Source organism: Reichenbachiella sp. MALMAid0571 (genome assembly GCF_040151475.1).
Classification (GTDB): Bacteria; Bacteroidota; Bacteroidia; order Cytophagales; family Cyclobacteriaceae; genus CAXBNB01.
In genome coordinates, this window is the sequence record NZ_JBDKWG010000151.1 from 173,015 (window position 1) to 230,685 (window position 57,671).

Genomic DNA, 57,671 nt, shown 5'->3' on the forward strand with positions numbered 1-57,671 from the left:
CATACCTTATTCACAATTGTTTGCCTTTCCTGATACTATATTTTCTTCTGTAAAAGTTACATTGTCCAGTTTTGAAAACAATATACAACCGGTAGAATACAACTACATTATAAGAGATGAATTGGCAGGTCAGGAAATATTCCGTGAAAACAGTACAATCAATCCACTTTCTGCTTTTGGCAGGGCTGAAGTAGAAACAGAGGTGATTGATCATTCTATCTTTAATGAAAATACAGATTCGTTGTATATATCTACAGAATTTGAATTTATAAGCGGTGATAATTATTTCATCAAATCAATCAATAATGGAGGAGCCGATACTACTTTTCTTGTAGATGAAGAATACAACTTCAGGCTAAATGACAATGTAAAAAAAGTATTTAAGATCCATGATGTATTGTCGTATGACGATGGATCTGCAGAATTTGCCGCAGGAATAAATCAAAGTAATGGACAAATAGCCATTGAATTTGTACTGGCAGAGCAAGATACCATAACCGATATTGACATCTATTTTCCATTGATCAAACCAGTAATATCCTCTGGAGAACAAATGAATCTTTCAGTTTTCAGGAATCTTTCAGGGGAAACAGGTTCAATTTCAGCTAAACAAAATTTCGTTATAGAACCCAGTGATTCAATCAATCAGTTCACTCGTTATACTTTCGAGTTTCCTGTAGTAGTTTCAGGCACTTTCTACATCGGGTTTCAACAATTCAAAGATGACTTTATTGGCATAGGCTTAGATAAGACCAACAATCAGGGAAGTAAAATATACGTAAACACTGAAGGAGATTGGAATTCGAATGTAGTAGTAGAAGGAAGTCTGATGATCCGGCCTATCTTTGGAAAAACCAACTACGACCCCAATGCGGTAGTAGGAATTGAAAAAGATAAAGCAGAAAAATTTCTTCAATTCTATCCAAACCCCGCTCAAAATACCATCAACATAAAGGGGACATTTGATCAAATAGAAATGTTCTCTATTTCGGGAAGATCAGTAAATTTATCAATTTCAGAAAATAAAATTGATGTATCAGGATTGACCAACGGAATTTACATCCTTAAAGGAAATAAAAACGGCAATTCTCAAATTGAAAAGGTAATCATAAGGCACTAAATCCTTTCAAGAAAGCCTATCTTTATAATCATTGTAGCCAAACGTTCTAACCAGCTCAAGCTCACCTGTCCTTCTGATGATTCCAATGGAAGGATGCTTTACTCCGTTAAAGGTAGTGGTCTTAACCATAGTGTAGTGAATCATATCCTCAAAAATTAATTGATCACCAACATGAAGCTCATTGTCAAAAGAATAGGTATCCAGATAATCTCCTGCAAGACAACTTACACCACCGATTTTATATTTGTATGATCCAATGTCCCTATCGGTATGCCCTTGCTTGACTTTGGGTCTGTAAGGCATTTCCAAACAATCCGGCATATGACAAGTAAATGAACCATCAATTATGGCAGTCTTAACACCTCCATTTTCAACTATATCTAACACAGTAGTCTGCAACTCTCCAGTCTGCCAGGCCACAGCACTACCTGGCTCTAAAACCACATCCACCTTATACTTCTCTTTAAATTTCCTAAGCAAGTCGATCAAGTGATCAACATCATATCCGGCTCTTGTAATGGCATGCCCCCCACCCATGTTTACCCATTTCACTTTTTTCAGTTCATTACCAAACCTTGCTTCCAAAGCTTCCAGCACACCTTTTAAGGCATACGAATCTGACTCACACAATACATGAAAATGAAGTCCATCAATTCCCTCTGGAAGACCATTGGCAAAATGTTCCTTCGTCATTCCTAATCTCGAATCCGGAGCAGACGGATTATACAAATCAGTACTTACATCAGAAAACTCAGGATTGACTCTGATACCACAGGAAACACCCCACTTTTTAGCTTTCTCTCTATACCTTTCAAATTGGTTAAGAGAATTAAAAGTAATATGACTACTTGATTGCAATATCTGATCAATTTCATCTTCGGTATAAGCTACCGAGTAAGTGTGGGCTTTGCATTTCATTTCCTCAACACAAAGCTTTACTTCATTAAGAGAGCTTGCTGTAGCCCCTTTAAGGTATTTTCTAACCAATGGAAAGGCACTCCACATGGCGAATCCCTTAAAAGCCAGAATAATATCTACGCCTGTTTCACTTTGTACCCGCTTTAACAACTGTAGATTCTTTTCTAACCGAACTTCATCCAATACAAAACATGGCGAGGGAAATTTTTCTTCCATAATACTGGAAATCTAAACTTCTAAATCTATCTCATGCATTTCGTTCCAGGGTAATCCGTACTTTGGAAGTTCTGCCATGAAAGGATCAGGATTCATCTCTTCTACATTGAAAACACCTGCTCCGGACCACTCGCCTGTTAGCACCATCAATGCACCAATCATTGCCGGCACACCGGTAGTAAAAGATACTCCTTGTGCTCTGGTATCGTCAAAAGCATCCTGATGTTTACAATTGTTATAAATATAATAAGTTCTGATATCTCCATCTTTCACTCCTTTAATCCGACATCCTATAGACGTCTGCCCATTGTAATTTTCAGCAAGGCTTCCCGGATCCGGCAACACAGCTTTCAGAAATTGCAATGGCACAATCTCTTTACCTTCGTACATTACAGGCTCAATAGAGGCCATACCTATGTTTTGAATTACCCTTAGGTGAGTAAGGTATTCATCTCCAAAAGTCATCCAAAAACGTGCTCTTTTTAATGATGGAAAGTTTTTAACCAACGATTCCAGTTCTTCATGATAAATCACATAGGAATTTCGGGCTCCTATCTCAGGATAATTAATTGATTTTTTAATTTCATGGGGTTCTGTTTCTACCCACTTACCATTTTCATAATATTTGCCTTTTTGAGTTACTTCCCGAATATTTATTTCAGGGTTGAAATTAGTAGCAAAAGCCTTCCCATGATCTCCTGCATTGCAATCAACAATATCCAGGTAATGAATTTCATCAAAATGATGCTTTGCAGCATAAGCGGTAAATATACTTGTAACACCAGGATCAAATCCACAACCCAGAATGGCTGTCAGGCCAGCTTCCTTAAATCTGTCTTGATAGTCCCATTGCCATTTATATTCGAATTTAGCCTCGTCTTTTGGCTCATAATTGGCTGTATCCAAATAGTGCACGCCTGTTTCCAGGCATGCATCCATTATCGTTAAATCCTGATATGGCAATGCGACATTAATTACTATTTTGGGTTGCACTTCATTGATCAAACTGACCAACTCAGGTACATTGTCTGCATCAACCTGAGCAGTCTTTACTTCTACCCCCAAATCAGTCAAAATATCTTTTGCTATAACATCACATTTAGACTGTGTCCTACTTGCTAAAGTGATATTTTTAAACAGATCAGCAACTTGTGCACACTTGTAGGAAACCACTCTTCCAACACCTCCGGCACCTATAATCAATACATTTGACATTTACAATATTCTTAATAAAATGATAGGAAAATTTAAAATTTAGTCGTAACTATTACGCTTTATAAAAAAATAAATATAAAAAAACTCAAACATTTACCAAATAAAATATTTTTAGCTATCTTATAGACTCCAATAATAATATAGAATACAATGACTCGCTAGAATTATTAAAAAACTAACAAAAACATGATAACTAAATACCGAATAAATCCTATCGCTAAATTAATTGTTTTAACATTAATTATTACAAGTTGTGTTTCTCACAGGGACTACATCATTGATTCCGATTACAGTTATGATGGAAATTTCAAAAGGTATAAAACTTTTGATTTCATTAAAAATGCCAATGAAGATACCCTACACAACAGGGAACTTATCAAAACTACCATGATGAACCGTCTCGGTGCGCAAGGATATAAAATAAGTGAGACAAAACCTGACCTTCTCATCATGTATAAAATATTTTATGATGATTTTTATCTTAGGGGCTATAACCAACCAAAGTTTGAAACCTGGGTTGGTACGAATTCATTCTTAAATACCAAACAAACACAAAGCACAAGACCATCAGTTGCAAATCTCGACCAATATGAAGACGATGATGAAGCACGTACAGGGGAATATATGGAGCAAAGGTATTGCATGCATGAAGGAACCCTTCTTGTGGTATTTTATGATAGAAAAAGAAAGAAAACCGTTTGGCAGGGATATGCTTCCGGAGTGTTCTCACGTGCTGACTCCAAATCTGACAGGCACATAAAAGCTGCCACTTCTAAAATATTTAATGAGTTCAGGCTACTTGCTGATGGATTTTTACTCAAGGGATAAGAAAAATAAAAAAATAATTTTAAAGCCATTTCAATTTGAAGTGGCTTTTTTTATGCGCTATTTTGAGTCCTGAAATGACGATCAACCGTGAATAAGATATGCGGTTCAAAGTTGTTAGTATAGGTAATTATTAAATAAACAAAAAAATTCCATTATGAAAAAAATGTATTCCGTTTATGTGAGTTTCACTAAACCCTTGCTTTTCTTATCGTTTTTGCTGGTCATGAGTTGTTCTGGCGACAAAAAGGCCTCTACCACCGAAACTCCCAGCCAACAGGAAGAACCCAAAGAAGCCCCAAAACAAGAAACCACAGACCCTGATCCCCTGAAAAACAAAGGGATAGGTCCTGTAAAGGAAGTAAGCCTTGGAGAGATCGATGATGCCATTGCCACAGAAGGTAAAGCATTGTTCGAGCAACTCTGTACCGCATGCCACAAACCTACAGAAAAGTTGTTGGGACCTGCTCCAAAAGGAATCTTAGAAAGACGTTCACCGGAGTGGGTAATGAATATGATTATAAATCCTGATGTAATGATACAAAAAGATCCAATCGCCAAACAACTTCTGGTAGAAGCCAACGGAATACCTATGGCCAATCAAAACGTATCGCAGGAAGATGCTCGGAAAATTTTAGAATACTTTAGAACACTTTAAATCAAAGGCTCTTTTACCACATGTTGAAATATGATCAAAAAGTGGCTTATACTTATGTAAACAAGCATTTGCAGTAAATTAAGTTTTGGTCTGAAAATTGAAATGATTAATTTTATAAAAAAGATAACTGTAATTACAAATATCTCGTACTAAAGGACTAGTTTAAAAATTAAATAAATATTAAGACATGAAAAAAACAAATTTATTATTAGCTATCGTAGCGATGGTTGCTATTTCATTCAGTGCTTTTGCCGGAAATGAATACAAAATAAATACTAAATCGAGCAAACTAGAATGGCTTGCAAAAAAAGTAACTGGACAACACAATGGTGACATCAGTATAAAAAGTGGAAAGTTGATCTTTGATGGCAGCAAGTTGTCAGGTGGAGAATTTGTGATTGATATGACAACTATAGGAGTACTGGATTTGGAAGAGGGATCTAAAATGCATGGAAAACTTGTCGGTCACCTAAACTCAGCTGACTTTTTTGATACTTCTAATTTTAAAGAAGCAAGTTTCAAAATCACTTCAGCAAAAAAAGCGAAAAGTGATGCTGGAAATTATGAAATCACAGGAGACTTGACCATCAAAGGAAAAACAAACTCTATAACTTTTCCTGCCAATGTTGATAAGAAATCTGCAACAGCCAAAATAGTTTTTGACAGGTCAAAATTCGATATTCGATATGGTTCTAACAGCTTTTTCGATAACCTTGGAGACAAAGCCATTTATGATGATGTGGAAATGACAGTGAGCTTAGTAACAGAATAAACTCAGTTCCATAAGATATTATTAAAGTCCCTTACAGGGACTTTTTTTATGCATTAAAACAAAGAATAATTACCTCCCTTTCGAAATTTTGAGGTATCTAAAGGTGACATTGTTCTATCCTTCATATACTTCTTTACAGATATGTGAAATAAATTCTCAATTGATTCAGACATTACACCATCACCTCTCATCCTCCTACCCCATTGGCTATCATTTACATTTCCACCATGCAGGCTTTCAATTTGATTCCAAACTTTTTCAGCTCGCAATGGAAAGCTTTTGCTCAGCCAATCTTTGAAAACCAAACCAATTTGACCATTTAGCCTCACAGTAGTATAACCAGCTCTTATAGCTCCGGCTTCTGCTGATTTTTGAATTATTTTAGGAATTTCATGGTCATTCAGGCCGGGAACTATTGGTGCAACCATCACCATAACCGGAATACCTGCATCAGCGAGAATTTTAATCGTAGAGAACCTGTTTAAGGAAGAAGAAGTTCTGGGTTCCATCTTTCTCCTTAATTCTTCATTTACAGAAGTTATAGATACAGCAACGCATACAAGGTTGTTCTTTGCCAGTTCTGAAAGGATATCCAAATCTCTTTTAATCAGGCTATTTTTGGTAATTATGCCAACCGGATTCTGATATTTCAAAAACATCTCTAAGAGTTTCCTGGTAATACCAAACCTCTTTTCCAATGGTTGATAGCAATCCGTGTTTCCCGAAAGCATGACAGTAGCAGGCTTCCATGTCTTTTTCAAAAACTCTTTTTCCAATAATTCTGCTGCATTCTTTTTAACTACAATCTTAGATTCAAAATCCATTCCCGCATTAAACCCCCAGTACTCATGTGAATTTCTGGCATAGCAATAGACACATCCATGTTCACACCCTTGATAGGGATTAATCGAATAACGCCATGAAAGGTCAGGGCTATCATTTCTGCTGACAATACCCTTTGGTGATTCGAAAAATATATTTGTTTTAGGAATAGCTGTTTCATAGTCATCTATCCCGTCTGTATTTTCTGCATCAACAAATGTTTTCTCAAATCTGTTACCCGGTTTTATCTGTGCTCCTCTTCCTTTAAATATGTTTTCATTTTTCGGTAATTCCATAAATCTATCTGCTTTATAATTTGAATGTAAAATACTAATAATATTAGTATTTTACATTGTTTATTTTATGAATTAAATTTGCTTCTGATTCCAGAAAATAGATTTTTATAAAATAAAAAGAACAGTATGAGAGCAGAAATCCACACCGCAAAAGGTGTAATGAAGATTGATTTTTATGAAAAAGATGCACCTAATACGGTAAAAAACTTTGTTGAATTGGCTAATCATAACTTCTATGACGGGTTAACTTTTCACAGGGTATTGCCTGATTTTGTAATTCAGGGTGGATGCCCTAATGGTACAGGTGCAGGTGGGCCGGGATATCACATCAATTGTGAACTTGATGGTGAAAACCAATACCATGACAGAGGAGTGCTTTCAATGGCACATGCAGGAAGAAATACAGGAGGCTCTCAGTTTTTCATCTGCCATTCAAGAAATAACACTGCCCATTTGGATCGAAACCACACCTGCTTTGGAAAGGTAGTCGAAGGCCTGGAAGTAATTGATATGATCAAAGAGGGAGATGTAATGGATAAGGTAGTAATTATTGAAGATTGATCAACTTTTGGTTATTAAAAAATGGCTGTTTCATTCAAATTTGAAGCAGCCATTTTTTTATATGCCTTGTTCTATCATTTTTTTCAACTCTTCCCCATTCCATGGTTTACTCATACAACCATCGAAATTAAAAGCTTTCATGGCATCCCTTATCACCTTATCATTGATGTACTCAGAAATGATAATTTTTTTAGTATTAACGTATAACTCACCCACTTTGACAAGTAATTCAATGCCTGTTAGTTCAGGCATACGATGATCTGCAATCACTACATCGATTTGATTTGCACTTAGAATATCCAGAGCCTCTTCACCACTCTCTGCCACAAAAACAGTGTAATATCTCTTAAATGCTATCCTAAATACATTCAAATTTTCCTTTTGATCATCAACATACAAAACATTCATCCCCTGCTATTTTAAATTACATTGTCCTTATCACGAAAGGACTATCAAACGATTCAATAAAATGATTTTGGGGAATTTAAAATGCTTCCCTTACAGAAAGGTAAAATGCTGATTGCCCATTGTCAGTAAAACCAATGTCCAAACGAATGTTCATTTTTTCATCTTTCAATGCCTGAAACCTTCCTCCTAAACCATAAATGAACCTATTGTTATTCCAACTAAAATCTCCTAAGCCAGAAGCTACATCTCCCATACCGGCAAATACCACTCCCCCAAACCTCCAAAACAATTCTTGTCGTACTTCAGCTTGCAAAAAATATGACTGCCTATCGATATATAGATTTTTATGACTTAATCCCCTCAGCCTGTCATCTCCTCCCAGCTTTGGCAGTTTGTAGAATGGCATGTTGGTACCAGAAGTAAAATTTGCTCTAAACTGTAATGCCAGGATATTTTTTTTACTTAAAAGCTTCATGTACTTTCTGTAGTCCAACAGATAAGATGCGTAATTGTATTGACCTGCAAACCCTTCGTTAAAAAGTGTAATTCCGGCATTTAAAAAAGTGCCATCCGTAGGATAAAGTGTACTATTCCGGGAATCATACAGAAGCCCGGGACCTATACCCATATTGCGTCCTCCATCAATTCCGATAGCATTTGAATTTTCCAAATCCCCACCCACAATCACTTTACGAATATCATTGTACTGCAAGTCATAGAGTAAACCGACAAACAGATTTTGATTTACAGGTTTCATTACCCGCCCTGAAACACGGTAAAAACGGTCAGTATAAAGTTCTCTATGATCAGGATCAGTTTGATTGCCTATACCGTAGAAAAAATCGGGAAAATTAAAATACCTGATAATGGTATTGATGTTCAAACCATTTTTAAGATATACATCAATGTCCAGAGCAGAAAGCACCTGCTTCTTTTGAGTGTATAAAAAATATGGTGAAATCGAAGTAGGACGGTAAAACTCATTGGCCTCACCGTCCTTATCTTTCAATACCATAAAGGCAATAATACCATACATAAATCCGGTCTCAGGAGATGACCCTAAAGCAGGATATACTGCAAAACTCGTCTTTTTGGTTTTGGTAGTATCAGCCTGACTAAAAGCTGAGAAAATAGATACCAACATCAACAGAATCAATAACAGTATAGGTTTCAGTCGGTATTTATTCATTTTTAAATATTAAAATTTGATTTTTATAAAGGATCATTTATCCAACTTAATACCTAATTCTTTTAGCTGATCTGGTGAAACCATCGATGGTGAATCAATCATCACATCTCTGGCTGAAGTATTTTTAGGAAAGGCAATATAATCCCGAATAGATTGTGATCCGCCAAACAAGGCACAAAGTCTGTCAAAACCAAATGCAATGCCACCGTGAGGTGGAGCTCCATATTCAAAAGCATCCATCAAGAAACCAAACTGAGCTTTAGCTTCTTCCGGGGTAAATCCCAGATGATCAAACATCAATGCCTGAGTCTCTCTGTCATGAATTCTGATTGATCCACCTCCTATTTCCACTCCATTGATTACTAAATCATAGGCATTGGCTTTAACCGCTCCCGGATCGATATCCAACAATTTCAAATCCTCTTTGTTAGGAGAGGTAAACGGATGGTGCATGGCGTGATACCGTTGAGTTTCTTCATCCCACTCCAATAACGGGAAATCAATTATCCAAAGTGGTTTGAAAACAGAATCGTCTCTCAACCCCAATTGGTTACCCATTTCGAGACGCAATTCATTCATTGCTTTACGGGTATGGTCTGTATCTCCGGATAACACCAACAATAAATCTCCCGCTTCTGCACCTGCCGCTTCTGCCCACTGCTTCAAATCTTCTTGCGAGTAAAATTTATCTACAGACGACTTGAAAGTACCGTCTTGGTTACATTTTAAATAAACCAGCCCTTTCGCTCCTATCTGAGGTTTTCTTACAAAGTCAGTTAGGGCATCCAATTGTTTTCTGGTGTATTCTGCACATCCCTTTGCACAAATAGCAACCACCAGTTCCGATTGATCAAATATGCCAAATCCTTTTCCTTTTGCCACACTATTGATCTCTACAAACGGCATTTCAAAGCGTACGTCCGGCTTATCAGAACCGTACAATCTCATAGCATCGTCGTATTGCATGTGTACAAACTCGCCTACTTCGATACCTTTCACTTCTTTGAATAGAAATCTAACCAACCCCTCAAAAGTATTTAAGATATCTTCTCTGGTAACAAATGACATTTCACAGTCAATTTGAGTAAATTCAGGCTGGCGATCTGCTCTTAAGTCTTCGTCCCGAAAGCATTTTACTATTTGGAAATACTTGTCAAAACCTGACACCATTAGCAACTGCTTGAAAGTCTGGGGAGATTGCGGCAGGGCGTAAAATTCTCCCTGATTCACACGAGATGGTACAACAAAATCTCTTGCGCCTTCCGGGGTTGATTTTATCAATACAGGTGTTTCTACTTCCATAAAATCCTGATTGGACAAATAAGATCTTGTAGCCTGGAGCATCTTGTGTCTCAACTTCAACTTACTACTCACAGGATTTCTTCTCAAATCCAGATAGCGATACTTCATCCTTAATTCCTCTCCACCATCCGTATCGTCTTCTATCAAAAAGGGAGGCACCTTAGATTTGTTTAACACCTCCATTTTCTCCACTTTTATCTCAATATCTCCGGTAGGAATCTTGTCATTCTTCGAATATCTCTCTGTAACAACCCCGGTGGCACTGATCACAAATTCTCTACCAACGGATGTAGCCAAATTTATTAATTCAGTAGAAGCCTGACCTTCTTCAAATATTAGCTGTGTCACCCCATAACGATCACGTAAATCTATCCAAACTACTCCTCCTTTGTCTCTCAATGTCTGTACCCAACCGCATAAAGTTACTGTTTTACCTACTTCACTGATCCTTAATTCACCACAAGTATTTGTCCTAAGCATTCTTTCTATCTTGTTTATTCGTTGAAATTTTGAGAACCGCAAATTTAATAATTGTGGTCGTTTGGGCGTTATCTACTTCTACTTTAATTTTGATTTTTCACATTGTATAAATACTCCCATGATTTTGAACATTCTCCTTTCGTTTTTACTTCTTTTTTCTTCTTATCAATCTGACAAGCTGGTTAAAATAAAGGTGAATGAATCTATCTCTATGTCTATTCCTGAAAACTTCAGGCCAATGACCGACGATGAAATTGCTGACAGGTACTTTACTATCAAACGGCCTCTGGCTTTGTTTACCGATCCGGGTATGACTATAGATCTTGGAGTAAATAAGTCCATCACACAATGGAATGAAAAGGATTTGGAGATTATGAAGAGCTTTCAAAAATCCAACATCTATAGTTTGTACGACAATATAGAAATGTTGAGTGAAGGCATTAAAGAAGTAAATGGCAGAAAATATGCCTATTTCGAGTTTGTATCTACAGTGAAAGAGGAAGAAGATGTTTTTGTAAAAAAAGGATCAATCAACAAATATACTTACATACAATATACCCTGATCAACGGAAATTCACTGGTATTTAATTTTTCATGTCCCTCCAATATCAAAGCAACCTGGCAAAACGTAGCAAATGAAATCATGCAAAGTATGGAAGTAAAAAAGAACCTTCAATGATTCCGGGGTTACACAGCGACGAAGCTTTTATGAAGCAGGCTCTGACTCAGGCTAAATATGCTCTGGAGGAAGGAGAAGTGCCGATTGGAGCAGTTGTGGTTTGCGACAATAAAATTATAGCCAGGGCGTACAATCAGGTAGAAAAACTAAATGATGTAACTGCTCATGCTGAAATTCTTGCGATTACGGCTGCAGAAAACTTCCTGGGCACCAAGTATCTCACACAATGTCGTTTGTTCGTAACATTGGAGCCATGTACCATGTGCGCAGGGGCATCCTATTGGTCGCAACTCGAAGGAGTAGTCTATGGTGCCAGTGATGAAAAAAGAGGATATTCTGCTCTTGCTCCCAAGGCATTTCATCCCAAGACCAATGTACAACATGGTGTACTGGCAGAAGAGTGTGGCGAATTGGTAAAAGATTTTTTTACGAGGTTGAGGGAGTAAAACAGTTATCAGACAAATAGGCCACTAACCAAACAGCCCTGATAAATTTCTTCAATACATGCATAGATTTGATTCATGAAAATCATTGGTCACCACGTCAAAAAAGGCTAGTTTTACAGTAAATTTTTAATACATATAAATAATACAATTATGGCATTCGAATTACCTTCATTACCCTATGCTCATGACGCTCTTGAGCCGCATATCGATACTAAAACTATGGAAATCCATCACGGGAAACACCATAATGCTTATGTAACCAATTTGAACAATGCTATTGCCGGTACGAACATGGAAGGCAAGTCTATTGAAGAAATTTGTGCGCAGCACTCTGATGTTCCTGCTGTAAGAAACAACGGCGGTGGACACTTCAACCACTCCCTTTTCTGGACAGTGATGAGCCCAAATGGCGGAGGCACTCCTTCAGGGGATTTGGCAGCAGCTATTGATGTCGCTTTCGGTTCATTTGATGCATTCAAAGAGACGTTTGCAAAAGCCGGAGCAACCAGATTTGGTTCTGGTTGGGCATGGCTTTGTGTCAAAGATGGCAAATTAGAAGTTTGCTCATCTGCCAATCAGGACAATCCTTTGATGCCGGGTGTTGGCTGTGGAGGCACTCCTATTCTTGGACTTGATGTATGGGAGCATGCTTACTATTTGCACTACCAAAACAGAAGGCCTGATTACATTGCTGCATTTTTTAATGTAGTCAACTGGGATGAAGTAGCGAAAAGATTCGCAGCAGCGAAGTAATTTCTGAAAATACTTTCCATAAAAAGTCATTCTTCGGTGTTCGGGGAATGACTTTTTCAATGCATCCTATCCCCTCTTACCTCTAAATTTTTCATAATATCGGCTTCAGCTACGAGAAACTCTCTCCACCGGTTCATTACATATTCCTCTCCCATATATTTCTTAGCTAAGTCCAGGAAATTGGCATAATGGGCAGCCTCAGACACCATCAATTCATAGTAGAACTTTTGCAGGCCTGTATCTTCCATGTTTTTCCAAAGCAATTTAAAACGTTCACAACTTCTGGCTTCTATCAGTGCATTGAGCAGTAGTTTTTCCACCAACTGTTGATCTCGACTGCCACCTTTCCTCACAATACCATTGATAGCAATCACGTATTCATCTTTGCGCATCCTGCCAAGGGAGATTCCCCGTTTTTTCATTTCATCAAGCACACGCTCAAAATGACTCCATTCTTCAGCTACAACACTTGTCATCAATTCTACCAAATCTGCTTTTTCCGGATATGAAACGATCAAAGAGATGCATGAAGAAGCTGCCTTTTGCTCACAATAGGCATGATCGATCAGAATTTCATCGAGCGACTTTTCTGCAATATTTGTCCACCTTGGATCTGTAGGGAGATTGAGTCCCAATACAGTTTTGTCAAAATCACCTTCCATAAGATTATCTTTTAATCAAAAAACAACCATCGACATCCAATGTCGAATATTTTTTTCTGTCCCGGATAAAACGGAGTAGCAAAATACCCATTGTCAGGAGGTTGATTGACATGGGTCATTTTTACAAAAATTCTTAACTTTTTAGCCTGGAAATTCAGAAATACATCTGCCGCAGCATACGCCTTCATTTCAAACTCATTTTGCAAATAAAATTGCTGAATGACAGGATCGTAGTAGTTTGCATAATACGCCGATTGCCAACGCACATTTATCCCAATCTGAATGGGCATGTAATCATTAAACCAAACGCTTTCATAATACCAACGGCTGCTACCAAGCAAATCCGGCACTCTGAATACTCCTGATCCGCCTCCTGCAAGCAGGGTATAATTCACCTGATTGTCCAAATGAAAATGTTTTCCTAAATTCAAATCCGCCCTAACCGAATATCGGTTGATGATCGCAGTAGAAGAGGATTGAGAAGGTGCTTTGTCGGTATTGAAAAATACATACTGGTCAATGCTGGTGATGGAAACTTTTGGTTCGATAGACAAAAATGAAAAATCATATTTTGCAGAACCTTCTATGCTGTTGACAATGATTGGGTCAAAATCATTGGACCATTCGAAATGATTGCCAAGATATTGCTCCGACAAAAACGAAGGATTGTAAATCGCACTGGTATAAGAAGCGTTTACATATTTATTTTGAAGAAATCCTTTCAAATAATATTGTCCCCCATCCAAAATCTCAACATTTCCACCTACAATATTATTATCAGTGATAAACAGCTTGATATCACCTCCCAGATAAGTTTCACCTGTATGTCCAAAAGGATCAGAATAAACATACCTGTAATTGATGTCTCTTCTTTTTAAATAAGCACTATAGAATAAGCGATTAGACAGCTTGCCCTTCATGCCGAATTCATTGGTAAATTCATTAAAAGTAGCTGCATCAAGGGTAGAGTCAGACCTGATAAATATATTATCAAAATAATCTTTGTCGCTTGTAGTTCCAGAAAGAGGATAATCATTGAATTCATTTTTGATACTCTTTTTATCCATTTTATGATAGACCTGAAAAAATGGCTTCACCGTGTACTGTTGGTACGCATGAAAATTTACTCTTGAATCCTTACTCTGTGCATTCACAAGGCTAATGGGTGCATCTGCATATTGAAAAAACTCCAGTTCCTCGGCATCTAATGGCAAATTTACCCCACCTGTTTCACGAACGGCATGTTCAAAACGAAGGGCATGAAACAACAGCGTATAATTTTTCTTTTTTGATTCGTAATAGGTGTAAATATCCAAAATGGAAGACCTTGTATTGTTATTGTCTCCGGTCAACGCAACCTCACCTACTTGCCGTTTTGAAGACATTTTATAAATATCAAACCCAACATTCCAATTTGGTTTTACATTTCTGGAAAAATTAAAATTAACTTCAGATCGTCCATTGCCACCAAAGACCACATTCAAATCCATATAAGGGGATTTTGTATCATAATACCTGAACTCCTCCGGATTGAGCATATAAGGATCATAGGCACTGAACCCTGATGTCCTGCCTATAGTTCTGGGAACGGAATAGAACACAGGGTTCATTGCCGTGCCGTTTACACCCAAATCCTGATAATAGACAGATGTCTTTTTGATTACTTCAAAATTTTCCAATTGATGCAAGGTGGTATCGACATGCTGGAAAGTAGTATCATTTTCACGGATTTTACTTTCGAGCGTAAAAGCTGTTGAATGAGCTCCATACACCAGCTTGGTAGAATCATCAATAATCTGGCTAAATGCAGAAATCGACACAAAAAAAAGGATGGTAAAAAAAGATATTTTATACTTCACTACTTACTGAATTCTCTCCTGTGGCTCATTTTTGAAACTATCTACAATCAATTGTTCAAATTTATCACCTTCATCAAGGAATTCTATTTCAATAGGCAAATAAAAAACAGGCATGCTGGATAATTCTTTAAATTCCCTGATTTTTGTAGCATCTTTTTCTGTTGTTAGAATTGAAACTACCCCATCAGCCATGCCCTGATTATAAGCCGTTAATATACTCTCCATATCAGACTTAGAAAAGTGATGGTGATCGCCATATTCTAAATGGCATAACAGATCAAATTCTTTCTCTACGTATTCCACAAGATGTTTACTATCTGCCAGTCCGCTTACCAGTATTACCTTGTTTACGAACTCTAATTCATTGCTAAAAATTGCTATCGGAGCTTGGTATTTTGTTTTGGTAAAAAAAACAGGCACATCGGTTCTCAGGTATTTCCGTGCTTCTTTTACGTATGCTTCACTAGAAGTGATCTGTTCTTGACATTTTGTAAAAACCAATATATCCGCACGTGAAGCACCATTTCTTGCTTCCCTCAATCTACCATAGGGCATCAAATGATCCTCAAAAAATGGACGGCCATAAGTAGAAAGCAAAACATTCAGATTTGGTCTTAAAGTTCGATGTTGAAATGCATCGTCGCATACCACCACATCGCAATCTTCATGTTCGAATAGAATCTCCGGTATAGCCATAACACGCTCCTCTCCTACAGCCACGGGTATTTTATTGCCAAATTTCAACCAAAACTGGAAAGGTTCATCTCCTAATGTAACAGCTGTATCTTTATCATTTGCCAACCGAAATCCTCTGGTTTTCCTCTTGTACCCACGGCTCAGAATAGCTGGCTTATGCTCATTTCTTTCCAAAAGCCTTACGATATATTCCACCATCGGGCTTTTTCCGGTACCACCAACTGTCAGGTTACCCACCGAAATAACATTGACATCAAATGCTACAGACTTATATGTCCCGATATCATAGAGGTGATTTCGAAGAGACGTAACCCAACCATAGATCAATGCAAAAGGGAATAACAAAAACTTCATTGGCGCAATTGGTAATAAAGCGCAAACTTATCTATTGACAAGGAACATTGGGCAATGTTTATTTATCAAATACTAGTTTAGTAGAAAACATTAGCTTGCCCTAAATCATATGAGTGACATTGGTCAATTCTCCTGTATATTTCCGGGTTTTCACTCCAAATTTCTCAAGAAAGTCAATCCCCTCATCAGACTCCAGCCCTTTGTATTCTGCATAGGATTTAAGATAAGTTACTTCCCTAATCCCGGTAGAGTATATGATTCTGGCACAAGCAAGACAAGGTGAAAGTGTTACGAATAAGGAAGACCCATCAACTGACGCATTATTTTTCACCGCATACAATATGGCATTTTGTTCTGCATGGATAGCCAGAGAGCAACTTCCCTTTGAATCGGTAAAGCAACCTTTTTCAGGAAATTCCTCATCGCAGTTATGTGTACCTGCAGGTGGCCCGTTATAGCCAATTGAAATAATACGGGTGTCTTTCACCAAAACAGCACCCACATGCCTTTTGATGCAATGTGATCTTTTGGCCAGATTTACTGCCAATTCCATAAAAATATCTTCGAATGCCGGTTTACTCATGGAAACTGATTTTATTCAATTGGCAAGTTATACTGTTTGAATAACAATCTAATATTTTCTAACAACGATTGAAATTCAGAAAGTAAAATTGTTCCCACAAACAGAAAAATAATTTCTCAATCAGAGTATGAAACCAAAACTGATAGCATTCAATTCAGGACCCTTTCCTTTTGAAAATACCTTGTTGAGGTCATAGTTAATAAAGAAATCGGTTTTGTTATACCCTACCCGGGCACGAAGGCCATACCTGAAGTTGTTAAGGTAAAAATTGTCATGGTCTTTGTCTTTCTTTTTATCACCATTGTCCTTATACACGATTTTAGTTTTAGACCCCATTCTGTAACCAACGTAAGGTCCCATTCCAAACCTAAAACCAATTTTTCGATAACGTGTAACGCTCACATTGCCATGTCTGACAATATTGACTTTCCTTTTCCCATAGGAATAATCAAGCATTGGTATCACTTCAAGATTAACAAAAGAAGCAGTTAGTTTGCTTTTCAAACCCTCTACAGAATCATCTTCCTGAAAAGTAATGCCATCAGTACCCTTTACTATTCTGGCATTTCTATTTTCGAATTTCCAATTGTACCAGCTTACTCCATATCCCCAGTTGATGAAGCCTTTACCCCCGGTAGATATCCTGTGGTTTCTTTTTAAAGCAACATACCACGAACCCCATGGCTTAACACTGTGCAGGTTATCACTGGCTAATCCATCACCACCCAACCAATTATTCATACCTAAATCAATATTGAAGCTTTTCTTATGTTTTTCTACTTCATCTTCAATCTTCTCTTCTTTTTCAGCATATTTATAATGTTCAACAAAATCTTCTACATCATCGCCCAAATCGTCAAAATCATTGGATTTAATTTCAACTTTATAGTTGGCAATAGAAAAATCTATATCTGCCCTTTTTCTATGAAAATAATAGGTGGTATCCTTTTCCCATTTATTCTGCTTTTTTTTCTCTTTCTTGTTTTTAAAAACAACAGTATCGGCATGCATATTCAGGTCTGATATTATTTTATTCAAATCATAATCTTCCAGTTTCTTGAGGTCATCCTGACTGTCCACTACAATGGCTATTTTTTTATTGCTTCCCAACTCTATATACACTGTGTCTTCTTTATTTACACCAACTTCAGCACCCAATGATTTTGAAAGAAATAAAGGAAAGAATAATAATATGACTAGTAATTTTTTCATGCTTTTAATATTGACTTTTGATAGCTTAAACATCCCGATAGCTAAAGCTCATTCTATAATTCTAAAGTAATTCCAAAACTTACAGCATTTAGTTTTGGCCCTTTGTCTTCCACAAATACAGTGTTCAAATCATAGTTGCAAAAAAGGCTGAAATCATAATCCAGCTCTATTTGAACCCGTGCACCATATCGAAGATTGTTGATATAAAAAGTGCTTCCTTCCTTGTCTTTTTTCTCCTCACCATTTGCATCCTTATATACATTCTTAGTCCAGCTATCCAAACGGTATCCGGCATAACCACCTATACCTATTTTAAAACCATTCGGGCGAATATGCTTGGTGTATCTGCGCTTTCTAGATTCCGGATCTTCTACTCTCTCTTTACCATAAGAAAAATCAAAAGTGGGAATCAATTCAAGGTTGATGTAGGATACAGAAAGTTTACTTTTTATTCCCTCTATTTCTGTGTCCTCAATGAATTGCACTTCATTCGGATTTTTTAATACCCTCACGTTTTTGTTTTCAAATTTCCAACTGTACCATGTGGCACTTCCTCCAAAATCAACGAAAAGAGGCCCTCCAACAGCTATTCTTCTAAAATATCTCCCTCCCGCATACCAGGAACCTACAGGTTTTATGGTATATAGTTTGTCTTCTCCACTAGGTAAATTTCCATCTTCCATCCAATTATTCAACCCAAAATCCACAGCGAAATAATTATGGCTCAAGCGGCTGGTTCTATAATCCGATTTCCATTTTTTTATTGGTTTTTCTTCTTCCTTATCAGTAAAAGTCAACCTCACCTGCTCTCCATTAGACAATACGGCAGAAATGGTATCATGAGAGTTAAGGTCATTGATATTGAGGACTTTTGCTGAAGAAACCGGCACTGTTTCAATTGGTGGTACTACCACAGGATTTACTTCTGCCCTTTTATCCACTGTAATGACAGTATCTTTCAAAAAACGTTCTCCGGAATCATCAGTAATCTGAACCAATCCATCATCTCCTGCAGAATCAATATTAAGGTTGATTTCACGAATCATTTCATTGATGTCAAATTCTTCTAAAGACTTGAGGTCTTCCTGATTATCCACATATATGATCAACTTACTGTTGTTACCCAACTCGATAATAAGCGTATCTGTCCGTTGCATCATGACATCTTTTGCAACCAAATTGCTAAGACAGGTAATAAAAAAGCAGGCAATGAATAAAATATTTTTCATCGTATTATTGAATTAATTGTATTTCTAGTTTTCTGATTTTGTTTTATTCATATCACTTTTAGGATTGAATATGTAGTCTTTTGCATCCCGTACATCGGCAAGCAAGTGGCCCGGAAACCTTAAAATATCTCTCAAATCAGGCCTCCGTCTTTTTGTTGTGTCCAGCTTGGCTATAATCACTACCCTGTGAGGATTTACTTTCTTTTTAGAAACTTTGTATGTGATGGTTACCGATTTTGAATGCTTTCGTGTCTCAATTTTTTGCTCTTCTTCCGCTTCTACTAACAGATCATCCAGACCATTTTCCTCCTGAAGGTCAACAAGCATTAGGTCAGGAACAATGTCTTCGTCTGCTTCCAAAAACCTTGAATTGTCTTTTTTATGTTCTTCAATCGAATCTGAATTTTGTTCCTCGCTACCCAATGCTAATGTCTCATTTTTCAGAATATCTGGAATATCCAATTGTTCAATATTGACATCAGTTGGCAATTCAGGTGGTTTGATTGCATTTTTATCCAACTCAACAATGTCATTTTGCTGCGTTTCCATTTCACGATAATCAATATCCACTTGTACTATAGACATGACTTCTTCTTCACCAGAAAATATTTGGTAAGTCACCAGGCCGCAAGCCAAAATCAATAAAATTGATACAGCAATTTTGAAGTACCAAAATGTAGCTTTCTTTTTCTTTTTATCGAGAAGTGCTTCCAGGTCGTTCCAGGCTTGTGGGTCTGGGGTCGATGTACCGGATGCCAGTTTTTCTCTAAAAAGTTGATCTATCTTATTACTTTCCATTTTCTATTTTTTTCGGGTCTGCTATTTTCTCAAGCTCTGCCAATTTCTTCTGCAACAGTACTCTGGCTCTACTCAACTGAGATTTGGAGGTATTCACATTGATACCTAATTGTTTGGCTACCTCTGCGTGGGAATATCCTTCTATTGCATATAAGTTAAACACTGTCCGATATCCACTCGGTAAGCCATAAACCAGTGCCATTAAATCCTCTACGTTGAGTTGAGCACTAACAACTTCAAAGTCTATTTCCTTATCGGCTGATTCTATCTCCACTTCCAGATACATAGATTTATTTTTTCTCAACCAGGTCAGAGATTCGTTGACCATGATCCGTCTCACCCATCCCTCAAAACTACCTTCATGACGAAACTGCGAGAGCTTGTCAAATACAACCATAAAGGCTTTGATCATGACATCCTGCGCTGAATCAAAATCACAGATATACCTTCTGCAAACTGAGAGCATAAGTGGAGCGAACATCTCGTATAACTGTCTTTGCGATTTTTTATCGCTTTTCAGACATCCCTTGATGATCTCATCTGTGTCTTGACTTTCAATTTTTATCGTCATTATCAGGCGGTTCAATGGGTAGATGACAAAGAGTAGGAAAAGGTTGCATACCCTGTATATTTTTCAAACCTATTCAAAGTTACAGGTATTTAAACACAAAAAAACCCGCCATTAGCGGGTTTTAAGTGACTTTCTTTTATCATTACTTTTTTCTAATCGTCTTTTTTTACCGAACTCAATCCATCTTCATCTATTACTGAGACTTCCGGACTCCCTTTGTAGTGGACACTACTCATGCCAGAGGCTTCTACATACAACTTGTCTCTGGCATATATCTTAGCCGATGATGCTCCCGAAGCTTCTATGCTTGACGACCTTGTAGTCAGGTCATAAGCCCTTAAGCTGGATGCTCCGGAAACCTCTGCTTCGAACGAATCTGTATTTCCTGATAAATTGACGGAAGAAGCTCCTCTAAGCTTCATCTCAATATTTTTACTTTTAATATTGATATCGGCAGTAGAAGCACCTGACAAATTCGCATAGAATTCCGATGTTTCAAAGTCGGATATATCATAATTGGTTACTCCAGACCCTTTTATGCTTTTTAATTCAGGTAATGAAATATAAACCTTGACAGGCTTTTGTTTAGAAGACTTTAAATACCTGAACTTGTCGGCATCAAACTCTACAGAGAGTACATCACCTATTTTTCGCACATAGACTTTGTCAAGGTATTTATCCTCTCCTTTCACTTCCACATGATAGGCATCTTCCCTCGACACAACAACATTTAAATTTCCTTTAGCTTCAATTTCCTTAAAATCTTCCAATTCAAATAACCGTCCTTCACCAAAAGTCATGTCGTCATCTATATGTTTTATTTCTGCTTTGCCTTGTGAGGGTTCAGGTTCATCTTCACAGGTAATACAAACCAAACCATTTTCAGTAAACATCCACTTGTTAGCGTCCATTTGCCAATACTTATAACCATACTGGCTGATACTAAAAATGTACTTGAGATTTTCCTCCATTATAAAAACCTGATTGTAAGGCACGTACAATGTCATGGCTAATTCCTGAGCACGGAAAACAGCATTTTTCCCCAAAGAAAGATTTGAATCAAAATATAAATTTGATCCTTCTTCACTTACATTGTAGTTTATCATCTCCGCATTTTCAATAGAAGATTTTCTGGAATTTCCCCGAGACTTATAGCGCATATCCAACTTGTACAATGAGTCTGCATGCCCCCTAAGCTTCAAATTCACCATATCATAATCCTCTATTCCCGCTTCTTTCAGGCCTAAGATTGCATTCTTATTTGTAAAATCATACGTTCTGGTTTCCCTATATTCACCTTCTGAACTAAACTCGCTTACTACTTTTGGTACAGAGATTCCAATTCCAATCATACTTAACACCCAAAGACCGAAGATCGTCCACCCCATAGTAGCATTCAATACCAGCTTCTTCACCAAAATAGAAATACCAATTAAGGCTATTCCCAGGAATGGAATAAAAGACGCTCCAAAAATGGATATGTATCCAAAAGTTGGAAAACTGTTTCTGATCAACTCTATAGGTACGTCATGAAAACTAACCAAATTACTCCAACCTGACATAAAACCAAAGACAACTGAAGTAGCAACGATCAATCCTATCATACCTGCCAGCCCAACCCCAGTAATAAACAATCCTGCTATTACCCTCAGAGCTTCTACTATAAATCTTGAAGCCGGCCCGAGAAGTTTCCCCAATGCCTGGAAAATAGCTGCAATCACACGGAAAGGAAACAATAGGATTTTTACAAATAGTTTTTCTTCACCCTCCTTAACATTGAGACTTTCTTTAACGTTGTGCTCTATGTTAGAGAGGGTAACAGGCTTTCCCTGCATTTGCATTTTTTCAGTGATGGTATTAGCTTCTGGGGTAATAATCCAAAGAATAAGATATAAAATGAGCCCTGAGCCACCAAGAAAAACAGTGAGTACAAGTATCAGCCTAATCACTGTAGTATCAACACCAAAATATGCTGCTATCCCACTTGCTACACCTCCCAACACTCTGTTTTCAGGGTTTCTATACATCTTTTTAAGATCTTTATCTTCCCCCAAATCATGAGATCCGGGAATCACAATCCAAAGTATGATATAAGCTATCAATACTACTCCACTAATCGGACCGAAAAGGACATTAAGAAATAATAGCAATATGATTAGTCTGATCCATAGCGGGTCTATTCCAAAATAATGAGCTATCCCAGAGGCAACTCCACCAAGAATTCTCTTCTTTTCATTACGAAACAACCTTTTGACCACTGGTTCTTCATCGGCCTCAGTACTTTTTGATTTTCCTTTTGGTTCTGCTTCCTCTACAATATCTTCGTCTTCATGAATTTCCTCAAAATCGGCTGTAGTACCCATAGTAGCTATCAGAGCTTCAACATCATCTATGGTCACTACTTGCTTGCCTTCATCCAGTTTGGTTAAAAAGATTTCGGCTATACGACTCTCAATATCCGCAATAATCTCAGAGCTGTCTTCATATGGTGAGAAATAAGAATTAATAGACTCTAAATATTCTTTTAATTTACTGTAACCATCTTCCTCAATATGAAAGATAATGCCACTGATGTTTATACTTATGTTCTTTTTCATTTCGGTACTATTTTATACTTTGCTGGTAAAGGCTCTTACCAATTAATTAGGTTAGATATTATTTGGCCGTTTTTTTTGATTCTTTTTCTTTATTAGAAGAGATTTTCTTGATGGATGTTGCAAGTTCATTCCAGGTTTCTTCTAATTTCCCTAAGAATATACTTCCTTCTTCCGTGAGTGTGTAGTACTTTCTCGGCGGTCCGGAGATCGATTCCACCCACTTGTAATCTACCAGACCGGATTTCCTTAGCCTGGTAAGTAATGGATAGAGTGTTCCCTCTACTACTATGATCCTGGCAGAAGTAAGTTCTCCCAGCATATCGGATGCGTAAACCTCTCCACGAGAAATGATTCTAAGAATGCAATATTCCAGAATCCCCTTCCGCATTTGCACTTGTGTATTTTCAATTTTCATTTTGCGTTTTTTACTTTTAAAAAGCAGTAGAAGTAATTAATTACTCCCACCACTTTTATCCTTAGTTTTTTGACCTCACTACCCTATACGGCAAAAGTACCTTGCAAAGCCAAGTACCTAGTGATAAAAAGTAAATATCGAGTAATATTCTTTATATAATTACTTTATTTATAAATATAATTATATAAATAAGTGAAATTTCTTCGGTATTAAAATGTGAGCTTAATGCTTTTCTTTCCTGGATTTGATTTTTTCAAGAGCTTTTTTTATATCATCTTCTGGTTTTATGATGGTGTAGTTTTCCCAAAAAGAACCATCATAATATTTAGCAGCTTCCTCAGAAAAAACCATTTCAGTTTCGGCTACTTCATTTTTCTCAAACGGCTGTACTCCCATGAGATACCTGTCCGTAATTACCATTTCTGAAACAGAATGAAATGTAGAATTAAATAACTTTTTCTTCCAGTTGCACTTTATTTTCAATTCATTTTTTGAATAGTACAAATACCATCTTCCTTTAAACTCTCTATATTTCACTTCATAAGTTACTTGTAGTGGGGTGAGTTTAGCTAATCTTGGTTTGTCTCTTATCAATGACTTTCCAGCCTCCTTTACGATATCATCGGCATAATGAAACCTGACTTCACTTATGGCCAATGTCTTCTCCTCTATATAAATCTTTCCGGTATATAAAAGATATCTATCTTTAGGTTTAAATGATATTTCAAAGTGCCTTTTTCCATCTAACACCAAAATATCAGACAACTCATAGTCATAATATTTCAAGACATCCTGAGCAAAAAGAAGTCCCGGATTCTTCACAACGTCCAAAAGTAACATAGTATATGGCCCTCCCATCAACTTAAACACCAAAGTATCCTGTGCTCTGTAATCTTTACTACGAAATCCCTTGTTAATTTTTATTTGGTCTCTTCCAGGCTTTTGATAAGGCATTTTAAAAACTTCCAATACGCCCTGGGAAATATCCACGTATCCATTGTTTTTCTTGATTACTTCCCGATAAAATGTAGTCATCAACTCCGGATTAGCAGAGTAATTTTCCGGTATTCTGGACAATGCCGTTCTCAGGATATTTTCTGCCTCTCGCACCACCAGTTCTTCCATAATGATAATGGTAGGCTTAAGTTTAATTTCATTATCATTTTCTTTAAACGATAAAATACCTGCTTCAAAAGATTCATATCCAATATTCGAAAAGACCAGGTTTCTATCCAGAAACTCCACAGGTATTTTAATAGAAAACTCACCATTGGAATTGGCTACTGTACCTATATCTCTGTTTCTTACAAAAACATTACATGCCTGAATGGGCTTATTTGATTCTTCGTCTAATACGATACCAGATATTTCAATAAATTCTGCCTGTGCGTTGACCAAATGAACTGATCCTGCAAAAACCGTAAAACAAAGAAGAAATAACTGTTTTTTCATTTTGGGAAAAAAAATATGGTTTTTGAGATATGCTCTATTTTGATGAACTGTAATTCTAAAAACACTCCATCAATTTAATTTTTAAATTTGATAAAACATTGTTGTTCTCACTCATTGTTCAAAATAAACTGAGTGATATATTATTTAACAATATTTTACTGATCTGTTATTTTTTCTCATTCAACAAGTTTTTGTCCTAAATCAACCTAAAATGGCTCATTTCATTTAAATGAAACCCTTGTATTGATTTCAGAACAATTATATTTGCCACCTTATTTACAATAAAAACTTACTAAACATGAAATTTAAAGCAGGTGTTTTAACAGGTGATGAAGTAACAGAGCTTTTGAACTATGCCAACAAAAATAATTTTGCACTTCCAGCAGTTAATGTTATCGGTACAGATACAGTAAACGGAGTATTGGAAACAGCCAGAGATTTGAACTCTCCGGTTATTATTCAATTTTCGAACGGTGGAGCAGCTTTCTATGCAGGCAAAGGGTTGTCAAATGAAAACCAACAAGCAGCTATTGCAGGTGGTGTTTCTGGAGCACATCACGTACACTTGATGGCCGAAAAATATGGCGTTCCGGTAATCTTGCATACCGACCATGCCGCCAAAAAATTACTACCATGGATTGACGGTTTGCTAGACGCAAGTGAAGCTCATTTTGCTAAAACTGGCAAACCATTGTATTCTTCTCACATGATTGACCTTTCGGAAGAACCAATAGAAGAAAACATAGAAATATGTAAAAAGTATCTGGAGAGAATGTCAAAAATGGGAATGACTCTGGAGATTGAATTGGGAGTAACCGGAGGAGAAGAAGATGGTGTGGACAACACAGATGTTGATAGTTCTAAACTATATACCCAACCGGAAGAAGTGGCTTACGCTTATGAGGAATTGGGTAAAATCAGCGATAAGTTCACCATTGCAGCAGCATTTGGAAATGTTCATGGTGTATATAAGCCTGGTAATGTAAAATTGACTCCAATTATTTTGAAGAACTCTCAGGAGTATATCAAAGAAAAATACGGAACAGGTGAAAACCCTGTAAATTTTGTGTTCCACGGTGGATCAGGATCAACTCGTGCGGAAATTAGAGAAGCTATTTCTTATGGTGCTATCAAAATGAACATAGACACTGACATGCAGTGGGCCATGTGGGAAGGAATTAAAAACTTTTATATTAAGAATGAAGGATACCTTCAGACACAAATTGGTAACCCTGAAGGAGATGACAAACCGAACAAGAAATATTATGATCCAAGAGTTTGGTTAAGAGCAGGTGAGGTTTCTTTTGTAGAAAGATTGAAAGGTGCTTTTGAAGACTTGAACAATGTAGGCACTAATGCTTAATCTCTGTATTTAGCAGGAAACAAAATAAATGAAACACATCCCCTTTTTGCAGGGGATGTGTTGTATATAGGCTTTTCGAATTACCAAAAAGACTCCCAAGCATGAACAACATATCAGTAATAGGATCCGGCACTATGGGCAATGGCATAGCACATATATTTGCCCAAAATGGATATAATGTAACTCTTATCGATATCTCTCAAACTGCGTTGGACAAAGCATTGCTGATAATAGACAAAAATCTGGAAAGACAAATTGCCAAGGACTTGATCTCCCGGGAAGACAAGCTCTCTACGCTGACAAAAATCACTACTTCCACAGACCTTGCCTCCGGTGTAAAAATTGCCGATCTGATAGTGGAAGCTGCTACAGAAAATCTGGATTTAAAACTTGACATTTTTTGTGAAATAGATAGGAATGCTCCAAAGCACTGTATTCTCGCTTCCAACACATCCAGTATTTCGATTACTAAAATGGCATCTATCACTAAACGCTCTGACAAAGTGATCGGCATGCACTTTATGAACCCTGTGCCTGTAATGAAACTGGTAGAAGTAATTAAAGGCTATTCAACCAGCTCAGATACCACAAACACTGTAATGGAGCTTTCAAATAGATTGGGGAAAATACCAGTAAAAGTCAACGACTATCCGGGATTTGTAGCTAACCGAATATTGATGCCAATGATCAATGAGGCTATTTATGCTTTGTATGAAAATGTTGCGGGCGTAAACGAAATAGATACTGTAATGAAACTGGGTATGGCTCACCCAATGGGTCCACTTCAATTGGCCGATTTCATTGGGTTAGATGTCTGTCTTTCAATACTTAGGGTGTTGCACGAAGGTTTTGGTAATTCAAAATATGCTCCTTGCCCTTTGCTCGTCAATATGGTGGAAGCGGGAGCACTTGGAGTAAAGTCAAAACATGGTTTTTACGATTACTCCGTCAACCCAAAAGAGCCCACTGTGTCTGAAAGGTTTTTGAGTTAAAAACCAACTAAGAAGGCCTGTTTTTGATTGTAATATGCATTCAAGAAAACTATTTGAATCTCATCATCAATTCTGAAAAAAGAAAAATACAAATTATATAGATTTGTCCCTACATAAGATTTACTGATCAGCAAATGGCTAAAAAGAAACCAGCACCAAAGAAAAAAACCTCAACAAAAAAAGGAAGTAAAAACAACCCATGGTTAGTAATCATTATTCTTTTGATCATTTTTGGGGTAATCTTTTATGGTTTAAATGAAACAGGAAAATTTACTGGTGAACCAGTACTCAACAAACCATCTTCAAGCAGCAAAACGATAACTCCAAAACCCAAAACCGAACAAAATCAAAAGACTCAGAAAACAACCAAACCAAATACTGCCGAACAAAAGAAGATCGACCCAACTGACATTTCAGCTACCAATGGCCTGGTTGAAAAAGAAACAACAAATAAAAACCTACCGGAATATTCCAACTCCGAAAAATACTATTATACCAGTAGCTTTGACTTTAGCTGGCCGGCATACACTACCAATGATGCCATCGTGGAGCATCAACACTATACCCTTTCATACAATGAAAAATACGAACAAGCCAATTGGGTGGCTTACACATTAACAGCCGAGCACCTCAACAATGCCAAATTCCAAAGAAAAGACAACTTCAAATCAGACCCGGATATCATTACAGGATCCGCCACCCCTGACGACTATAAAAAATCAGGATATGACCGTGGACATCTTGCTCCTGCTGCTGATTTCACCTGGACTGAGGAGGGAATGGACGAATCGTTCTACATGAGCAATATGAGTCCACAAGTTCCAGGATTTAACAGAGGAATCTGGAAAGTACTCGAAGAACAGGTCAGGACATGGGCTAAGAAAAACAATACACTTTACATTGTCACAGGTCCATATATCAATAAAAAAACCGACAAAATTGGCAAAAACAAAGTGAGTGTGCCACAATACTATTACAAGGCTATTCTTGACATCAACGAACCTGAATTAAAAGCCATTGGTTTCCTACTCAAAAACGAAAAATCTTCTGAAGACATCATGACTTTTGCTATGAGTATTGACCAACTCGAAGAGTTTACAGGACTAGACTTTTTTCCGTTGATTCCAGATGACTTAGAATCAAAGTTGGAAAGGGAATTGAACAAAGGGCTTTGGAAGTGATGTTAAGGAGATAACCGTTATCCTTGTACAAGGTGCGCTACAGAATGACTATTTATAAACACATCAGTAGTCGTACTTAAAAACTCCCAAGAATTTAATATTTCATAATCCACAAAAAACTACCCTAGTTTTTCCTTGAAAAAATCTATGGTTCGTTTCCATGCCAGCTTTGCAGCAGCTTCGTCATAACGTGGTGTAGTATCATTGTGGAATCCATGGTTTACACCAGGGTAAATAAAAGCCTGATAGTCCTTTTTATTCGCTTTGAGAGCCTGTTCATACTCCGGCCATCCTTCGTTTACTCTTTTATCCAATTCTGCAAAATGCAACAATAATGGTGCATTGATTTTGGGTACATCTGCTAATTCAGGTTGTCCTCCATAAAAAGGCACTGCTGCCTTTAAATCAGAAACATTTACTGCCATACTATTGGAAATGGAACCTCCAAAACAAAACCCAACTACGCCTACATTTCCGCTACATTCCTGATGCTCCTTCAGGTAGTCATAAGCCGCAATAAAATCCTGCAACATCTCATTTCTATCTCTTTTACGTTGCATTTCCCTTCCTTCGTCATCAGTGCCGGGATAACCACCCAAGGGAAACAACGCATCTGGTGCAAATGTAATAAAACCTTCCAATGCCGCCCTTCGGGCTACATCTTCGATATGTGGATTTAGTCCCCTGTTTTCATGCACCACGATGATCCCCGGCAATTTATTACCTGCTTTGACTGGCCTGGTCAATAAACCCCGCATCTTCCCGGCTCCTTTAGGAGAATCATATTCTTTATACTCAGATTTCAACCTGTCATCATCAGGCTTTACTTGTTGTGCTTCGGCATATTTTGGTAAAAGGAAGGCTAAAATTGACGATACAGTTAAACCACCAACAGCGTGAGCAGATAGTTTATTGACAAATTTTCTTCGGTCGATTTTGCTGTGCACATAACTGTCGAATAAATCGTAAACCTCTTGGTTTAGATCTTCTTTCCTGATTTTTTTCATTTCGATAGTTTTATAACAACTGTATTTTTTGGACACCTGAATAGTATCATTGTGCTTTAGCTGCATCCAGTATGCTACGTGGTGTCCATATTTCATAAATAGGATCACCTTTGCTACTCAAACCACTATGATGCCATTCTCCATCCACTATTTCATAGTTGAAAGGTAACACTGCTCCTACCCGACTTCCATCCTTTGAGAAGAATTCAATAGTCTCAACATACTCACCATCTCTAGCGGTATAGGTACCTCCTCCGGTACCCGAAAATTTTGTAGTTTCGGTATTATAAGCAATCCATTGAAAGCGAGTGCCTGATAAAATTTTCATTGTTTTTCTAACCCCTGGTGTCCTTTTGGAAATTTCGCCATCTTGCTTTCTTCCCGTGATCAAATAAGCTCCTGCCAGGGCTCCTGGTTTCCCATCATCTATTCGGTTCCAGATTTTATCATCTCCCTCAAACGTAATAGTATCACCTGACATGTTGAAAACCAAGCCAGCAGTCTGCCCAACCATAGTACTGTCTGTAGTGTCAAACTCAAAAGTCAGGTTGAAAGTATTGCCATCGATCGTCCACGAACCTCCTAATGCCCCATCAAAGCGTTTGGCTTCCTTGTTGTAAAAAGTTTCTGCTATATATCCATCCATCACTATAGTCGTTATTGTCACATCTTCACCATTTTCATTGGTGTACGAAGTAGTCCAGGCACCCTGAATGGCTTCTGTATAGTCTGTCGTCTTCATTACTTCTGTCGAGTCGGTAGTTTCAGTTTCAACAGCATCGGACTTCTGGTTTTTGCAGCCAAATAGTAGGGAAATGGCACAAAAAAGGAAAAGGTTTATTTGGTGTTTCATGGCATGTTCTTTTTTCTCTGTTAATTTATAGAAAAATAAGATGATATCAGAAAATTCAAAACCATTTTAACTAGGATATACCCTTTCTTTTCCATTTGCCATACCAAATCAAAAAACCAGTAACTGGTAGCAATGAAGCAACCAAAGAGGCCAAAAATATCAGTATCCTTCCGGGCAACCCCAAAATAGTACCGAAATGAACATCGTAGTTCATCATGTGAAGGGTATGGTACAAACTCGACTTAGCATGAGTCCCATTTTCGAAATTCCCTTCAATAGGCCTTCCCGTATATCTATCAAAAACATAATGATCGGTGGTATATGTCAGCATATCAGGTTTGACAACCGCCACATTTATTGGGTCTGTTTTTTTATGAGGAATGCTGATTCTAATAAAATCTTTGGAATACCTTCCTCTGAATGACTGAGCCAGGCTATCCACAAGCCTAATCTGATCAAATCCTTCTGAAAAACCCGTTTCGTCCGACATTGGTTTGTCATAGACCAATTCGTTTTCTCCTGTGACTTCTCGTAAAGTATCCTTCACAGCTTTGAATCCCCAGAACAATCCGGTGACCACACTAAAAACAGAAATCCAAGTAACATAAAACCCTGTTACACTATGTAAATCATAATTCAGCTTTCTACCAGAAGAAGTCTTTTGAATAGTAAACCTTTGTTTTCTTACTGTTTTGTTGACAGGCCACCAGAGCACTATTCCGGTGATCATCATCACCAAAGTCAGCAGGGTAACCCAATGTACAATTTCTCTCCCAACATCTCCCAACAGCAAATTTCTGTGCAACGATCGAAGGTAGTTCAACCATCCTCTGTTCATATCCTGCAAATGAATCCATTCGCCAGTGTATGGATTTAGTTCAGCATGGTAATACGTTCCCTGGCCATACAGCAATACCTGAATGGTACTGGACTTGTCCCGAAAAAAGGCAGTTCTGAAATCTCCTTGAGGAAATTCCCTCTCAATAGTTGATTTGATGGTGGCTACTGAAATAAATGGTTCATCTCTGGGTTCTACCGTTTGATTATAAATAAACCTGCTAATTTCTGGAGCCCAGGTATAGATGGCTCCTGACAATGCAATCACAACAAACAACACTCCTACAACAAGCCCGATGTACAAATGAACCTTACCCAGGATTTTTTTGATTTTCATTCCTGATAATTTAATTATGAATGTCGTGAAAATACGATTTTGAAGAGATGTTTACTACAATCCTAAACTTAATCTTTTAAATCAGGATTATACTTCATGGGTTATCAACGTCATGAAGTTGTCAGAGAAAAGAATAACAATTTGTTTTTTTTCGCAAAGCACTACACTAGCTTAGCTTTTAAAAATTAACTATTTGTTGGTCTTCTACAGGCAACTCAAAGACCACACACGAACATAAATCATTTCTTCATGGATCGCAGAAACTTTGTTAAAACGATATCAGCTGTAACGGCAACCGCCATAATTCCGAATCAAACCTTTGGAAAATCACAAGCCAGCGTTTTAGACTTGTCATCAATACGCAAGGATATGTTGAAGCATTGTGAAGCAATATTGGATAAAAATGGTCCATACGGTAGTTACCGCAGTGGGTTGGGTAAACGTCCGGATTTATACTCTTCATGCGATGTTGCTATAATGAGAACAATAATGGGTGAAGACTTAATGATCACATTAACTCATGAACAAAGGAAGCAATGGATAGATCATATTAATTCATTTGCGAATCATTTTCATGGTAAACCCACTGATGGAAGTTATGGTGATATATTTGGCCATTCAGTTCATCACGCCAATGGTATGGTCATTGGGGCACTCGGTGTTCTAGGAGGAAAACAGAAATATCCGGTAAAACTATATGAAGAATTTAGTTCTGTAGATAAAATTTTCCCTTGGCTAGAAAAAATTGATTGGGTAAATCAGTGGACAGCCTCTCACTTGTTTTGGGGAGGAATGCATTGCTACAGTATGAGCGCAAAATGTAGTGATCTTTGGAAGGAAACAGTTTTTAATTGGCTAAATAATAATATTGATGAGCAGTCTGGCTGGTGGAAAAAAGGAGTCCCGCATGCCGACCGACATCAACCCTTAGGAGGAAGTGTCCACATTTTACCTCTATATCAACATCTGAACAGAGAGTTTCCTGTTCCTGAAAAGGTTATAGATAGTGTCCTTGACTTACAATTATCAAATGGCCTATGGCTTCTTAAACCCAATTTAATTAATGTAATGACATATCTTGAATTGGATGCACTTTACGCCCTCAAATATATGTCAACCTTAGTCCCAAATTACAGAGCGGATGAGATTTTACAAGCAGTAAACCGACACGCAGATTGTGTAATATCATACTTAAAATTAAATTCTAAAAACCTGTTAACATTACATCCACATCGTACTTTATCAGCTATAGGCGCACTTGGCTTACTACAACAATTTTACCCAAACCGATTTGTTGATGATGTTCAATGGACAGATATTTTCAGTGATGTTAGATTTTATCAAACGTCAAAAGTTGAGGTTTTCCAATAAATTCTCATCCTATCTAAGATTCCATAAGGAGTTTCTTTTGAGAAAAAATCTATTCTTTTTTTAGTGCTCACGAGCTTCCTTTTTTACCTCATGCAACAATTTGGCTTTTTCATCATAGAACTTAAAAGTCGCTGTTGGGATTCCTCCTTTTCTTTCTACTTCGAAAGATAGAAAGCCACCGCTAGCAGACTCCTTATCTCCCTGAATGTAAAATTGTTTGATCAAAGAATCGGGATCAGTTGACTTGGGATCTCCGGCAAGTCGTCCGGCTCGGGAGTTATTATCTACCAAAGCTCCTGTAGAGAATTCTTCGATCCCACTAGGATGCATGGCATGATATTGCCAATGCCTGTCTCCACATATAATGTAAAGGTTTTTATCAAGGAAACCATTATCAACCATCCATTTAAAAATGGCTTCTCCTTCATATCTGAAGCCTTCATGGTTAACATGGTTGTCACTTTTATAGGCATCATCGGGCCCCACCATTGGAGTGGGCGAAATTATGATCTTAAAACTGGCATCACTCTCCAGCAATGTCTCCTTAAGCCAACTAATCTGTTCAGCTCCCAGAAGCGTTTTATCAGGTCCGTCTTCCATTCCATTCGGACTCCTATAGTCTCTACCTTCAAGCATCCAAACCTGTAGGTCTTTGCTCATGCGATGTGTTCTGTATGTTTTTGGGTTTGAGTCGGCAGGATCGACAACAGGCAGTTGCTCTTGAAAATTCTTGATCCCCATTTCGTGAGAGATCGGAAACTCCATAAAAGGATCAGCATCATTGAATCTATAATCATGATCGTCCTTTTCCCAATACGTCCCGACACTACTAAAAAGCTCTTGAAATCTTGGCTGCATAAATTGCTCATGGTATTTTTTTCTCATTCCCTCTTCATCGGTCACTTCCTTTCCCTCATACCCTGCCGGATGTGGTTTCTTTCCGTTTTTTTGAGATGACTTAAAACCTCTCTCATTAGGGTGATCAAAGTAAACATTGTCGCCTGTACCAATAAAATAATCAGGATTCAGTTTTTTAATAGATTGAAGTGCCGGATAACCCAGTGCTTTATCACTTCCACTGTATGCTTTGGTACTGTCATAGCTACCATAGTGAAAGAAATAATAGTTCATTCCTGTCACCACAGCAAATGATACTTTTGAGTCACTACCAGCTCCGGGTAAAGTTTTAAACGTACCTGTTTCACTTGTAAAAAGAGAATTAGAGTCTTTTCCAAATCGTAAACGGTAGAAATATTTCGTACCTGCTTTTAGCCCTTCTATTTTCTTCTTGACAATGAAATCATTTTCAGGCAAAGCATCCAGATAATCAGAATTAAGAGCATTTTCAAAAGAAGCATCTTCACCAATTTCGAACCTGGCTACTCCCAATCTGCCTGGCATATCTCCATCTACCAATGTATCAGAAGCCGTCAATCTCGATTGTAAGATCACAGAGGTTGAAGCGGCTTCACCAGACATAATGCCTTGCCCAAGGTAAATATCCTGCTCCATGGGGGTACATGAAACGATAATAGTGGAAATCAAAAGTATATGTGCTAAAAACTTCATTATGCTGTATTTATGAATGCAATATCGTATATAGATTATGTAATAAAAATGACTGAAAAGCCCCCCCTACTCCCCCTCATAAAATTCTATCAATGAGCCGAAGTAGCTGTGCTCCCATCCATTCTCCATATCATCGAAATCATCGTCGGGGATGTTGGTATGGCGTAGTTCTGCTGAAGTACCCTGCTTGTGAGGATGTAGCTTGATCGTGACAATGGATGGCTCTGTATTTTCTCCAAAATACCATTGCTGCACTACTTTTCTCCCTTCCTCAAACTCAATGTTTTTACCCGTAATACTTCCATCCCACAAGGAAAATTCCGTACCGGGTTCTGCCACCATTTCTACTTCGTCTCCTGTCCATAATCTGATGGTTGATGCCAGAGTGAGTGCAAGATACACTTCTTCTGGAGGCGCAGGTATGATGTAGTATTTTTTAAGTTCTTTCATTATGGATGTCAGCTATGTTATGTCCAAGTAGGCAATCAAAGTTGCGCATCAAAATCCGCTATAGATTTGGCCAATTTTTCTACCACATCCGGGTATTTGTCTGCTACGTTATTTTCTTCTCTGATATCAGCACTAAGGTCGTATAGAGAAACAGGAAACTGTCCTTCTTCATTTTTATTCCAGCCCCTTGATTTGTCTATGTGAAGTTTCCATTTGCCAAAACGGACAGCCTCCGGAAGTCCATTTCGTGCATAAAAATACAATGGACGATCAGGAAGTTTAGTCCCTTCCGGCTGCTTCAGTAGTAAGCCAACATCTTTGCCATCAAAAGTCAAACCTTCTGGTATAGTAGCATCAACAATACCTGCTAACGTGGGAAACAAATCCATGGTAGTTACCATCTCGTTGCAAACTTTTCCTGCTGGAATCTTATCCGGCCACACCATTATACCAGGTACACGCTGGCCGCCATCCCAGGTTTCCGCCTTTTTTCCCCTCAACGGTTTTGCTGACCCTACATGAGGGCCATTGTCGGAAGTAAACAAAAATATGGTATTGTCATAAATACCCTCTTCCTTTAACGTTTTCACAATTTCACCCGCACTCCAATCAAGCTCCATAATCACATCTCCATACAATCCCTTTTCACTTTTTCCTTCAAATTTTTCTGACACAAAAAGTGGGACATGCGGCATATTGTGCGCCAGGTATATAAAAAACGGCTTATCCTTTCTTTCCCTGATCAACTTCACTACCTGTTCAGTATATCTTTTAGTAAGGTAGCGTTGATCCGGCCCTGCTTCTATTTGAGTGGTATTGTGAAAGACAGGAAGTGGTGGTGCCTGAAAGTTGATGTTTTTGTATAAATGATTGTGCATGTCATTGGAATAAGGCACTCCATAGAAGTAATCAAAGCCCTGGTTATTGGGCATAAACTCTTCCTTATGTCCCAAATGCCATTTACCGATGCAAGCCGTAGAGTAGCCACTTTCTTTCAGCATCTCAGCCATGGTATATTCCTCTTGTGAGAGGCCATTTTCCGAAAACGGAAACAATACCCCATCATGCAGATTTGCTCTTTTTGGATATCGTCCGGTCATGAGTCCTGCTCTGGATGGCGTACAAACAGTTGCCGGTACATAAAAGTCTGTGAAACGGATACCTTCGCTGGCAAGTTGGTCGAAATTCGGGGTTTTAAATCCTTCTGCACCATAGCATCCCACATCGGCATAGCCCTGATCATCTGTGAAGAAAATAATGATATTAGGTTTCTCCTCACCAGCACATGACACCAGTAAAAAAAGAAAAAAGATTCCTATACTGATACTAAAACATTGAAAAACATAGTTGGTTACAGGTTCTGATATTCGTCTCATTTAATCTCCTTTTTTGAAATAATCTTATAACTGATAGTTTCATAGGCATTCTTATACCCTGCCTCGTAAAAGACAAAAATATTACCGTTTTTTAATTCAGCCAGATCAGAATATGCCGCATGAGATTCGTGAATCGGAATTTTCTTGTACCACGTAAGACCGCCATCATTGCTCACAGAAAGGGTCATGTTTTTTCGTGATTTAGGGTCAGCAGGGTTGGTAAACAACAATTTGCCTTTTTTACCTACAGACAGCACTGCACCCTGGCATCTCGGTTCAGGCAATTGATCGTCAAATCGCTGGTCGATCCATGTCTCTCCACCGTCTTTACTGATCGCTACTTGTCTCACTTGAGCGTCTTTACGCGCATAATTCCTCATATTCAATATCAAATCTCCATTAGCCAATTCCGCCACCGAACATTCATTTACTTGGTCATCAGGAGTAGTGCCACCAAGTTGCCAGGATTTGCCATTGTCATCGGAATAAATCACATGAGAATAGTATTTTTTCGAATCCCTTTCGATATGATCGCAGGGAATTACCAACCTGTCTTTATGTGCCTTACTTTTCATCTGAATGCCATGCACAGGCCCTGTGGCATACCATGTCCAATCAGGGAGTTTCACTGAGGTAGTGATATTTTTTGGACTACTCCAGCTTTCTCCATGATCTATGGATACCATGTGGTAGATTTCTCTGCCATCTATGCTGGTACCATCAATGATCCTGGACTCATGATCTTTGCCGTTATTCCAGGTTGTCAACAGATGAATGATACCGGATTGTTGATCCACTACGGGAGCAGGGTTTCCACACACATTTTCATCATCATCCCATATCACCTTCATTTCACCCCAGGTCTGTCCATTGTCAGTAGATTTTTTCATTACAATATCTATGTTTCCTGTATCGGAGAGCCCGTTTTTCCTTGCTTCACAAAAAGCCAACACAGAACCATCTTTTGCCACTACCACAGCAGGAATTCTATAGCTGGCATAGCCATCTTCACCTGCTTTAAACAGCCCATTGAGCAAGTTTTCCTTTTCAACATCCTGGCCAAATCCCAAACTGGATAATAGCAGTAATACGAACAAACAGAAGTATTTCATATTAATAATAATAGATTGAAAAATGATAAAATTATTTTGAGGAGAAAATTAATGCATTTATGCAATAGGTGAAACAATTGCGACAAATCATTGAACCATTATTTCATCTGCAAAGATCCAGCTTCCCATGCCTGCTCCATGATGCCACTCCGGGGCTACATCTAAGTTGTCAGCCACTACCTTTATATATCGACAGGAAGTCGGATTAAAACTTAAATCGAAATATTGTATGTCGTTGACTTTACTCTTAGCGGTCAGTTGGCTTTGATTTTTCACCTTACCCAAAAGCTTAAAATCCGTACCATCTTCAGATCCATAATAAAACACACTGCTCGGAAAAAAGACAATGTGATTGGTAACTTGCAGATACGCACTGGATATTTTACTGATTTCGGTGGATGTTTCCAAATCAATAATTGCTTCCATGTCATTACCCTCAAATCCCAGCCAATTGGCATAAAAATTGGCTCCTCCCAAGGCACCATCTGTGAGGGTTCGTGGATTTTCATCGGCATATTTTTTTGGACTAGTCAACAATTTCACTGACTTTCCAATAGCCAGGTTATTCTGCTGAGCCCGGTTGATTGTTTTTTCATAAACTTCCAGATACTCATCGACTTTGTAGCCCATTTCGTTCATAAGAGTAATATTTAATTTTTCACAGATTGCTTTAAAACGAGCCAACCGATGCTCCAATACTTCAGGTATTGATTTGTGCCCATCATCGTCTGTAATATACAATGAAAAGCTACTCGGAATATTTCTCATGGATGCTTCTAAAATAGCATAATCTATACTCAGACGAGCAGCTCTTACCCTATCCAATACTTCTGGCTTTTCTGCCACTAATTTTTCAGCTTCATCAAACCACGCATCGTATTGATGCAAAAGATCGGGATTAAGAAAAGAATCAAAAGCCTGAGAAGGGTCTCCATATAAAAAGAGAAAGAATGTTGAATCCTTTTGAAGCTCCTGATGTACAGTTCGGATATAGTTGCCGACATACTCTCCTGCTTCTTCGTAATATCCTTCCAAAAAATCCTGCATCACTGAATCCACAGATATCTCAGGATTCCAAAGCAGGTTGGCTGTGAGGTAAGAGCGCAATTCAAAAAGTTCACTGGGATGGTTGCTATGCTGCTCAAAAATCCACCTGGCACTGTTGTCCCTAAATAATTTAATATTTGGCTGCAAGGTCATGATATTAGGAAAAGGTGCTAAAAAATTAGTGAATTGAGTGGTGTAGTCCCAAATTCTGACATTGTCACTTTTTTCTCCCCAAGCTCTTAAATCCTGTGTAAATGCGTCACATTTTTCTTCAATTGGAGCACTTCGGTCACATTCGATAGAACATAGTGTAATCAATACATTATCTTCCGGACGGATATACTTAGGTGCCTTTCGGGTATATTGGTAGGCCAACGTTGAAATCTGAATATCAGGAAATTCTTTGGCAACCTCATTTACAAAATATATCATGGAGCCGGATGCCGATTCCTCCTTGTTATGAATTTCTTCACAAGCTGCACACTGACAATATTGCTGATTGTCGTCCTGACTTACAGAAATAACCTTTGCAGTTGGATTATTTTCCAACAAGACCCTTACTGTATCCTTCACAATTTGCAAAACCGCCTTATTTGTCAGGCACAATTGAGTCGGTATTCTTTTCCCGTTCCTCAACGCATAATATTCGGGATGATTCTCATAGTACTTTTCTTTCGGCACAAAATGGTGAAAAGTGTGTACTCTGGCTGTAGGAACATAATCAGGAAAAGCATCATGAGTTACTTTTCTCTTGTCTGCAAAATCTTCATTTTCATAAAACAAACGAGAGTGTACTGTCCTTGTAGTAATTGGCAGTTGGTATTTGTAGTTCAAATACTTATCAATAGAGATTGACTGTAGTTTTGGCACCTTTTCTACTTCCGGAGAGTAAAACCGACATCCAAGATGATTTTCAAGAAAAGTATATACACAGTTCAAAGTACTTTTGGGGTCTCCTCCGGATAAAATTAACTGACCCGAATCATTTTTCATCAATATTTCTTCTTTTGTCAAAGTCATTCCGGTCACCTTAGAAGTAGCTCCAATCCATATCCCAAATTGTATTGGCTCTTGGCCTTCATTGATTATGGCAAAATCAGCATTTGATATATCACCCAGGTATTTCTTTAACTCACATGCTGCTTTTTCCTCATACTCATGAGCCTTATTTGGTAACACAATAACATATTTTGTCTTACCATTCTTTACCAAATCAACATCAGAACGATCGCAAGAAGAAAAACCAAAAATGATTATGGAAAGAAAAATGTAGTAGAAACCAACAGGATGTTTATTAATCATGAGCTGACAATTTGATAAGCACCCTCAAGTTAATAAATCTTTGAAAATGACCCTATCCCGACTTTACAGAATATCCCACTAGCTAATCGAAATAAATAAGACTCCAGGAATTAAATTTTGCAGTAAAGGTTGAAATGAATAGGCTTATGCTGTTTTTATTTCCGAAATAAATGATTCCCAACTGATCAATTTATCTCCAGCCAGCACTCTTGGAAATTTGTGTTGGCCTCCCGCTTTTCCTTGTGATTTCATCCAGCCATAAAAAATATCTGCTGGCAGCAGGTCTATAAAAATCTCCTTCAGGGCAGCCTTTCGCTCCACGCAATAATCATCATTGAGTCGCTTTAGGTGGGCATCTAATGTTAATTTCAATAAACTTTTATCTACCATATCATTGGTACCAATGTACCAGCGATGCGCAAACAAAGAATCACAAGGCTCGCCAACTACAGTAAATTCCTTAATGTTGATATTTAAGTCCTGAGCAGTCAGTTGAATGGCCTTGTTCATATTATCCATAGAAAGATGTTCTCCGCACAAACTCAGAAAATGCTTGGTTCGTCCGACTATTACTATCTCTGAATTTTCTTTTGACACAAACCTGATCACATCACCAATCAGGTATCTCCAGGTTCCGGCATTGGTAGATAAAAGCAAAGCATAATCCCTGCCTTCTTCTATATCGTCTATCTTAAGTGTTTCAGGATTATTTTTCAATTGACCTGTTTCATCAAAATTCTCCTCATTAAAAGGGATAAACTCATAAAAAATTCCATTATTGAGTACCAAATGCATTGATTTGGAGTTTGGTAAGGCTTTAAAAGCCATAAAACCCTCAGACGCCAAATAGGTTTCTAAATAAATAAGTTCTCCACCCAATAACTTTTCAAACCCATTTTTATAGGGTTCAAAAGATACTCCTCCATGTACAAATATTCTGAAGTTGGGCCAAATCTCATGGATATTGGAAATGTTGTAATGGGTCAATATCTTTTCCATAAGTATCTGAGCCCATGCCGGCACACCAGCAATAATCCCAATATCCCATTTTTCAGCATTCAACACCATCTCATTGAGCTTCTCTTCCCAATCAGATTTCCGCGATATTTTCTTACCTGGTTTATAAAACCTCTGAAACCAAAACGGAATATTCCCTGTGGTAATTCCGCTTAAGTCTCCTTCATAATACTTTCCATTATACTTAAGATCGGTACTCCCTCCTATCATCAGTGTACCTTTTCCAAAAAAATCTTCAGGAAGGTCATACTTGGAAAGCGTAAGCAACTGCCTCACACTGGTTTTCTGGATAGACTTCACCATGTCGGTTGTCACCGGAATGTATTTTGATGATGATCCGGAGGTACCCGAACTCAAAGCAAAATATTTCACTTTTCCGGGCCAACAAATATTTTTTTCTCCATCAAGCGTTCGTTTCCACCATTTATCATGAATTTCATCGTAAGTAAAAATTGGAACATTACTTTTATAAAAATTATAGAATGTATTGTTGTCTTCGAGCTTGAATCCATTCAAGATGGTGTCAAAATAGTAGAATTTACCAAATGAAGTATGACGAGCCGCAATGAGAAGTTTTTTGAGTTCAGACTTTTGTAAATCAATGGGAGAAGAAAAATCCTGCTCCAGACTTTCCCTGATTTTAATGCCTTTTTTTAGAAGTTTTCCCAGTAGAGCCATTTTTCGTATAACATTGAACAGCAGAAAAAGTTCCGCAAATTTAGGCTTTTTGTTTCCCTATATTTTAATTTCCAGTTATCATATTGTTACTTTTGTTTGAACCTCAGACAATATTCAACTATTGTTAAATCCCTAATGAGCATTAAGAAAACCTTATCCAAACTCAATAAAGAGCTTACCCCTTACAACTGTCAACTTATAGCTGTAAGTAAAACCAAACCAGCCAGTGACATATTAGAAGCTTACAATTGCGGACAAAGAAACTTTGGTGAAAATAAAGCACAGGAATTGGTAAAGAAGTATGAAACACTTCCTAAAGATATAAAATGGCACATGATAGGCCACCTTCAAACCAATAAGGTGAAATACATTGCTCCATTTATTCACTTGATTCATGCTGTTGACAGTGAGAAACTACTCACTACAATTGACAATGAGGCGAAGAAGAATGATCGAAAAATCAATTGTTTGTTGCAATTGCATATCGGAGACGAGGAAACTAAATTTGGAATGAATGAGGATGAACTGGTTTCTGTTTTGGATAAAGTCAACTCAGGTCAATTTGAGAATGTGAACATTACAGGATTGATGGGAATGGCTACAAACACCTATGATAAAAAGCAGATTAAACGAGAATTCAAAGGACTCAAAAATTTACTGGAAGAATTAAAGATCAAATACAGTTCAGAGCACCTGCAACTAAAAGAACTTTCTATTGGAATGAGTGGTGACTACAACCTGGCCTTAAAAGAAGGTAGCACAATGGTAAGAATTGGCAGCAGTATTTTTGGGGAAAGAAGCTATCCCTAATTATCTATCGAAACAAATTACTTATCCCTCTATTCTTTTCAGCTATTCCCTTTAACAGCAACCTGACGGTAGCAAGGTTGGTGGCAAGAGGTACTTCATGCACATCACATACCCTCATGAGCATTTGAATGTCCGGCTCATGTACATGCTTGCCCATCGGATCACGAAAGAATATTACTATGTCAATTTTCTTTTCCGCTACCATGCTGGCAATCTGAGCATCGCCACCATACGGTCCGCTCAAAACCTTAGTCACTTTCAACCCTGCGTTTTCTATCTGATCACCGGTAACTTTTGTAGCGATCAAGTCTATATTTTTTAAATAGTCTTTATTCTCCATAAGAAATTCTACAAGCTCCTTCTTTTTCCCATCGTGTGCTATAACAGCTATTTTCATTCGTATAGTTTTTTACCCAAAAGCGTACACGAATATAGACGAAATAATGTTCCGCTATCTCCATACACACTTTATTGAAACTGTTTTTATTTCCGGTTCTAGTAAATTTGATCTTGTTATTGATAAAACCGTTATGACTTTCAATTTTGTCATTCCCCCAATTAGACTTCATCCGAATACCTAAAACGAGTCAGGTAGTTCAATACACCACTTTGGTGATTTTCCCAGCAGGAATAAAAGTGACGGACATTCAAGCCTAAACAATGTTGTATAAATCGTATGATAAAACCCGTTTAAATGGCATCCGGATTACTCCTAACAGTCTGCCACATAATTTATTTCGTCTGCGGTTGCTTCCAAAGCCCCAAATAAACCATAATCTCCAAAAAACAGACTTTTTGGTGAAAAGTATCTTTTGGTATGCTTCATTTATCATCTTACCTTTAAGGTTTTTGTTTGTTCTTGCTTTTAAATGTAATAATTGAGTATGATTTCGACTATTGTTGAGTTTCTAGTAATGCTAAACCCTTTTGCTCTTTTTCTTTACCTTGAACCTTTGCGAAAGGACTTAAGCCACAAAGAGTTTTTGATTGTAATTTTTAAATCGTCCATAATCTCATTTACAATTTGTCTTGTTTTTTTCTTTCTGGGAGACACTATTTTCACATCCGTTTTTCAAATCAATTTTGAGTCATTCCGGATTTTTGGTGGTATTATTATATTTTCTTATGCCTATTACTATATTGTGAAAGGTCAAAAAGCATTGATTATTATCAAAGAAAACCTGGACGACCTGGCATCAGAAATTGCTCTGCCTTTCATGGTTGGGGCAGGATCTATCTCTCTGAGTATCATACTTTCTCACCGACAGTCTTATGTCATGGGAACAGGATCTCTGGTACTCATTTTTGCTCTTAATTTTGCTGTGATCTATACTCTGAAAAAACTCAGGGATTCTATAGAAAAAAGAAAATTCAAAACTGCATTTGACAAAAACATGGAAGTTTTGCTCAGACTCAATGGCTTTTTCATAGGAGCTATTGGTGTCAACATGGTTATTACCGGGTTAAAAAACCTATTCTGATTTCTCCCTATATAAGTCGGCAATACCAAACTTACAGATCATATTTCTTCCTGATCTAGATTAAACTACTTTTGTAAACCATTTAGCATAAATACCTCTTATTTGTTTACAAAATGAATGACAAAAATAACAGCAACAAAGAACAACTCAACAATCCGCTGCACGGAGTAAAATTGGCAGATATACTGGAGCGATTGGTGGCAGACTATGGATGGAAAGAGCTTGGAAAAAAAATCAACATCCGATGTTTCAATTCTAACCCCTCCGTCAATTCCAGCCTTAAATTTTTAAGGCAAACTCCTTGGGCAAGAGAAAAAGTAGAGCAACTTTACTTAAAACGAATAAAAAAATAGTAACCAACCATAACACATAATTGTACCTTGCTACTACTCTTTGCCAGAGTCATATACCCAATCGAAACTTGTGCAGGATATTTGAGTGGTTTTTACTTCGACCTCCAGCGCAATATCCCAACAACACATAATCTTCTATAAAAAAATGGTTGCGTAGCAACGCCATTCACTAGAATTGGTTTCAATCGACCTTATGTTCCTCCACTTTCTGTCGTTATTTTTCGAAACGACCATACTCAATGGTGTTCGTAAATTAACTATCTTTACTTTCAGGTGCTCACAAAAATAAGTTGAGTAAGACTGGAATTCAATGTATTGTTCCAAATCCGGTAGCTATGTAAAACAACATCAACCACTTAAAACTACAACCATGCTCACCCCACTTCAAAAAAGGAAACAAATCCATTTTTTTCAAATCCTTGATTTTGATCGCAACGGATTAATTCAAAGAAAGGACTTTGAAGACATTGCAGAAAACTTATCGGTTATTCGAAGTTTAGACAGAAACAGCAAAGACCATAAATTTATCCGCAATTTATCCCTTTCTATTTGGAACAACATGAAAAAACATGTGAATGCCACAGATGGAAACCTGGACATGTGGTTGACATTTATGGATTCATTCGTAATCAATTCTAACAACGAATGGTACGATCAATATGTCAAGGGCATGACTCAAACAGTGTTTGATGTATTTGATACGGATCGAAACGGTTATATTTCACTTGATGAATATCTGGACTTATTTATTGGATTAAGAATAGAAGTAAGATTCGCCCCTGTGTCTTTTGAAAAACTTGATCTCAATAGTGACGGTAAAATTTCGAAAAGTGAATTAGTGAAATCTGTAGAAGAATTCTTGAAAAGTGACGATCCGGCTGCAGGAGGAAACTGGCTATTTGGGCATTGGGAGTTATAAAACACCTCAGCAATTAACCATTTAGACTACCTGTATTATCAAATCTTTAATTCAACCATTGTGTTGAGTAAGGTTTTCATAATATCTATATTTGCAGCTTTACCGGCCTTCAGGCAAGGTAATTATTGATTAATAAAATTGAAAGCATGGACAAAAAAGTAATATTGATGATACTCGACGGATGGGGGTTAGGCACCAACGATGAAGTATCTGCCATCAAAGCTGCCAACACACCATTCGTAGATTCGTTGTATTCCTCCTACCCCAACAGCAAACTGGAAGCTTCCGGACTGGCTGTAGGATTACCGGAAGGACAAATGGGCAATTCTGAAGTTGGTCACATGAATATTGGAGCCGGTAGAGTAGTTTATCAGGATTTGGTCAGAATAAATAATGCGGCAAAAGATGGTTCTCTTGCAAAAAACGAAACACTGGTAGAAGCATTCAATTATGCAAAAGCCAATGGAAAATCAGTACATTTTATAGGTCTTGTATCCGATGGAGGTATTCATGCCCACATTGAGCATGTAAAAGCCATGTGCACCGGTGCTAAAGAAAATGGAGTTGAAAATGTATTTATTCATGCATTTACAGACGGCAGAGACACAGATCCGAAAAGTGGAAAAGCATACCTGGAGGATTTGCAAAACCACATGTCTGACACAACAGGTACTTTGGCGACTGTAACGGGAAGGTATTTTGCCATGGACAGGGACAAGCGGTGGGAAAGAGTGAAACTCGCTTATGATGCAATGGTGAAAGGTATTGGTTTACATACACAAAATATTTTAGATGCCGTCCAGACTTCCTATGATGCAGGGGTGACTGATGAATTTATCCAACCCATTATTCAAACTGATAATGAAGGAAACCCGGTAACCAAAATTAGCGAAGGTGATGTTGTCATTTGTTTTAACTTCCGAACAGACAGAGGCCGTGAAATCACAGAGGTGCTTTCACAAAACGACATGCTGGAATTTGATATGAAGAAATTAGACTTACACTATGTGACCATGGCTCTTTATGATGAAAATTTCAAAGGAGTAAAGGTGATGTACAGCAAGGACAACCTGAAAAATACTTTGGGGGAAGTACTGGAAACCAATCACAAAAAACAAATAAGAATAGCTGAAACAGAAAAGTATCCTCATGTTACTTTTTTCTTTTCAGGAGGAAGAGAAAAAGAATTTGAAGGAGAAAAGAGACTTCTTTGCCCTTCTCCAAAAGTAGCAACTTACGACCTTCAACCGGAAATGAGTGCCGGAGACATTCGTGATGCCATCATTCCCGAATTGAAAAGTAAAGAAGTCGATTTTGTATGCTTAAACTTTGCCAACCCTGATATGGTTGGGCACACAGGTGTCTTCGAGGCTGCTGTCAAAGCCTGCGAAACAGTAGATTCATGTGCAAAAGCGGTAGTTGATGTGGCACTGGAAAATGGATACTCTACCATTATAATAGCCGATCATGGCAACTCTGACGTGATGATAAATGAAGATGGTTCTCCTAATACTGCCCACACTACCAATTTGGTTCCCTGTATCCTGGTGGACAAAGAATATAAAGGTGAAATCAAAAATGGTAAACTTGGAGATTTGGCTCCAACTATTCTTACGTTGATGGGAGTACCTATTCCTAAAGAAATGAGTGGAGACGTTTTAGTGTAGTTTCTACTGTTAAAGGATGAAAATAAGGCTGTTTCAAAAGGGTTAAACAGTCTTATTTTTTTCAACCCCAGAATCGAATATTTCCGAGGTTCTTTGCCGCCAAGTATGAGATCACATTGATTGAGAATATGAATGTTTTTATATTACAAAAAAATCAATCACTACAATGAACCATATCAAATTTCTGGCAATCACTTTCTTGGGCATCACTTTTTTATCCTGTCAACCAAAAGAAGAAAAAGAAGACTCAAAACCCAACATACTATGGATAGTGAGTGAAGACAACAGTCCTTTTCTGGGAGCATATGGTGACGACTATGCCACCACACCCAATTTGGATCAATTAGCAGCCAAAGGGATATTGTACCACAATGCTTTTGCTCCCGCTCCTGTATGCGCTCCAACAAGATCATCTATTATCACGGGAATGTACGCCAACTCACTGGGCACCCACCAAATGCGAAGTAACTATCCAATACCAGCAGGATTTAAGTTTTACCCAGAACTGGTAAAAGCAGCAGGATATTACTGCACTAATAATTCAAAGAAAGACTACAACACCCTCGATCACCCTGACGCATGGGATGAGTCAGGTAAGGAAGCCCACTACAAAAACAGAAAAAAGGGACAACCATTTTTCCACATCTTTAACTTTAACATCAGCCATGAAAGTAGTATCCATAAATTCGTGCCGAACAAGGAGTTAAAACATGATCCTGAATCGGCTCCAATTCCTCCATACCATCCAAAAACACCAGAGATGAAACATGACTGGGCTCAGTATTACGACAAGGTAGAAATGATGGATGCACAGGTGGGTAAAGTGCTTGTTGAATTGAAAGAATCCGGACTGGAAGAAAACACTATAGTGATATACTATTCCGATCATGGAGGAGTATTGGGACGAAGCAAAAGATTCATGTACGAGTCTGGGCTGAGAGTGCCTTTAATTGTTTATTTACCTGAAAAATACCAACATCTGTCCAAAGAAAAAGTGGGAAGTGAAACCGATAGAATCGTAAATCTAATGGATATGGGTCCTACTCTTCTCAATATATTGGACATAGAAATACCAGCCAATATGCAAGGCACTCCATTCTTAGGAAAAAAAACAACCGAAAAGGAATACGCATATGGTTTTAGAGGCAGGATGGACGAGCGTTTTGATTTGGTCAGATCAGTGAGAAACAAAAAATTTCGCTACATCAGAAACTACATGCCTCATCGCATTTATGGACAATATATAGAATACTTGTGGAAAGCACCATCCATGAAGTCATGGGAGCAAGCTTACCTCGATGGTGAATTGAATGAAATACAATCTGCATTCTGGAAAGAAAAACCTGCCGAGGAATTGTTTGAAATCAGCACAGATCCCCACAATGTAAACAACCTTGCAAACGATCCGAAATACACTAAAGTGCTCACCGGGATGAGGACTGAAGGTTTGCGATGGCAAAAAGAGATTCTTGATATAGGATTTATACCTGAACCAATGATAGAAAGAATATCGGCAGACATGCCATTGTATGAGTATGTTAGAAAAGATGAATTTCCATTTGATCGCATTATGGAAACGGCAGATATCGCTACAAGACGAGATTCAGCCTACATGGATACAATTATAAACAGGCTGGAAGATACTAACCCTGCAGTAAGATACTGGTCGCTTATAGGATGTGTGATCCTCAATAAAGAAGCAAGAAAAGTTAAGGATAAGATCAAATCGATGACTAAAGACGAAGAAGTTGCAGTAAGAATAGCTGCAGCAGAGGCTCTTTATAAAATGGGTGAAAAGCAGTTAGCACTTAACACCTTAACTGACTGTCTGAAAAGTGAATACCAAATGGGTCGTACCATGGCATTAAATGTCATGGATTTGATGGGTGAAGACGCCAGAGCAGCTTTACCACAGGTAGAAAAAATAGCATCTGAGAAACTTACCGGTCTCACCTACGATGTGAGGGCTGCCAAAAGAATTGTTGAAAAACTTCAATAACATTACCTTTAATTGGTAAGATTAATTCGTATTTTACTGCACATCTTAGAGCATAACATTAACTTGAATAAAAATGAAACTACCTAAAAGGGCAGGCGATAAGCCAATTGAAATTGAACTGGAAGAAGGAAAAAATTACGCATGGTGTACCTGTGGTCTCTCCGAAGCTCAGCCGTTTTGCAACGGAGCGCATAAGCCCACGGCATTGCGTCCCATGGTGTTCACGGCAGAAGAAAGCGAAACAATGTATTTTTGTGTGTGTAAACAAACCAGTAATCCACCATATTGTGATGGATCACATTCTAACTAAGTATAACTCATATCTTGATAAAAAAACATAGCCTTTAAGTAAGGCTATGTTTTTTTGCTACTATGTGAATATCAAAGGGGTTGGGGCAATAACGAAACAAAATTCAAACCGGGCAAAAAACGAACTTCCCATGCCTCATGAAAGCGATCAATTTTCATGGGCAAGTTAATGTACCCATTACCAAAAGCATTACAGATAGTCGCATTTGAATCATTAGCCGAAGCTAATGGCACCCAATGTGGTTGAAACCAAGGACCACCAATAGCTCCAGCATCAACAAGCGTAATAACAGGATATCCGGCTTTCACCCATTTGTCTATTACGTGGTTTCTATGATGCTGCCATGCGATTTGATTGAGAGGGTTAAGAAACCCACCGGGAAGCCAGGCTCCTACTTGAGCGTAAGTTGCTTTAAAGCCATAAGCCTGTAGGATTTGGGCAACTCGACTAGGAGAGGTTCCACAAGCCCCTCCGAAAATATCTGGTGGAAATCTTTTGTATATGTCATCAGCCAATTCTTCATCACTTTTGCTGCCTTGATTTCCCCAGGCTTTGATAATTGAAGCACATGCAGCTTGTCCGCAATAATTTGTTGCCTTAGGGACTGTACGGAAAGCGTTAAAAGAATTAACAGTAACCCTACTTCTACTTGTTTCAATAAGAACCTGTTCTTTAGTCGCTAAAGAATCGACTTCTTCTGCCATTCTTTGATAGTCACCAAACAATTCCTGATTAAACTTTGGAGTATCCTCCAGTGTTAGATTCTGATCAATTAGTTCACTCATGCTCTTTTATGTTTAATAATTAAGGAAAAATTATAACAATGTATTTTCCAAATTTAATTCACACAAAAAAGATATTAAATAGCCTTATAATGGTATTTTGTGTCCGTACTTGTGGGTATTTTACAAAGTAATTAACTTGATTATTGTTAATAAATAGATCGAATTAGTAGATAGCCATATCCACTAAAAACAATGCGTAGCAAGCCAAGAATGATTCGCTTACTGACCTTGATTTACTTCTAGAGGTAATTTACTTTTCATCTTTTCCGGATACCAGTCAGGGCGACCTTCAGCGAGTACTTCTTTGTCATAGGCAATTAACTCTCTTTTCATTGTTTCGAAACGCTCTGGTTCATGGGCAGACAAATCAGTGGTTTCACGGGGGTCAATTATCAGATTATACAATTCAAAATTCTCTCGCATCGAATTACCAAGAATTTTCCAATCACCTATGCGTAAGGCTATCTTCATTTCATTGAAATTGTTTCTCCAATAAAGTGGTCGCTCACGATTAAATGGCTGCCCTTGTAGTACAGGCAAAATTGAGCTGCCGTCAATTACCCTGTTTTCAGGAAGTGAAACACCTGCAATATCCAGAAACGTTGGAAAAACATCTGCTCCAATGATAGGTTCAGCACTAACAGACCCTGATTTAACCCCATACAATTTTAAACCTTCAGGCCATTTAATGATACCAGGCACCCTGATTCCTCCTTCATGAGAATGTCGTTTGCGTCCTCGAAGACCGCCTGTACTTCCCCTAAATCTACTACCCCCAAAAGTCTTATCATCAAGGTTAAACCAGCCATAAGGATGTGGCCCTTCAGGTCCATTGTCACTGGTGAACCACACCAAAGTATTATCTGTCTCGCCTATTTTTTCCAAAGCTTGAATAACAGATCCTACAGCAGCATCCAGTTGAGTAACATTTCCAAGATACTGTTTCAAACTCTCATCTTTCAATTCATCATAATGAGTCATAAATACAGAATCAGTCTCAATGGGTCCATGAGGCTCATGCAACCATAGAGTCATAAAAAAAGGTTTGTCCTCCTCTCTATGATTATCCATCCAATCCACTACCTGATCAGCAACAATTTGAGCAGAAAACCCTTCAATAGTACCCATAGCTTTCCCATTGAGAAAGAAATTTTGTGGTTTTTTATGAGAGGGGCGAGCAACATTACCGGTAGCAAACCAATAGTCATACCCGTAATCCTCCATACTTGGTTGATCAGGGTCTTCGCCATAGCCATAATTTTTGTATTGCTCTTCACCGTCAGCTCTCTCTTCTGAATAATGACTAAGGTGCCATTTGCCAAAGTGGGCTGTCTGATAACCAGCCTTTTGCAACAATTGTGGTAATGTAATTTCAGACGCAGGAAGATGAATTTCATGATTGGCTGGCACCCAACGGTACACACCAGTCCTGTACGGCGTTCGGCCTGTCATGATGGAAGCCCGGGCTGGAGAACAAACTGAAGCAGAAGAATAACAATGAGTAAATTTAATGCCATCCTTAGCCAACTGATCTACATTGGGGGAATGGATATACTGATGTCCAAATGAACCCAAATCTCCCCAACCCTGATCATCTGTAAGTATTTGAATAAAATTCGTTTTCTTAGGAAGCTTGACTTTTTTTTCATACGAGCAACCAAAGAGAGAGAGAATCACGACTAAAATCATGACTCTTTTCGCAGTTAAATTTTTCATTACAAACAAAGCTAATATGAAACAAAGACCAATATAACCAGTATTTGTACCAAAGCTTAATTGATACGAAAGTTTTCGAGACAATTAAGCTAAAACCTTGCTGCCATAAGCAAAGTCAGGTCCTTAAACTTGAGGTCTAATTTCTTTGACAAGTGATAATTGGTCAACGAGCCCTTATAGGCGTACACTCCTTTCATAAACCATTTGTGTTGGAAAATGATATCATTGATGCCTCCACATTGAGAAACATCCAACAAGACAGGTGTAAGAATATTACTCAATGCCCTTGAGGCAGTTCTTGGGACACGAGAAGCTATATTAGGAACACAATAATGAATGATGTCATACTTTGTAAATACAGGATTTCTCAGATTGGTAGGTTCGGAGGTTTCAAAACAACCACCTTCATCAATGCTTACATCAAGGATTACAGCTCCTTTTTTCATCTGAGCAACCATCTCCTCAGACACTATGTGTTGAATCAATCCTTTTTCCGCACGTACTGCACCAATTACCACATCCGCATCTTTTAAGGCTTTTTGCAAAGAGGAATGGTCAATAGTAGATGTAAATATTTGACGATTCAAAAGATGTTTCAACCGCCTTAATTTGTAAATATGTGGATCAAAAACCTTCACATCAGCACCAAAACCCACTGCTGCTCTGGCTGCATATTCAGCCACAGTCCCGGCTCCCAATATCACCACTTTTGTAGGAGGCACTCCGGTAATCCCTCCCAAAAGTACTCCCATCCCCTTATTGGTTGCACTGAGGTATTCCGAAGCGATCGGTATAGCTGTACATCCGGCAATCTCACTCATCGCCCTTACTATAGGCAATCCTCCTACTTTGTCTTCAATGTATTCATACCCAACGGCCGTAATTTTCTTTGAATTGATCAGGTTTATACGTTCTTTAAATCCATCATTGAGGTGAATGGTAGAAATAAGTGTTTTACCATTTTTGATCTTTTTCAATTCCTCCAGACTGGGAAATTTTACTTTAAGCACAATGTCAGAAGAAAAAACCTCTTCCACATCAGAACTAATTTTAGCACCTGCTTCGCTGTATTGATGATCGGTAAAATTAGCACCCTTTCCGGCTCCAGATTGAACTACTACATTATGGCCATTTGCAGCCAACAACTCTACCGCTTTGGGAGTCAGAGACACTCTATACTCATGCTCGGAGCTTTCTTTAGGTATCCCGATAAATAACTGATGTCTGTCTTTCTTAACCTTTAACAGTACTTCTTGAGGATATAGGCGGGACTCAGATGCCAATGAAGAAATACTACCCTTAAGCTGGTCACTCATGTTCTGTTATGCTAATCTCACGTTCGTTTTCTATTACTAAATTAATACTTATTTTAACGAATCTGTCAGGAATCAGTGAAGGTATTTTCTCAGGCCATTCAATAAAACAAATATTGTCAGAATAGAAATATTCATCACAACCAATGTCAATCGCCTCTATTTGGTCTTCTATCCTGTAAAAATCAAAATGAAAAAGTTCATCACCTGTGTCAGTCTGATAAACATTCAATAATGAAAATGTAGGACTACTTACATTGTCAACTACATTCATTTGAGCGCAAATTGATTTGATGAGACTAGTTTTACCCGCTCCCATCTGCCCCTCAAAAAGCCAAATATTATATCCTTTACAAGCCTGGATTACTTCTTGAGCTACACCATCAATTTCTCCTAAATCAGAATACCTAATTGTCATTTAAGTGTTTTTTGGTTGCAAATGTACAACCGGCAAGATCATTTCTTCAAGGGAAATTCCTCCATGTTGGAATGTATCTTTATAATAATTCACATAGTAATTGTAGTTATTAGGATAGGCAAAAAAGTCATCATTAGTTGCAAATACATAAGAACTAGACACGTTTACTTTTGGCAAAAACAAGCTATCGGGATTTCTGGACACGAAAACATTATCGCTTTTTTTGAAATTTAAGTTTTTTCCAACTTTAAATCTCAAATTGGTGTTTGTGTTTTTGTCTCCTACAATTTTGACCGGCCTTTTGACCCGGATAGTTCCATGATCGGTTGTGACAACTACATGCACATCTTTTTGTGATAGAATTTTCAAAGCTTCAAACAAAGTAGAATGCAAAAACCATGAATTAGTAAGAGAGCGGTACGCACTTTCGTCAGGAGCCAGCTCACGAATCATTTTCATATCCGTACGGGCATGAGAAAGCATATCAACAAAGTTATAAACAATTGCATTCAGGTCATTGTTGAATAGGTTATTGAAATTAGCCAGCAATTGTTTGCCTTGGTTTTTGTGAACTATTTTATGGTATGAAAATTTAATATCGAGATTGTTCTTTTTAAGTTGACGAGCCAAAAATTCCTCTTCAAAATTATTTTTCCCTTCTTCTTCTATTTCATCTACCCATAAATCCGAATGATACTTTGCCATATCTGATGGCATCATACCACTAAAAATAGCATTTCGGGCGTATGCAGTGGTAGTTGGCAATATTGCGAATGCAGGATTTTTACTCTCAATATTAAAATACTCACCAATGATTGGCTCCAATAATTCCCATTGATCGAATCTCAAATTATCTATTACAAAGAAAAAAACAGGCTTTTCACCTGTTAGCTTGGGAAACACTTCCTTTTTCATCAATTGATGAGAAAGCAACGGTTTTGGAACATCTGCATCATTCAACCATGACTCATAATTGTTGATAATATACTTTGTGAATTCAGCATTGGCACCTTCCTTTTGCATATTAAGCACTTCCGCCATATCCTTTTCAGAAGTTTTGTCAATTTCAAGTTCCCAAAACACCATTTTCTTATATACCTCAATCCATTCATTAAAATCAAGGTCTTCATTTACTGCCAGACTGATATTGGTAAAATCCTGCTGGTAACTTTGGTTGGTGTGCTCTGAGACCAACCGTTTGTTGTCCAGTATTTTTTTAATAGACAACAAAATTTGATTAGGATTAAGTGGCTTAATCAGGTAATCAGCTATTTTGGCTCCTATCGCCTCTTCCATTATGTTTTCTTCCTCACTTTTAGTGATCATCACTACCGGAAGATTAGGAAGCGTACTTTTTATCTGTGTAAGGGTTTCAAGCCCGGTTAGGCCAGGCATATTTTCATCCAAAAACACCAAATCGTATGAGTCCTCCGCTATCTTTTCCAAAGCATCCGCACCGCTATTGACAGGTTCTACTTCATACCCCTTTTTATTCAAAAACAAAATATGAGGTTTTAACAAATCAATCTCATCATCCGCCCATAAAATTTTATATTTCCGCATAATATCCTTTATTTTGAGTATTATAATTTTACAAATTAAACTTCAACACCTCCTTCATAGTCAGCAATAGTAATACCAACTTAAGGGATAACAACTATATTTTGAAAATAAACAAGAACAAGATAATCAACGACCCTGTATTTGGTTTTATTACTATTCCAAACGAACTGATTTTCGACATCATAGAACATCCTTACTTTCAAAGACTAAGAAGGATCAAACAACTCGGCCTGACCAACCTTGTATATCCCGGAGCTTTCCACACTCGTTTCCACCATGCCCTTGGAGCCATGCATTTGATGCAACTCACTTTGGAAAACCTGGCCACCAAAGGAGTAAAGATATCCGAAGCGGAGCACAATGCTTCCCTTATTGCCATTCTGCTTCATGATATAGGCCATGGCCCTTTTTCACACACTTTGGAGTTTAGTTTACTCAACGGAGTATCTCATGAAGAAATCTCCCTCATCATCCTTCATAAGTTAAATGCCGTTTATGACGGAAAGTTGGATTTGGCCATAAAGATTTTTAAAGGCGAGTACGAAAGAATGTTTTTTCATCAATTGGTTTCTAGTCAGCTTGACATAGACAGAATTGATTACCTCCGACGAGACAGTTTTTTTACAGGAGTATCCGAAGGCACTATTGGGTCGGAGCGCATCATCAAAATGCTTGATGTAAGACACGATCAAATAGTAGTCGAAGAAAAAGGTATCTATAGCATAGAGAATTTTTTGAGCGCCAGAAGGCTCATGTATTGGCAGGTGTACCTTCACAAGACTTCAGTAAGTGCTGAGGAAATGCTGATCCAAATAATCAAAAGAGCCCGTCACCTTACTCAAAAAGGTGTTAAAGTGATTGCTACTCCTGCTCTTGCTATCTTTTTAGAAAGAAATGTTTCAAAAAATGATTTTGAGCAAAACCCGGATATTATAGACGTATTTGCCTTGCTGGACGACAGTGACGTATGGGGTTCAATGAAATTCTGGGTTGACCATGAAGATTTTGTACTCTCCAAACTCAGCAAAATGCTGTTGGGAAGAAAGATATTCAGGATAGAAATGAACAACATCCCCCAATCTAATGAACAAATTGATAGCATAAAGAAAAAAATTAAAGCCCAATTTAACCTAACCACAGAAGAAGCTGAATACTTTGTTGGAAGTGGAAAAATAAGCAATGAGGCCTATATTTCCAGCGGGCAAAAAATAAACATACTCACCAAAAAAGGGGAAATAATTGATATTGATACGGCTGTTGAGCTTCCCAATATAAAAGCAATGAGTAAAATTGTAACCAAATACTATCTTTGCTGCCCAAAAGAAGTAATCATTTAATATTTTATGGATTTTAAAATTTCTCAGATTGCCCATATTTTGAATGCTAAAGTAGAAGGCAACCCTGATCTGGTAGTAAATAATATAGAAAGCATTGAGGAAGCAGGAGAAGGTTCTATATCTTTTTTATCCAATCCAAAATATGAAAACTTCATCTATACAACCAAAGCAAGTGCTGTAATTGTTGACCATAAATTCGAACCTAAGGAGGAAGTGAAAACTACCCTTATTCGTGTGGATGATCCCTACCTCAGCTTCACAGCACTACTGGAGGAATATCATAAAATGATTTCATTTCAGAAGTTAGGGGTCGAAGAACCAAGCTTCATGGGAAGTGATTCTTCACATGGCGAAAATGTTTACCGGGGTGCATTTTCTTACATCGGAAACAATGTAACGATAGGTAACAATTGCAAAATCTATCCACAAGTATATATCGGAGACAATGTAATAATTGGTGACAATACCATCCTTCATTCCGGAGCAAAAATTTATGCCAACTGCAAAATAGGAAATCATTGCGTAGTGCATTCCGGAGCAGTTATTGGTAGCGATGGATTTGGGTTTGCCCCTCAAAAAGACAGTACCTATAAAACCATTCCGCAAATTGGGAATGTGGTAATCGAAGATCATGTTGATATAGGTGCCAACACTACTATCGATTGTGCTACATTCGGATCTACTGTAATTAAAAGTGGAGTAAAACTCGACAACCTTATTCAGATCGCACACAATACTGAAATCGGAAAAAATACGGTAATAGCTGCTCAGGCCGGCATATCCGGATCAACTAAGGTCGGAGAAAACTGTGTTATTGCCGGACAAACCGGCATAGTAGGCCACCTGAAAATAGGAGACCATATTACCATAGCAGCACAATCAGGTATCACCAAAAATATAAACAAAAAAGGAGCAGTAATGCTGGGAAGTCCTGCCTTCGAGATGGCTGATTATAAGAAATCTTATGTGATTTTTAAGCGGTTGCCAGATTTGATGAACAGGATAAAGGAACTTGAACAAAAAATACTAAATTTGCCGACTTGATTCCGCAGGGTGGTTTCTGAAGTTTGCCAGATATAATTAAAGCATGAAAGTTTATCAACATACTATAAAAGAGCCTGTTACTATTTCAGGAGTAGGTTTGCATACAGGTGTCGTTTCGAATATGACCTTCGAACCAGCTCCACCAAATCATGGAATAAAATTTCAAAGAACTGACCTGAGTCATCAGCCGATTATTGATGCTGATGTGGACAATGTAGTTGACCTTTCCAGAGGAACATCTATAGAGCAGGATGGTGGACGTATAAATACCGTCGAACATACATTGGCAGCCATTGCCGGTCTGCAAATAGACAATGTTTTGATAAAACTGGATGGCCCTGAACCTCCAATATTGGATGGAAGTGCCATACAATTC

At 37.9% G+C, this 57,671-nt stretch carries 54 protein-coding genes (2 of these 54 running past the window's edge); 22 read left to right on the forward strand and 32 right to left on the reverse strand.

Features of this window, described 5'->3' with window-relative positions:
• Positions 1–1,120: the 3' portion of a T9SS type A sorting domain-containing protein gene (locus AAOP42_RS22795; RefSeq protein WP_349530901.1), read on the forward strand. The gene continues 767 nt to the left of window position 1, outside the view; 1,120 of the gene's 1,887 nt are visible here — the last part of the coding sequence; the start codon falls outside the window, past its left edge; its stop codon occupies positions 1,118–1,120.
• 6 nt (positions 1,121–1,126) lie between these two features.
• Here the strand turns inward: AAOP42_RS22795 and nspC are convergent, their stop codons facing one another.
• On the reverse strand, positions 1,127–2,254 hold the full coding sequence (nspC, locus tag AAOP42_RS22800; protein ID WP_349530902.1) for a carboxynorspermidine decarboxylase: 1,128 nt from the start codon (positions 2,252–2,254) through the stop codon (positions 1,127–1,129).
• 12 nt (positions 2,255–2,266) lie between these two features.
• On the reverse strand, positions 2,267–3,469 hold the full coding sequence (locus tag AAOP42_RS22805; protein ID WP_349530903.1) for a saccharopine dehydrogenase family protein: 1,203 nt from the start codon (positions 3,467–3,469) through the stop codon (positions 2,267–2,269).
• 186 nt (positions 3,470–3,655) lie between these two features.
• Between AAOP42_RS22805 and AAOP42_RS22810 the strand changes: the two genes are divergently transcribed.
• The 3 genes from AAOP42_RS22810 to AAOP42_RS22820 all read left to right on the forward strand — a co-directional run bounded on the left by AAOP42_RS22810 (position 3,656) and on the right by AAOP42_RS22820 (position 5,724).
• On the forward strand, positions 3,656–4,297 hold the full coding sequence (locus AAOP42_RS22810) for a DUF4136 domain-containing protein (protein WP_349530904.1): 642 nt from the start codon (positions 3,656–3,658) through the stop codon (positions 4,295–4,297).
• A gap of 154 nt (positions 4,298–4,451) precedes the next feature.
• Positions 4,452–4,952, forward strand: coding sequence for a c-type cytochrome (locus tag AAOP42_RS22815; protein WP_349530905.1), 501 nt, complete (start codon positions 4,452–4,454; stop codon positions 4,950–4,952).
• Positions 4,953–5,139: 187 nt separating this feature from the next.
• Entirely contained in the window at positions 5,140–5,724 is a 585-nt protein-coding gene (locus tag AAOP42_RS22820; protein ID WP_349530906.1) for a YceI family protein, read from the forward strand.
• A 53-nt stretch (positions 5,725–5,777) separates the two neighbouring features.
• Here AAOP42_RS22820 and AAOP42_RS22825 read toward each other — a convergent pair whose 3' ends face one another.
• Positions 5,778–6,842 (reverse strand): PA0069 family radical SAM protein, encoded by a 1,065-nt coding sequence (locus tag AAOP42_RS22825; RefSeq protein ID WP_349530907.1) that lies wholly within the window; start codon positions 6,840–6,842, stop codon positions 5,778–5,780.
• Between the two features lie 126 nt (positions 6,843–6,968).
• Between AAOP42_RS22825 and AAOP42_RS22830 the strand changes: the two genes are divergently transcribed.
• Positions 6,969–7,403: a peptidylprolyl isomerase gene (locus AAOP42_RS22830; protein WP_349530908.1), complete on the forward strand. Its 435-nt coding sequence runs from the start codon at positions 6,969–6,971 to the stop codon at positions 7,401–7,403.
• Between the two features lie 57 nt (positions 7,404–7,460).
• Here AAOP42_RS22830 and AAOP42_RS22835 read toward each other — a convergent pair whose 3' ends face one another.
• From AAOP42_RS22835 to aspS, 3 genes are all read right to left on the reverse strand, one after another.
• A complete protein-coding gene (locus AAOP42_RS22835) occupies positions 7,461–7,811 on the reverse strand; it encodes a response regulator (protein ID WP_349530909.1) in 351 nt (116 codons plus the stop codon).
• A gap of 76 nt (positions 7,812–7,887) precedes the next feature.
• A complete protein-coding gene (locus AAOP42_RS22840; RefSeq protein WP_349530910.1) occupies positions 7,888–9,000 on the reverse strand; it encodes a BamA/TamA family outer membrane protein in 1,113 nt (370 codons plus the stop codon).
• A 33-nt stretch (positions 9,001–9,033) separates the two neighbouring features.
• Positions 9,034–10,782, reverse strand: a complete 1,749-nt coding sequence (gene aspS / locus AAOP42_RS22845) for an aspartate--tRNA ligase (protein ID WP_349530911.1) — start codon at positions 10,780–10,782, stop codon at positions 9,034–9,036.
• 118 nt (positions 10,783–10,900) lie between these two features.
• On the opposite strand from aspS, the gene AAOP42_RS22850 reads away from it, so the two are divergent.
• The 3 genes from AAOP42_RS22850 (at position 10,901) to AAOP42_RS22860 (ending at position 12,660) form a co-directional block, all read left to right on the forward strand.
• Complete coding sequence (locus tag AAOP42_RS22850) at positions 10,901–11,461, forward strand: hypothetical protein (protein WP_349530912.1); 561 nt, start codon at positions 10,901–10,903, stop codon at positions 11,459–11,461.
• Positions 11,458–11,907, forward strand: coding sequence for a nucleoside deaminase (locus AAOP42_RS22855; RefSeq protein WP_349530913.1), 450 nt, complete (start codon positions 11,458–11,460; stop codon positions 11,905–11,907). The genes AAOP42_RS22850 and AAOP42_RS22855 overlap by 4 nt, the downstream gene beginning before the upstream one ends.
• 150 nt (positions 11,908–12,057) lie before the next feature.
• Entirely contained in the window at positions 12,058–12,660 is a 603-nt protein-coding gene (locus AAOP42_RS22860) for a superoxide dismutase (RefSeq protein WP_349530914.1), read from the forward strand.
• A 56-nt stretch (positions 12,661–12,716) separates the two neighbouring features.
• Here AAOP42_RS22860 and AAOP42_RS22865 read toward each other — a convergent pair whose 3' ends face one another.
• The 11 genes from AAOP42_RS22865 to AAOP42_RS22915 all read right to left on the reverse strand — a co-directional run bounded on the left by AAOP42_RS22865 (position 12,717) and on the right by AAOP42_RS22915 (position 25,088).
• Complete coding sequence (locus AAOP42_RS22865) at positions 12,717–13,322, reverse strand: MiaE family protein (RefSeq protein WP_349530915.1); 606 nt, start codon at positions 13,320–13,322, stop codon at positions 12,717–12,719.
• Positions 13,323–13,333: 11 nt separating this feature from the next.
• A complete protein-coding gene (locus AAOP42_RS22870) occupies positions 13,334–15,181 on the reverse strand; it encodes a putative porin (RefSeq protein WP_349530916.1) in 1,848 nt (615 codons plus the stop codon).
• 3 nt (positions 15,182–15,184) lie between these two features.
• On the reverse strand, positions 15,185–16,231 hold the full coding sequence (lpxK, locus tag AAOP42_RS22875) for a tetraacyldisaccharide 4'-kinase (RefSeq protein ID WP_349530917.1): 1,047 nt from the start codon (positions 16,229–16,231) through the stop codon (positions 15,185–15,187).
• Positions 16,232–16,331: 100 nt separating this feature from the next.
• Positions 16,332–16,814, reverse strand: a complete 483-nt coding sequence (locus tag AAOP42_RS22880) for a deoxycytidylate deaminase (protein WP_349530918.1) — start codon at positions 16,812–16,814, stop codon at positions 16,332–16,334.
• Between the two features lie 120 nt (positions 16,815–16,934).
• On the reverse strand, positions 16,935–18,026 hold the full coding sequence (locus AAOP42_RS22885; protein ID WP_349530919.1) for a hypothetical protein: 1,092 nt from the start codon (positions 18,024–18,026) through the stop codon (positions 16,935–16,937).
• A gap of 53 nt (positions 18,027–18,079) precedes the next feature.
• Entirely contained in the window at positions 18,080–19,255 is a 1,176-nt protein-coding gene (locus tag AAOP42_RS22890) for a hypothetical protein (protein ID WP_349530920.1), read from the reverse strand.
• A gap of 24 nt (positions 19,256–19,279) precedes the next feature.
• Positions 19,280–20,053, reverse strand: coding sequence for a hypothetical protein (locus AAOP42_RS22895; protein WP_349530921.1), 774 nt, complete (start codon positions 20,051–20,053; stop codon positions 19,280–19,282).
• Positions 20,043–20,624 carry an RNA polymerase sigma factor gene (locus AAOP42_RS22900; RefSeq protein ID WP_349530922.1) on the reverse strand — a complete coding sequence of 194 codons (582 nt, stop codon included), beginning with the start codon at positions 20,622–20,624 and terminating at the stop codon, positions 20,043–20,045. The genes AAOP42_RS22895 and AAOP42_RS22900 overlap by 11 nt, the downstream gene beginning before the upstream one ends.
• Before the next feature lie 152 nt (positions 20,625–20,776).
• Positions 20,777–23,221 (reverse strand): PspC domain-containing protein, encoded by a 2,445-nt coding sequence (locus AAOP42_RS22905; protein WP_349530923.1) that lies wholly within the window; start codon positions 23,219–23,221, stop codon positions 20,777–20,779.
• Between the two features lie 58 nt (positions 23,222–23,279).
• Positions 23,280–23,636, reverse strand: a complete 357-nt coding sequence (locus tag AAOP42_RS22910) for a PadR family transcriptional regulator (protein WP_349530924.1) — start codon at positions 23,634–23,636, stop codon at positions 23,280–23,282.
• 222 nt (positions 23,637–23,858) lie between these two features.
• Positions 23,859–25,088, reverse strand: a complete 1,230-nt coding sequence (locus AAOP42_RS22915) for a carboxypeptidase-like regulatory domain-containing protein (RefSeq protein WP_349530925.1) — start codon at positions 25,086–25,088, stop codon at positions 23,859–23,861.
• Positions 25,089–25,386: 298 nt separating this feature from the next.
• On the opposite strand from AAOP42_RS22915, the gene fbaA reads away from it, so the two are divergent.
• The 3 genes from fbaA to AAOP42_RS22930 all read left to right on the forward strand — a co-directional run bounded on the left by fbaA (position 25,387) and on the right by AAOP42_RS22930 (position 28,624).
• Positions 25,387–26,451, forward strand: coding sequence for a class II fructose-bisphosphate aldolase (fbaA, locus tag AAOP42_RS22920; protein ID WP_349530926.1), 1,065 nt, complete (start codon positions 25,387–25,389; stop codon positions 26,449–26,451).
• 101 nt (positions 26,452–26,552) lie between these two features.
• Entirely contained in the window at positions 26,553–27,443 is an 891-nt protein-coding gene (locus tag AAOP42_RS22925) for a 3-hydroxybutyryl-CoA dehydrogenase (RefSeq protein ID WP_349530927.1), read from the forward strand.
• Between the two features lie 134 nt (positions 27,444–27,577).
• The gene (locus AAOP42_RS22930) at positions 27,578–28,624 is read left to right on the forward strand and encodes a DNA/RNA non-specific endonuclease (protein ID WP_349530928.1); all 1,047 of its coding nucleotides are present in this window, start codon (positions 27,578–27,580) and stop codon (positions 28,622–28,624) included.
• A gap of 119 nt (positions 28,625–28,743) precedes the next feature.
• On the opposite strand, the gene AAOP42_RS22935 is transcribed toward AAOP42_RS22930, so the two are convergent.
• The 3 genes from AAOP42_RS22935 to AAOP42_RS22945 form a co-directional block, all read right to left on the reverse strand.
• On the reverse strand, positions 28,744–29,631 hold the full coding sequence (locus AAOP42_RS22935; RefSeq protein ID WP_349530929.1) for a dienelactone hydrolase family protein: 888 nt from the start codon (positions 29,629–29,631) through the stop codon (positions 28,744–28,746).
• A gap of 46 nt (positions 29,632–29,677) precedes the next feature.
• Positions 29,678–30,484 (reverse strand): membrane or secreted protein, encoded by an 807-nt coding sequence (locus AAOP42_RS22940; protein WP_349530930.1) that lies wholly within the window; start codon positions 30,482–30,484, stop codon positions 29,678–29,680.
• A 70-nt stretch (positions 30,485–30,554) separates the two neighbouring features.
• Positions 30,555–31,658: a PepSY-associated TM helix domain-containing protein gene (locus AAOP42_RS22945; RefSeq protein ID WP_349530931.1), complete on the reverse strand. Its 1,104-nt coding sequence runs from the start codon at positions 31,656–31,658 to the stop codon at positions 30,555–30,557.
• 249 nt (positions 31,659–31,907) lie between these two features.
• On the opposite strand from AAOP42_RS22945, the gene AAOP42_RS22950 reads away from it, so the two are divergent.
• Complete coding sequence (locus AAOP42_RS22950; protein ID WP_349530932.1) at positions 31,908–33,029, forward strand: hypothetical protein; 1,122 nt, start codon at positions 31,908–31,910, stop codon at positions 33,027–33,029.
• A gap of 60 nt (positions 33,030–33,089) precedes the next feature.
• On the opposite strand, the gene AAOP42_RS22955 is transcribed toward AAOP42_RS22950, so the two are convergent.
• The 6 genes from AAOP42_RS22955 to AAOP42_RS22980 form a co-directional block, all read right to left on the reverse strand.
• On the reverse strand, positions 33,090–34,598 hold the full coding sequence (locus AAOP42_RS22955) for an alkaline phosphatase D family protein (protein ID WP_349530933.1): 1,509 nt from the start codon (positions 34,596–34,598) through the stop codon (positions 33,090–33,092).
• A 66-nt stretch (positions 34,599–34,664) separates the two neighbouring features.
• Complete coding sequence (locus AAOP42_RS22960) at positions 34,665–35,048, reverse strand: SRPBCC domain-containing protein (RefSeq protein WP_349530934.1); 384 nt, start codon at positions 35,046–35,048, stop codon at positions 34,665–34,667.
• Positions 35,049–35,083: 35 nt separating this feature from the next.
• Complete coding sequence (locus tag AAOP42_RS22965; protein ID WP_349530935.1) at positions 35,084–36,424, reverse strand: sulfatase family protein; 1,341 nt, start codon at positions 36,422–36,424, stop codon at positions 35,084–35,086.
• On the reverse strand, positions 36,421–37,536 hold the full coding sequence (locus AAOP42_RS22970; RefSeq protein ID WP_349530936.1) for a sialidase family protein: 1,116 nt from the start codon (positions 37,534–37,536) through the stop codon (positions 36,421–36,423). Before AAOP42_RS22970 ends, AAOP42_RS22965 begins: the two co-directional genes overlap by 4 nt.
• Positions 37,537–37,623: 87 nt before the next feature.
• Positions 37,624–39,885 carry a glycoside hydrolase family 20 protein gene (locus AAOP42_RS22975; protein WP_349530937.1) on the reverse strand — a complete coding sequence of 754 codons (2,262 nt, stop codon included), beginning with the start codon at positions 39,883–39,885 and terminating at the stop codon, positions 37,624–37,626.
• 144 nt (positions 39,886–40,029) lie between these two features.
• Positions 40,030–41,580, reverse strand: a complete 1,551-nt coding sequence (locus tag AAOP42_RS22980) for a GH3 family acyl-acid amido synthetase (RefSeq protein ID WP_349530938.1) — start codon at positions 41,578–41,580, stop codon at positions 40,030–40,032.
• Positions 41,581–41,676: 96 nt separating this feature from the next.
• On the opposite strand from AAOP42_RS22980, the gene AAOP42_RS22985 reads away from it, so the two are divergent.
• The gene (locus AAOP42_RS22985; protein WP_349530939.1) at positions 41,677–42,390 is read left to right on the forward strand and encodes a YggS family pyridoxal phosphate-dependent enzyme; all 714 of its coding nucleotides are present in this window, start codon (positions 41,677–41,679) and stop codon (positions 42,388–42,390) included.
• Between the two features lie 4 nt (positions 42,391–42,394).
• Here AAOP42_RS22985 and AAOP42_RS22990 read toward each other — a convergent pair whose 3' ends face one another.
• On the reverse strand, positions 42,395–42,787 hold the full coding sequence (locus tag AAOP42_RS22990) for a methylglyoxal synthase (protein ID WP_349530940.1): 393 nt from the start codon (positions 42,785–42,787) through the stop codon (positions 42,395–42,397).
• A gap of 487 nt (positions 42,788–43,274) precedes the next feature.
• On the opposite strand from AAOP42_RS22990, the gene AAOP42_RS22995 reads away from it, so the two are divergent.
• The 6 genes from AAOP42_RS22995 (at position 43,275) to AAOP42_RS23020 (ending at position 49,119) form a co-directional block, all read left to right on the forward strand.
• Entirely contained in the window at positions 43,275–43,871 is a 597-nt protein-coding gene (locus AAOP42_RS22995) for a MarC family protein (protein ID WP_349530941.1), read from the forward strand.
• Between the two features lie 113 nt (positions 43,872–43,984).
• Positions 43,985–44,224, forward strand: coding sequence for a VF530 family protein (locus tag AAOP42_RS23000; protein WP_349530942.1), 240 nt, complete (start codon positions 43,985–43,987; stop codon positions 44,222–44,224).
• A gap of 310 nt (positions 44,225–44,534) precedes the next feature.
• Complete coding sequence (locus AAOP42_RS23005) at positions 44,535–45,143, forward strand: EF-hand domain-containing protein (RefSeq protein ID WP_349530943.1); 609 nt, start codon at positions 44,535–44,537, stop codon at positions 45,141–45,143.
• A gap of 146 nt (positions 45,144–45,289) precedes the next feature.
• Positions 45,290–46,810: a 2,3-bisphosphoglycerate-independent phosphoglycerate mutase gene (gene gpmI / locus AAOP42_RS23010; protein ID WP_349530944.1), complete on the forward strand. Its 1,521-nt coding sequence runs from the start codon at positions 45,290–45,292 to the stop codon at positions 46,808–46,810.
• A gap of 166 nt (positions 46,811–46,976) precedes the next feature.
• A complete protein-coding gene (locus tag AAOP42_RS23015) occupies positions 46,977–48,809 on the forward strand; it encodes a sulfatase-like hydrolase/transferase (RefSeq protein ID WP_349530945.1) in 1,833 nt (610 codons plus the stop codon).
• A gap of 73 nt (positions 48,810–48,882) precedes the next feature.
• Positions 48,883–49,119 carry a CDGSH iron-sulfur domain-containing protein gene (locus AAOP42_RS23020; RefSeq protein ID WP_349530946.1) on the forward strand — a complete coding sequence of 79 codons (237 nt, stop codon included), beginning with the start codon at positions 48,883–48,885 and terminating at the stop codon, positions 49,117–49,119.
• 71 nt (positions 49,120–49,190) lie between these two features.
• On the opposite strand, the gene AAOP42_RS23025 is transcribed toward AAOP42_RS23020, so the two are convergent.
• The 5 genes from AAOP42_RS23025 to porX all read right to left on the reverse strand — a co-directional run bounded on the left by AAOP42_RS23025 (position 49,191) and on the right by porX (position 54,914).
• Complete coding sequence (locus AAOP42_RS23025; RefSeq protein WP_349530947.1) at positions 49,191–49,904, reverse strand: cysteine peptidase family C39 domain-containing protein; 714 nt, start codon at positions 49,902–49,904, stop codon at positions 49,191–49,193.
• Positions 49,905–50,123: 219 nt separating this feature from the next.
• Positions 50,124–51,620, reverse strand: coding sequence for a sulfatase-like hydrolase/transferase (locus AAOP42_RS23030; protein ID WP_349530948.1), 1,497 nt, complete (start codon positions 51,618–51,620; stop codon positions 50,124–50,126).
• Positions 51,621–51,709: 89 nt separating this feature from the next.
• Positions 51,710–52,936 carry an alanine dehydrogenase gene (locus AAOP42_RS23035; protein ID WP_349530949.1) on the reverse strand — a complete coding sequence of 409 codons (1,227 nt, stop codon included), beginning with the start codon at positions 52,934–52,936 and terminating at the stop codon, positions 51,710–51,712.
• Positions 52,929–53,351, reverse strand: a complete 423-nt coding sequence (tsaE, locus tag AAOP42_RS23040) for a tRNA (adenosine(37)-N6)-threonylcarbamoyltransferase complex ATPase subunit type 1 TsaE (RefSeq protein WP_349530950.1) — start codon at positions 53,349–53,351, stop codon at positions 52,929–52,931. Before tsaE ends, AAOP42_RS23035 begins: the two co-directional genes overlap by 8 nt.
• Positions 53,352–54,914, reverse strand: a complete 1,563-nt coding sequence (gene porX / locus AAOP42_RS23045; protein WP_349530951.1) for a T9SS response regulator signal transducer PorX — start codon at positions 54,912–54,914, stop codon at positions 53,352–53,354. It abuts the gene before it with no gap.
• Between the two features lie 107 nt (positions 54,915–55,021).
• Here porX and AAOP42_RS23050 point away from each other — a divergent pair, with 107 nt between their 5' ends.
• The 3 genes in view from AAOP42_RS23050 to AAOP42_RS23060 are tightly spaced (at most 43 nt apart) and all read left to right on the forward strand, a layout consistent with a single transcriptional unit that may run on beyond the window.
• Complete coding sequence (locus tag AAOP42_RS23050) at positions 55,022–56,251, forward strand: HD domain-containing protein (protein WP_349530973.1); 1,230 nt, start codon at positions 55,022–55,024, stop codon at positions 56,249–56,251.
• A gap of 6 nt (positions 56,252–56,257) precedes the next feature.
• Positions 56,258–57,295 carry a UDP-3-O-(3-hydroxymyristoyl)glucosamine N-acyltransferase gene (lpxD, locus tag AAOP42_RS23055; protein WP_349530952.1) on the forward strand — a complete coding sequence of 346 codons (1,038 nt, stop codon included), beginning with the start codon at positions 56,258–56,260 and terminating at the stop codon, positions 57,293–57,295.
• A gap of 43 nt (positions 57,296–57,338) precedes the next feature.
• Positions 57,339–57,671, forward strand: partial view of a bifunctional UDP-3-O-[3-hydroxymyristoyl] N-acetylglucosamine deacetylase/3-hydroxyacyl-ACP dehydratase gene (locus tag AAOP42_RS23060; protein ID WP_349530953.1) — the start only. 1,062 nt of this gene lie beyond the right edge of the window; 333 of the gene's 1,395 nt are visible here — the first part of the coding sequence; it begins with the start codon at positions 57,339–57,341; the stop codon falls past the right edge of the window.

Excerpts from the sequence above, each read along its gene's own strand:
- nspC (WP_349530902.1), bottom strand. The coding sequence starts at position 2,254 with ATGGAAGAAAAATTTCCCTCGCCATGTTTTGTATTGGATGAAGTTCGG.
- AAOP42_RS22805 (WP_349530903.1), bottom strand. The coding sequence starts at position 3,469 with ATGTCAAATGTATTGATTATAGGTGCCGGAGGTGTTGGAAGAGTGGTT.
- AAOP42_RS22810 (WP_349530904.1), top strand. The coding sequence starts at position 3,656 with ATGATAACTAAATACCGAATAAATCCTATCGCTAAATTAATTGTTTTA.
- AAOP42_RS22815 (WP_349530905.1), top strand. The coding sequence starts at position 4,452 with ATGAAAAAAATGTATTCCGTTTATGTGAGTTTCACTAAACCCTTGCTT.
- AAOP42_RS22820 (WP_349530906.1), top strand. The coding sequence starts at position 5,140 with ATGAAAAAAACAAATTTATTATTAGCTATCGTAGCGATGGTTGCTATT.
- AAOP42_RS22825 (WP_349530907.1), bottom strand. The coding sequence starts at position 6,842 with ATGGAATTACCGAAAAATGAAAACATATTTAAAGGAAGAGGAGCACAG.
- AAOP42_RS22830 (WP_349530908.1), top strand. The coding sequence starts at position 6,969 with ATGAGAGCAGAAATCCACACCGCAAAAGGTGTAATGAAGATTGATTTT.
- AAOP42_RS22835 (WP_349530909.1), bottom strand. The coding sequence starts at position 7,811 with ATGAATGTTTTGTATGTTGATGATCAAAAGGAAAATTTGAATGTATTT.
- AAOP42_RS22840 (WP_349530910.1), bottom strand. The coding sequence starts at position 9,000 with ATGAATAAATACCGACTGAAACCTATACTGTTATTGATTCTGTTGATG.
- aspS (WP_349530911.1), bottom strand. The coding sequence starts at position 10,782 with ATGCTTAGGACAAATACTTGTGGTGAATTAAGGATCAGTGAAGTAGGT.
- AAOP42_RS22850 (WP_349530912.1), top strand. The coding sequence starts at position 10,901 with ATGATTTTGAACATTCTCCTTTCGTTTTTACTTCTTTTTTCTTCTTAT.
- AAOP42_RS22855 (WP_349530913.1), top strand. The coding sequence starts at position 11,458 with ATGATTCCGGGGTTACACAGCGACGAAGCTTTTATGAAGCAGGCTCTG.
- AAOP42_RS22860 (WP_349530914.1), top strand. The coding sequence starts at position 12,058 with ATGGCATTCGAATTACCTTCATTACCCTATGCTCATGACGCTCTTGAG.
- AAOP42_RS22865 (WP_349530915.1), bottom strand. The coding sequence starts at position 13,322 with ATGGAAGGTGATTTTGACAAAACTGTATTGGGACTCAATCTCCCTACA.
- lpxK (WP_349530917.1), bottom strand. The coding sequence starts at position 16,231 with ATGAAGTTTTTGTTATTCCCTTTTGCATTGATCTATGGTTGGGTTACG.
- AAOP42_RS22880 (WP_349530918.1), bottom strand. The coding sequence starts at position 16,814 with ATGAGTAAACCGGCATTCGAAGATATTTTTATGGAATTGGCAGTAAAT.
- AAOP42_RS22885 (WP_349530919.1), bottom strand. The coding sequence starts at position 18,026 with ATGAAAAAATTACTAGTCATATTATTATTCTTTCCTTTATTTCTTTCA.
- AAOP42_RS22890 (WP_349530920.1), bottom strand. The coding sequence starts at position 19,255 with ATGAAAAATATTTTATTCATTGCCTGCTTTTTTATTACCTGTCTTAGC.
- AAOP42_RS22895 (WP_349530921.1), bottom strand. The coding sequence starts at position 20,053 with ATGGAAAGTAATAAGATAGATCAACTTTTTAGAGAAAAACTGGCATCC.
- AAOP42_RS22900 (WP_349530922.1), bottom strand. The coding sequence starts at position 20,624 with ATGACGATAAAAATTGAAAGTCAAGACACAGATGAGATCATCAAGGGA.
- AAOP42_RS22905 (WP_349530923.1), bottom strand. The coding sequence starts at position 23,221 with ATGAAAAAGAACATAAGTATAAACATCAGTGGCATTATCTTTCATATT.
- AAOP42_RS22910 (WP_349530924.1), bottom strand. The coding sequence starts at position 23,636 with ATGAAAATTGAAAATACACAAGTGCAAATGCGGAAGGGGATTCTGGAA.
- AAOP42_RS22915 (WP_349530925.1), bottom strand. The coding sequence starts at position 25,088 with ATGAAAAAACAGTTATTTCTTCTTTGTTTTACGGTTTTTGCAGGATCA.
- fbaA (WP_349530926.1), top strand. The coding sequence starts at position 25,387 with ATGAAATTTAAAGCAGGTGTTTTAACAGGTGATGAAGTAACAGAGCTT.
- AAOP42_RS22925 (WP_349530927.1), top strand. The coding sequence starts at position 26,553 with ATGAACAACATATCAGTAATAGGATCCGGCACTATGGGCAATGGCATA.
- AAOP42_RS22930 (WP_349530928.1), top strand. The coding sequence starts at position 27,578 with ATGGCTAAAAAGAAACCAGCACCAAAGAAAAAAACCTCAACAAAAAAA.
- AAOP42_RS22935 (WP_349530929.1), bottom strand. The coding sequence starts at position 29,631 with ATGAAAAAAATCAGGAAAGAAGATCTAAACCAAGAGGTTTACGATTTA.
- AAOP42_RS22940 (WP_349530930.1), bottom strand. The coding sequence starts at position 30,484 with ATGAAACACCAAATAAACCTTTTCCTTTTTTGTGCCATTTCCCTACTA.
- AAOP42_RS22945 (WP_349530931.1), bottom strand. The coding sequence starts at position 31,658 with ATGAAAATCAAAAAAATCCTGGGTAAGGTTCATTTGTACATCGGGCTT.
- AAOP42_RS22950 (WP_349530932.1), top strand. The coding sequence starts at position 31,908 with ATGGATCGCAGAAACTTTGTTAAAACGATATCAGCTGTAACGGCAACC.
- AAOP42_RS22955 (WP_349530933.1), bottom strand. The coding sequence starts at position 34,598 with ATGAAGTTTTTAGCACATATACTTTTGATTTCCACTATTATCGTTTCA.
- AAOP42_RS22960 (WP_349530934.1), bottom strand. The coding sequence starts at position 35,048 with ATGAAAGAACTTAAAAAATACTACATCATACCTGCGCCTCCAGAAGAA.
- AAOP42_RS22965 (WP_349530935.1), bottom strand. The coding sequence starts at position 36,424 with ATGAGACGAATATCAGAACCTGTAACCAACTATGTTTTTCAATGTTTT.
- AAOP42_RS22970 (WP_349530936.1), bottom strand. The coding sequence starts at position 37,536 with ATGAAATACTTCTGTTTGTTCGTATTACTGCTATTATCCAGTTTGGGA.
- AAOP42_RS22975 (WP_349530937.1), bottom strand. The coding sequence starts at position 39,885 with ATGATTAATAAACATCCTGTTGGTTTCTACTACATTTTTCTTTCCATA.
- AAOP42_RS22980 (WP_349530938.1), bottom strand. The coding sequence starts at position 41,580 with ATGGCTCTACTGGGAAAACTTCTAAAAAAAGGCATTAAAATCAGGGAA.
- AAOP42_RS22990 (WP_349530940.1), bottom strand. The coding sequence starts at position 42,787 with ATGAAAATAGCTGTTATAGCACACGATGGGAAAAAGAAGGAGCTTGTA.
- AAOP42_RS22995 (WP_349530941.1), top strand. The coding sequence starts at position 43,275 with ATGATTTCGACTATTGTTGAGTTTCTAGTAATGCTAAACCCTTTTGCT.
- AAOP42_RS23000 (WP_349530942.1), top strand. The coding sequence starts at position 43,985 with ATGAATGACAAAAATAACAGCAACAAAGAACAACTCAACAATCCGCTG.
- AAOP42_RS23005 (WP_349530943.1), top strand. The coding sequence starts at position 44,535 with ATGTATTGTTCCAAATCCGGTAGCTATGTAAAACAACATCAACCACTT.
- gpmI (WP_349530944.1), top strand. The coding sequence starts at position 45,290 with ATGGACAAAAAAGTAATATTGATGATACTCGACGGATGGGGGTTAGGC.
- AAOP42_RS23015 (WP_349530945.1), top strand. The coding sequence starts at position 46,977 with ATGAACCATATCAAATTTCTGGCAATCACTTTCTTGGGCATCACTTTT.
- AAOP42_RS23020 (WP_349530946.1), top strand. The coding sequence starts at position 48,883 with ATGAAACTACCTAAAAGGGCAGGCGATAAGCCAATTGAAATTGAACTG.
- AAOP42_RS23025 (WP_349530947.1), bottom strand. The coding sequence starts at position 49,904 with ATGAGTGAACTAATTGATCAGAATCTAACACTGGAGGATACTCCAAAG.
- AAOP42_RS23030 (WP_349530948.1), bottom strand. The coding sequence starts at position 51,620 with ATGAAAAATTTAACTGCGAAAAGAGTCATGATTTTAGTCGTGATTCTC.
- AAOP42_RS23035 (WP_349530949.1), bottom strand. The coding sequence starts at position 52,936 with ATGAGTGACCAGCTTAAGGGTAGTATTTCTTCATTGGCATCTGAGTCC.
- tsaE (WP_349530950.1), bottom strand. The coding sequence starts at position 53,351 with ATGACAATTAGGTATTCTGATTTAGGAGAAATTGATGGTGTAGCTCAA.
- porX (WP_349530951.1), bottom strand. The coding sequence starts at position 54,914 with ATGCGGAAATATAAAATTTTATGGGCGGATGATGAGATTGATTTGTTA.
- lpxD (WP_349530952.1), top strand. The coding sequence starts at position 56,258 with ATGGATTTTAAAATTTCTCAGATTGCCCATATTTTGAATGCTAAAGTA.